General features: G+C 38.0%; 38 protein-coding genes and 2 tRNA genes (1 of these 40 only partly in view). 27 read left to right on the top strand and 13 right to left on the bottom strand.

From position 1 onward, the window contains the following. Positions 1-58: 58 nt before the first annotated feature. A complete protein-coding gene (locus MWU82_RS13515) occupies positions 59-589 on the bottom strand; it encodes an RNA methyltransferase (protein WP_247096773.1) in 531 nt (176 codons plus the stop codon). 209 nt (positions 590-798) lie between these two features. Between MWU82_RS13515 and mutS the strand changes: the two genes are divergently transcribed. From mutS to MWU82_RS13470, 9 genes are all read left to right on the top strand, one after another. Beyond that, entirely contained in the window at positions 799-3375 is a 2577-nt protein-coding gene (mutS, locus tag MWU82_RS13510; RefSeq protein WP_247096772.1) for a DNA mismatch repair protein MutS, read from the top strand. A gap of 166 nt (positions 3376-3541) precedes the next feature. Beyond that, positions 3542-3617 (top strand) — tRNA-Gly (locus MWU82_RS13505). A gap of 31 nt (positions 3618-3648) precedes the next feature. Then, a tRNA-Leu gene (locus MWU82_RS13500) sits at positions 3649-3732 on the top strand. A gap of 1314 nt (positions 3733-5046) precedes the next feature. Further along, positions 5047-7365 (top strand): glycoside hydrolase family 20 zincin-like fold domain-containing protein, encoded by a 2319-nt coding sequence (locus MWU82_RS13495; protein ID WP_247096771.1) that lies wholly within the window; start codon positions 5047-5049, stop codon positions 7363-7365. Between the two features lie 38 nt (positions 7366-7403). Then, positions 7404-8660 (top strand): glycoside hydrolase family 88 protein, encoded by a 1257-nt coding sequence (locus tag MWU82_RS13490; RefSeq protein ID WP_247096770.1) that lies wholly within the window; start codon positions 7404-7406, stop codon positions 8658-8660. A gap of 186 nt (positions 8661-8846) precedes the next feature. Then, positions 8847-9767: a homoserine kinase gene (locus tag MWU82_RS13485; protein ID WP_247096769.1), complete on the top strand. Its 921-nt coding sequence runs from the start codon at positions 8847-8849 to the stop codon at positions 9765-9767. A gap of 2 nt (positions 9768-9769) precedes the next feature. Then, entirely contained in the window at positions 9770-11065 is a 1296-nt protein-coding gene (gene thrC / locus MWU82_RS13480; RefSeq protein ID WP_247096768.1) for a threonine synthase, read from the top strand. Positions 11066-11223: 158 nt separating this feature from the next. Then, entirely contained in the window at positions 11224-12405 is a 1182-nt protein-coding gene (locus tag MWU82_RS13475; protein ID WP_247096767.1) for an SIS domain-containing protein, read from the top strand. Between the two features lie 40 nt (positions 12406-12445). Then, positions 12446-13774, top strand: a complete 1329-nt coding sequence (locus MWU82_RS13470) for a class II D-tagatose-bisphosphate aldolase, non-catalytic subunit (protein WP_247096766.1) — start codon at positions 12446-12448, stop codon at positions 13772-13774. A gap of 300 nt (positions 13775-14074) precedes the next feature. On the opposite strand, the gene agaR is transcribed toward MWU82_RS13470, so the two are convergent. Continuing rightward, positions 14075-14842, bottom strand: a complete 768-nt coding sequence (gene agaR / locus MWU82_RS13465; protein WP_247096765.1) for a transcriptional repressor AgaR — start codon at positions 14840-14842, stop codon at positions 14075-14077. 459 nt (positions 14843-15301) lie between these two features. Between agaR and MWU82_RS13460 the strand changes: the two genes are divergently transcribed. The 13 genes from MWU82_RS13460 (at position 15302) to MWU82_RS13400 (ending at position 34412) form a co-directional block, all read left to right on the top strand. Beyond that, entirely contained in the window at positions 15302-16246 is a 945-nt protein-coding gene (locus MWU82_RS13460; protein WP_247096764.1) for a sugar kinase, read from the top strand. A 7-nt stretch (positions 16247-16253) separates the two neighbouring features. Beyond that, positions 16254-17081, top strand: coding sequence for a class II fructose-bisphosphate aldolase (locus tag MWU82_RS13455; protein ID WP_247096763.1), 828 nt, complete (start codon positions 16254-16256; stop codon positions 17079-17081). Between the two features lie 992 nt (positions 17082-18073). Next, positions 18074-20239 carry an acetylxylan esterase gene (locus MWU82_RS13450; RefSeq protein ID WP_247096762.1) on the top strand — a complete coding sequence of 722 codons (2166 nt, stop codon included), beginning with the start codon at positions 18074-18076 and terminating at the stop codon, positions 20237-20239. Positions 20240-20250: 11 nt separating this feature from the next. Further along, positions 20251-21519, top strand: a complete 1269-nt coding sequence (locus tag MWU82_RS13445; protein WP_247096761.1) for an acetylxylan esterase — start codon at positions 20251-20253, stop codon at positions 21517-21519. Between the two features lie 57 nt (positions 21520-21576). Beyond that, positions 21577-23634, top strand: coding sequence for a hypothetical protein (locus MWU82_RS13440; RefSeq protein ID WP_247096760.1), 2058 nt, complete (start codon positions 21577-21579; stop codon positions 23632-23634). Positions 23635-23786: 152 nt separating this feature from the next. Beyond that, on the top strand, positions 23787-24785 hold the full coding sequence (locus MWU82_RS13435) for a D-cysteine desulfhydrase family protein (RefSeq protein WP_247096759.1): 999 nt from the start codon (positions 23787-23789) through the stop codon (positions 24783-24785). Positions 24786-25559: 774 nt separating this feature from the next. After that, a complete protein-coding gene (locus MWU82_RS13430; protein WP_247096758.1) occupies positions 25560-26924 on the top strand; it encodes a Gfo/Idh/MocA family oxidoreductase in 1365 nt (454 codons plus the stop codon). A 127-nt stretch (positions 26925-27051) separates the two neighbouring features. After that, entirely contained in the window at positions 27052-28014 is a 963-nt protein-coding gene (locus tag MWU82_RS13425) for a nitrilase family protein (RefSeq protein WP_247096757.1), read from the top strand. Between the two features lie 274 nt (positions 28015-28288). Next, on the top strand, positions 28289-30253 hold the full coding sequence (locus MWU82_RS13420) for a S9 family peptidase (RefSeq protein ID WP_247096756.1): 1965 nt from the start codon (positions 28289-28291) through the stop codon (positions 30251-30253). Positions 30254-30331: 78 nt separating this feature from the next. Next, positions 30332-31228 (top strand): EamA family transporter, encoded by an 897-nt coding sequence (locus MWU82_RS13415; protein WP_247096755.1) that lies wholly within the window; start codon positions 30332-30334, stop codon positions 31226-31228. Then, positions 31191-32216 (top strand): nitrilase family protein, encoded by a 1026-nt coding sequence (locus tag MWU82_RS13410; protein WP_348646993.1) that lies wholly within the window; start codon positions 31191-31193, stop codon positions 32214-32216. Before MWU82_RS13415 ends, MWU82_RS13410 begins: the two co-directional genes overlap by 38 nt. 86 nt (positions 32217-32302) lie before the next feature. Then, on the top strand, positions 32303-33367 hold the full coding sequence (locus MWU82_RS13405) for a DUF1611 domain-containing protein (protein ID WP_247096754.1): 1065 nt from the start codon (positions 32303-32305) through the stop codon (positions 33365-33367). After that, entirely contained in the window at positions 33348-34412 is a 1065-nt protein-coding gene (locus MWU82_RS13400) for a dipeptide epimerase (RefSeq protein WP_247096753.1), read from the top strand. Before MWU82_RS13405 ends, MWU82_RS13400 begins: the two co-directional genes overlap by 20 nt. A 1186-nt stretch (positions 34413-35598) precedes the next feature. Here MWU82_RS13400 and MWU82_RS13395 read toward each other — a convergent pair. Together MWU82_RS13395 and MWU82_RS13390 are read right to left on the bottom strand one after the other, a co-directional pair. Further along, on the bottom strand, positions 35599-37131 hold the full coding sequence (locus tag MWU82_RS13395) for a SusD/RagB family nutrient-binding outer membrane lipoprotein (RefSeq protein WP_247096752.1): 1533 nt from the start codon (positions 37129-37131) through the stop codon (positions 35599-35601). A gap of 123 nt (positions 37132-37254) precedes the next feature. Next, positions 37255-40443, bottom strand: a complete 3189-nt coding sequence (locus MWU82_RS13390) for a SusC/RagA family TonB-linked outer membrane protein (protein ID WP_247096751.1) — start codon at positions 40441-40443, stop codon at positions 37255-37257. 1607 nt (positions 40444-42050) lie between these two features. Here MWU82_RS13390 and MWU82_RS13385 point away from each other — a divergent pair. Continuing rightward, a complete protein-coding gene (locus tag MWU82_RS13385; protein WP_247096750.1) occupies positions 42051-43325 on the top strand; it encodes a VCBS repeat-containing protein in 1275 nt (424 codons plus the stop codon). Positions 43326-43711: 386 nt separating this feature from the next. On the opposite strand, the gene MWU82_RS13380 is transcribed toward MWU82_RS13385, so the two are convergent. Further along, positions 43712-43915, bottom strand: a complete 204-nt coding sequence (locus MWU82_RS13380; protein WP_247096749.1) for a hypothetical protein — start codon at positions 43913-43915, stop codon at positions 43712-43714. Positions 43916-44160: 245 nt separating this feature from the next. Between MWU82_RS13380 and MWU82_RS13375 the strand changes: the two genes are divergently transcribed. Continuing rightward, entirely contained in the window at positions 44161-45297 is a 1137-nt protein-coding gene (locus MWU82_RS13375) for a VCBS repeat-containing protein (protein WP_247096748.1), read from the top strand. Between the two features lie 129 nt (positions 45298-45426). Here the strand turns inward: MWU82_RS13375 and MWU82_RS13370 are convergent, their stop codons facing one another. From MWU82_RS13370 to MWU82_RS24290, 8 genes are all read right to left on the bottom strand, one after another. Beyond that, positions 45427-45993: a gluconate 2-dehydrogenase subunit 3 family protein gene (locus MWU82_RS13370; RefSeq protein ID WP_247096747.1), complete on the bottom strand. Its 567-nt coding sequence runs from the start codon at positions 45991-45993 to the stop codon at positions 45427-45429. A gap of 84 nt (positions 45994-46077) precedes the next feature. After that, a complete protein-coding gene (locus MWU82_RS13365) occupies positions 46078-47766 on the bottom strand; it encodes a GMC family oxidoreductase (RefSeq protein ID WP_247096746.1) in 1689 nt (562 codons plus the stop codon). Positions 47767-47863: 97 nt separating this feature from the next. After that, positions 47864-49210 carry a Gfo/Idh/MocA family oxidoreductase gene (locus MWU82_RS13360; protein WP_247096745.1) on the bottom strand — a complete coding sequence of 449 codons (1347 nt, stop codon included), beginning with the start codon at positions 49208-49210 and terminating at the stop codon, positions 47864-47866. 115 nt (positions 49211-49325) lie between these two features. Beyond that, positions 49326-50489 carry an alpha/beta hydrolase family protein gene (locus MWU82_RS13355; protein WP_247096744.1) on the bottom strand — a complete coding sequence of 388 codons (1164 nt, stop codon included), beginning with the start codon at positions 50487-50489 and terminating at the stop codon, positions 49326-49328. Between the two features lie 73 nt (positions 50490-50562). Beyond that, positions 50563-51603 (bottom strand): hypothetical protein, encoded by a 1041-nt coding sequence (locus MWU82_RS13350; RefSeq protein ID WP_247096743.1) that lies wholly within the window; start codon positions 51601-51603, stop codon positions 50563-50565. A 304-nt stretch (positions 51604-51907) separates the two neighbouring features. Further along, a complete protein-coding gene (locus tag MWU82_RS13345; RefSeq protein ID WP_247096742.1) occupies positions 51908-54112 on the bottom strand; it encodes a heparinase II/III family protein in 2205 nt (734 codons plus the stop codon). 376 nt (positions 54113-54488) lie between these two features. Beyond that, positions 54489-55703 carry a M14 family zinc carboxypeptidase gene (locus MWU82_RS13340; protein ID WP_247096741.1) on the bottom strand — a complete coding sequence of 405 codons (1215 nt, stop codon included), beginning with the start codon at positions 55701-55703 and terminating at the stop codon, positions 54489-54491. Positions 55704-56096: 393 nt separating this feature from the next. Further along, a complete protein-coding gene (locus MWU82_RS24290; RefSeq protein WP_348646992.1) occupies positions 56097-56369 on the bottom strand; it encodes an N-acetylmuramoyl-L-alanine amidase in 273 nt (90 codons plus the stop codon). Between the two features lie 203 nt (positions 56370-56572). Between MWU82_RS24290 and MWU82_RS13330 the strand changes: the two genes are divergently transcribed. The 3 genes in view from MWU82_RS13330 to MWU82_RS13320 are tightly spaced (each overlapping or abutting the next) and all read left to right on the top strand, a layout consistent with a single transcriptional unit that may run on beyond the window. Next, complete coding sequence (locus MWU82_RS13330) at positions 56573-56860, top strand: hypothetical protein (protein WP_247096740.1); 288 nt, start codon at positions 56573-56575, stop codon at positions 56858-56860. Continuing rightward, entirely contained in the window at positions 56860-57144 is a 285-nt protein-coding gene (locus MWU82_RS13325; protein ID WP_247096739.1) for a hypothetical protein, read from the top strand. Before MWU82_RS13330 ends, MWU82_RS13325 begins: the two co-directional genes overlap by 1 nt. After that, a protein-coding gene (locus MWU82_RS13320; protein ID WP_247096738.1) for a TraG family conjugative transposon ATPase crosses the window boundary here: on the top strand, positions 57131-57671 show its start. 1874 nt of this gene lie beyond the right edge of the window; 541 of the gene's 2415 nt are visible here — the first part of the coding sequence; the start codon lies at positions 57131-57133; its stop codon lies off the right edge, out of view. The genes MWU82_RS13325 and MWU82_RS13320 overlap by 14 nt, the downstream gene beginning before the upstream one ends.

Here is a 57671-nt window from a genome sequence, read left to right as displayed (position 1 = left end):
CAAACCCAGCCAATCGGTTGGGTTTTTGGTTTTAAACAAGTTCCTCTTTTAATTGATTTCACCCTTTCATTTTAGCCCAGAGGTCCCAAACCACGACGCCCACACTAACCGAAATATTAAGGGAATGTTTTGTACCGTACTGCGGAATTTCCAAGACCAGATCGCTACCTGAGACTACTTCTTGGGAAACCCCCTTTACCTCGTTGCCAAAAATTAGGGCATACTTTTTATTTTCTTCTACCTTAAAGTCGTTCAACATAACTGCATTCTCAGCTTGTTCCACAGAAAGTGAGGTATAGCCCTCTGCCCTTAATTCCTTCAAAAGTTCCAAGGTACTCTCCCTATATTCCCAAGCAACACTATCCGTAGCCCCTAATGCAGTTTTATGTATTTCCTTGTGTGGCGGGGTTGCGGTAATTCCACACAGGTATATCTTTTCGATCAAAAAGGCATCGGCCGTTCTAAATACCGACCCAATATTGTTCAAGCTCCGCACATTGTCCAACACAATACAAATCGGCGTTTTTTCCACCTGTTTAAACTCGTCTATATTAAGTCGGTCCAATTCGCTATTCTCCAGTTTTCGCATGTAATCCAATTTTAATTTTCACTCTTTCCCCAACTTTCCCTAGGACATTACCTAGCCCAAAACGACATAAAGTTATCCCCAAAATATCAACAATAGTGTACATTCCAGTAGATAAACCTTACATTCGTTGTTTAGGAAAGGAATGCAAAAATAAGTTAATAAAATCGCTTTTGGCAGACTCGGGAAAAACAAAAAAGGTAACCCCTTTAATGAAGCAGTACAATACCATTAAGGTGAAATATCCTGATGCCCTATTATTGTTCCGTGTTGGGGATTTTTATGAGACTTTTGGGGAAGATGCCGTAAAGGCTTCAAAAATACTGGGCATTATTCTTACCCATCGGAACAATGGTGGTGACAGAACAGAACTTGCCGGTTTTCCGCACCATTCCCTAAATACCTATTTACCAAAACTGGTAAAAGCGGGTCAACGGGTAGCCATATGCGACCAGTTGGAAGACCCGAAACTTACCAAGACCATAGTAAAAAGGGGCGTTACGGAATTGGTTACCCCTGGGGTGGCCATGAACGACGATATCCTTTCGGCCAAGACCAACAATTTTTTATGTGCGGTTCATTTTGGACGAAAAAGATTGGGGATATCCTTTGTGGATATATCCACTGGCGAATTTTTAACTTCGGAAGGCAATGAGGAACAGATAGACAAATTGCTCCAAAATTTCTCTCCGAACGAGGTATTGGTGTCAAAAGCTAATAAAAAGGATTTTTTGGAGGTCTTTGGCAAAAACTTCCATACCTTTTTTACAGAAGATTGGATCTTCCAGGACGATTATGCCCTGGAGACACTCACCAATCATTTTAAAACAAAAAGCTTAAAAGGTTTTGGAGTAGACCATTTGGCCCATGGTATAGTAGCAGCCGGGGTTGTACTACATTACCTTTCAGACACACAGCATAGGCAATTACAGCATATCAACACCCTTCAGCGCATTGCAGAAGAGGAACATATTTGGATGGACCGGTTTACTATAAGAAACCTGGAACTTTACCATTCCAACAATCAAAATGCGGTTACCCTTTTAGACGTCATAGACAAGACCATTTCGCCCATGGGCGGTAGAATGTTGAAAAGATGGTTGGCGCTTCCTTTGAAGAATATCGAAAAAATACGAAGAAGACATCAGGTAATTACCCATTTAACCGAAAACGAAGCCGCCCATCATAAATTACAAAGCGGCATAAAATTAATCGGCGATCTGGAAAGATTAATTTCCAAGGTAGCCACGGGAAAAATAAATCCGAAGGAAGTTGTACAGCTTAAAAATTCCTTGGAGGCCATTGTCCCCATAAAGCAGATCACCACCAAAAGCAAGAACGAAGCCCTTAACCTTATTGGGGATCAATTGCACACCTGCGATATGCTGAGAAGCAAGATCAAAGAAATGGTCAGCGAGGAAGCACCGGTAAATATGCTGAAAGGCAGTACCATTGCCAAGGGCTATTCCCCAGAATTAGACGAACTTAGGGGACTGGCCTTTTCCGGCAAGGACTATCTGGATAAGATGTTGGAAAGAGAAACCCAACGCACGGGTATTAGTTCCCTGAAAATAGCCTCCAACAATGTCTTTGGTTACTATATAGAAGTTCGCAACACCCATAAGGATAAAGTGCCCGAGGACTGGATCCGAAAGCAGACCTTGGTCAATGCCGAACGATATATTACCGAAGAGCTCAAGGAATACGAAGCCAAAATATTAGGGGCAGAAGAGCGCATTCTAAGTTTGGAGCAGCAGTTGTTTTCACAGTTGGTGGTCTGGATGCAGGAATACATAGCCCCTGTACAAAACAATGCCTTTCAGATTGCGCAGTTGGACTGCCTCTGTGGCTTTACCCAATTGGCCAAGGAAAACAATTATGTTTCCCCGGACATGGACGATTCCACCGAACTATCCATCATTGGAGGCAGGCATCCCGTCATTGAAAGGCAATTGCCTTTGGGCGAAGCCTACATATCCAATGATGTTACCTTAAATAGGGATGAGCAACAGATCATTATGATCACCGGCCCCAACATGAGTGGTAAATCGGCCATATTAAGACAAACAGCCCTCATTGTGTTGTTGGCCCAGATGGGAAGTTTTGTACCGGCCGATACTGCCAAAATTGGTTATGTGGACAAAATATTTACACGGGTTGGTGCCAGTGATAATATCTCTATGGGAGAATCTACCTTTATGGTGGAAATGAACGAAACCGCTTCCATTCTAAACAACCTATCTGAACGCAGTTTGGTACTTTTGGATGAAATAGGCAGGGGCACCAGCACATATGACGGCATTTCCATTGCTTGGGCCATTTCGGAATATCTACATGAGCATCCCGCCAAAGCGAAAACATTATTTGCCACGCATTATCACGAGCTCAATGAAATGACCTCCACATTTACACGTATAAAGAACTACAATGTCTCGGTGAAAGAACTAAAGGACAATGTGCTCTTTTTACGAAAACTTACCCCGGGCGGCAGTGAGCACAGTTTCGGTATACACGTGGCCAAAATGGCCGGTATGCCGCAACAGGTAATCCACAAAGCCAATAAAATCCTTAAGAAACTGGAAAAATCACATTCCAGCGAAGAGCTTTCCGATAAACTGCAATTGGTCCAAAATGAAATGCAACTAAGCTTTTTTAATTTGGACGATCCTCTATTGGAACAGATTAAAGAAGAAATCACCCATCTGGATATCAACACCTTAACCCCTGTGGAAGCTTTGATGAAACTTAATGAAATTAAGCGTTTGCTCACTAAAAAGAAAAATGCTTAGGGGATGTACCGGGGAGCCATTTGGTCTATAAATCCCATCTAATATATTCACCTTGGGCGTATTATAATTATTTTGATTCTTTTTAGTGAAAAGTTCTTTGCTTTTTATAGAATTATATTAAATTTGCTCCCGCATCTGAAAAGGATGCTACGTTCATTTTTAAATTGCGAAAATAGCTCAGTTGGTAGAGCGCCACCTTGCCAAGGTGGAGGTCGCGGGTTCGAATCCCGTTTTTCGCTCCATTGTAAAATCTCTACTGCTCTGAGCAGTTAGGCTCGAGTGGTGGAATTGGTAGACACGTTGGACTTAAAATCCAATGGACATTAGTCCGTGCGGGTTCAAGTCCCGCCTCGAGTACAAAGGAAAAGCCAGCTTTTTTAGAGCTGGCTTTTTTTATTCAGGTACAACATAGGTACAACAATTTATTTTTTTGGATTTTCATGTTGCAACTTGAACTTTTTGATATCAAACATGTTCAATTGATTTCATTTTAATGTGAAGGTTTTATCAATACCCAGCACTAAAATCAATTCAGATCTCAAAAATTCATTATTTAACCAGGTTTATTCCAAAGTTTTCTTTGTAAACGGACACATTAGAGCCTCTTTTAATCATGTTAGAGGTAAAAATATCGGATTGAATTATATCTACATTACCCTCAAAAAGGCTTTTGAGATCGAACAGACAGGTATAAGTAGGCAGCACCCAATAAATGCGCGGCTCCACATCAGTTAATATTAGAACATTATAGGTAGATCAATTCTGCACCAATAAAATTTTTACGAACATTTCAATATTCCCAATACCGGATGTTCGAAACATGCCAATTCAGAAACATATTTCATTAAAACCAGGAAGGTACTTTATAAAAAATGGCATTCACTCTGGCATCCCAAGAAATATACCCTTGTTATGTTCAACAGTAGGGTGTTGAATTTTATCGACCTTATTAAAATCCGTATCAGGGTTATAATTAATGTCTACAAATTTCGTGGCCACAGCTAAGGATTTAGGTTTTCTAGTTTTCGCTTTATATTGTTTCCTTTATTGGCAATTTGACATTCATAATATTGCGATAATCCCCCCATAAAGCTCATCATTATGTCATCAATTCAAAAGCAGTTAACCCATTTAGTTTGTTTAGGCCATTTATATTAGAACTATCTACCAATTTTTGCCAACATGATTTTACACAAGGCATATTGGCACAAACTGTTTAAAGATCGTAAATATTTCATGCACTTTAATTATAAAATAAACAATATGTGCCAAATTTTTTAGCTAAAAAAATGAATTGCTGCACGGATTACTATATCAGGAAAAATCATACGTTTCAACACCTAACAGCAAATAAATAAAATTTCGATACCCTATTTAATGACCCATCCCTCCAAAAAATAATAAAACTAATTCCTTTACCAGGTTTAAACCTGCCAGTACATCTTTATTTAACATTCGTTTATCTAAATCACCTGCTAAAAGGGATATCCACAAGATATTGCCTTACAATGATTACGAATCAGAAATTTTGTTGCTATCGGCAAATACAATTAACTCCATCAATTGATAAATTGATAAAAAAACTAATTAAATAATGATATGTAAGAAATTTTGTTTTTTATTATTATTATTTGTTAATTTGTTCGAGTTGATATAAAATAGCTATGTATTATGAAAAAATTAAAAATCGAATCCAAACCTAATAGTTTAATTGTTGAATTAAAAAACTATATAGACCACTTCAAGACTACAGCGGATAGATGGAGGTTTAGCCCACCTAATGTCCTATTTATTTTTGTAGCCTCTTTGTGGATCACCACGTTTTCGGGTTATTCCAATGACCTTAGTGGCTTAGGATATAGTCTTATACCCGCTCCACAGAAAACCCTACTCACAGGGCAAAGTGTTTTTATAGACCAAAGCTGGGGCATCAACACCTCTTTAGATGAACAAGGCATTACACTAAAAAGACTTCGGTTAGGAGCTGGAGAACTCCATCAACTTAATTTCAACGAAACCGGTACGGGAAAGATAATTTTAAAGTTAGTTTCGGAACCCATTATGGAAAATTTGGACTCCGAACAAGCTAAACAGGCATACCGAATAGAGATAGAACCGAACATTGTTCGTATTTCAGGAAATACGGAATGGGGTTTGTTCTATGGTGTTCAAAGTTTACTTCAACTTCTACGCCCAACTTCTAATGGCAGCTTTAAATTACCTGAAGGCACTATAACTGACTGGCCTAGTTTAAATCTTAGAGTGATCCATTGGGACACCAAACATCACCAGGATCATATTGAAACATTAAAGCGTTACATTGATTGGGCCGCCTTTTTTAAAGTAAATGCCATAGCCTTTGAAATGGAAGACAAGTACGAGTATCCCAGTCATCCAATCATAGGAGCCCCCGGAGCTTTTACAAAATCTGAAATGCACGAATTGACTTCTTATGCTCTAGAACGTTATATCCAATTAATACCCAATGTTCAGGCACCTTCACATATGACTTTCGTACTAAAACATAAAGAATTTGAGCATCTTCAGTCGGATGAAAGTAATTATCATATTTGCATGTGTGATGAAGAAGCAATGCAATTGATTTTTGATATGTACCAAGACATGATCGATGCAACACCGGGCGTGAAATATTTTTTCGCATCAACGGATGAGGTATATTACGCAGGAATTTGTGGTAAATGTAAGGATGAATATAATGAAATAAATCGAAGCCAGATTTGGGTAGATTATGTAAATCGAGTACACAAATGGATGAAAGAGCGAGATAGAGAAGTAATAGCCTGGGTGGAGTACCCTTTGTTAACCGAGCATATTACCCAATTGCCATCTGGGTTAATTGACGGTATCATGACCCCTAATCGAGATGCTGCCTGGATAGAAAATCAAAATAAAGCTGGTATAAAACAACTCTCCTATAGCTCAATGCAGGGAGCGGAACATCTTTTTCCGAATTATTTTCCTACTGAATATAAGAATAATAAAATAAAGGGGAGATTAATTGATGCCTCCAATGATATTCCTAGAGTATTGGCCAAAGGAGCAAAGCTAACTGGAACTTTTGCGGCGGCATGGGACGATGCAGGTCTTCACAACGAAACATTTTGGCTTGGCTGGGCAATTGTAACTCAATATGGGTGGTCTAATGGCAAACCGACCATCGAGCAAAGTATAACTGATTTCATGAATATATATTATGGTTATAATAGTCCCGAAATGATCGAAAGCTATCGCCTCCTTCAAGAGGGTGCAAGGTTTTATGAAGACTTATGGGATCAGGTTACCCCTTCTAAGGAGAGAAATATACGTTACGGAAGTTCCTATGGAAAGGGAATAGGTGGAGCCTACCCTGACCCTACTCTTGAAATGCCAAGTCTTCCTTCAGTGGACAACGTTAGCATAGAACCTATTTTTAGATTAAAATATGGGGAAAAACTACAAAGAGCATTAAAGATGTCCCAGAAAAATGCCAGGTTAATCGATCTACTTTCATATAGTCTTTTTAGAGTAGAGCGCAACCAATATAATATAGAGGTCCTACTCTCCATTGCATATCTTCAACGATACACGATAAACACAGCATTAAACCTTGCAAAAGTCGAGGATTATTTAATTCAAGCAGGAAAGACCGGTGATTCCCAAAAGGCTGTGAGCTTCATGATTGAGGCACACGGATTGGTCGGAGAAATAATACAGGAGGAAAAAAATATGTGGAGTGATTTTACGGATGTTTGGTACAAAACTAGATTTAAGGAAGGTAGAAGTGTTGATGGGAGAAATTTTGTACATGTTTACGATGATGTTAAGGACCATTTTGCAGATCGCAGGCTTGGCTTAGAGTATATGTTGGCCCCATTTGAACGAATGAAAATTGAAGAATGGCAAAATAAATTAGGCCACATCATTGAAAATTATGCCAAAATAAACAAGGTAAGCCTTAAAGGACTGACTATTAAAAGATTGGAAGATTAAACTAATTTTTGAATTTTTACTTTAATTAATAACCTAATATGATAATTTGTAGAACGATTAAATTCATCAATTTCACCTTGATTTTGACAATAATAATACTTTCTGCTTCCTGCCACAGTAGAAAGAACGTTGTTAACTCAGATGAAGAAATTGATTATATCACAAGTCAAGTTGAAAATTCAATAAATGCTGTAAACAATGATCCTACAAGGATTCCAAGGACAATTACAGAAGATGGCAAATTAAGAACAGTTGGAATTTACGGATGGACAAGTGGTTTTTTTGCTGGAAACCTCTGGTATCTATATGATCTAACTGGTGATGACAAATGGAGGAAAAGAGCTATAAAATGGACCGAAGCATTGGATTCTGTTCAATATTACACTGAGGACCACGATATTGGTTTTATTATTAACTGTAGTTATGGTAACGGTTTACGTCTAGCTGGAATTAAAGAGTATGAAAAAGTAATTATTAATGCAGCTAAATCACTAACCACAAGATACAACCCGATTACCAAGAGCATTAAATCATGGAATCGAAAGAAGGCCTGGGACGGAGAGACAGAATGGTATTTTCCTGTCATCATAGACAATATGATGAACTTGGAACTTCTCTTTGAAGCAACTCGTTTAAGTGGGGACAACACCTTTAAAGATATTGCAGTTCAACACGCATTGACTACAATGCAAAATCACTACCGGAAAGACTTTTCCAGTTACCATGTTGTTGATTATGATACCATTACGGGAAATGTGCTAGATAAGGCAACAAATCAAGGATTTGTCGATCAATCCTCATGGGCTCGTGGCCAAGCCTGGGGACTATACGGGTTTATTACGTGCTATCGATATACTAAAGATGAACAATTTTTGCAATTTGCGGAAAATATAGCCAATTACATCCTAAATCATCCCAATTTACCTGAAGATTTGGTGCCATATTGGGATTATGACGCAACGAATTCTAAATTAATTCCGGAGTGGGATTACGATCCAGAAAAATACCCTGTAGTATTGCGAGACGTTTCTGCGGCAGCAATAACTTGTTCCGCATTGTTTGAATTGGCAGAATACAACATAGAGAATAGTGAGAAATACAAGAACAAAGCTTTTAAATTACTCGAATCACTGGCTTCGTCTACCTATATGAACACTGATAACGAAAATAACTACTTTATTTTGAATCATAGCGTAGGCAGTTTACCTCATGGTGCTGAAATCAACGCCCCACTTGTTTACGCCGACTATTATTTTCTAGAGTCCATTCGTCGTAAAAAGAAGGTATTGAACTAGCCCTAATTTGTAGTGGCCAATTGTTTAGATCTCTGAACACTAAAATGAATATTAAGAATAACAATTAGCTCTAGACAAAGAACTAGGTGAATTTATGCAATGAATATTCCCCTTTTTGGTTTGTCATTTTGATGAATCAGCCCCGTATTTTGTACCGAATATTATGTCAAATCAATTCTTTTTAACTTGGAAGATATACACGTTTTTTGTCCAGCTACCATAGCGAATATTTCATGTGGATTTGACGTTCTCGGCTTGGCATTAGCCTCTGTAGGAGATGAAATGGTAGTGAGAAAAATATCAAAAAAAGGTATATTTATATCAAAAATTGAAGGTCAAAACCTCCCTAAAGAAACACATTTGAATGTGGCAGGTATAGCAGGTCAAGCCTTTATGAAAAAAAGCACATACCAAGGGGGATTCGAAATTGAAATCTATAAACAAATTAAACCTGGAAGTGGCATTGGTAGCAGCGCCGCAAGCTCAGCTGCCGTAGTTGTGGCCATGAATAAGCTCCTAGGAGAACCATTTTCACCATTACAATTGGTAGAATTTGCCATGGAAGGGGAATGCTCAGTAAGCGGGATTCCACATGCAGATAACGTATCAGCAGCAATATTTGGAGGGATTACATTAGTCCGTAGCTACGACCCCTTAGATATAATTAGTTTAAATATCCCAAAAGAAATCTACGTTACGGTAATACATCCACAAATTGAAATCAAAACATCTGATTCAAGAAAGGTTTTAAGTTCCAACATATCTCTAAAAAATGGTATAAAACAGTGGGGCAATTTAGGCGGCTTCATAGCAGGTTTATACACAGAAAATTACGAATTAATTGGTCACTCCTTGAAAGACTACATTGTTGAACCCTTACGATCAAAATTAATCCCTTTCTTTCATCAAATTAAATTAGGAAGCATGGAAGCTGGAGCTTTAGGTTGTGGAATATCTGGCTCCGGACCCTCAATATATGCACTTAGCAAAGGATGTAACAAAGCTGAAAAGGTGGCATCGGCAATGCATCATATTTACGATAAGACAGGTATAGATTATGATATTCATGTTTCAGAAATAAATATTGAAGGCATTAAAGTATTATAAAGATGAAGTTTTTCAGTTTAAACAATAATTCACCTGTCGTCTCCTTTAAAGAGGCTGTCATTAATGGTCTAGCTCCAGATAAGGGGCTTTATTTTCCAAATCATATAAAACCACTGCCCAAATCATTCTTTCAAAACATAGCAACAATGGGCAATCATGAAATTGCAATGACTGCCGTAAAACAATTTGTTTCCAGAGATCTTTCTGCTAAGGTAATCAACAGAATAATATTCGATGTTATTGATTTTTCTTTCCCTTTAGTTGAAATTGAAAAAAATGTTGCAAGTTTAGAGCTTTTTCATGGACCAACAATGGCCTTCAAGGATGTGGGAGCACGATTTATGGCATTGTGCCTGGGCAATCTAATGGAGGGGGAAAATACAAAAATTACTGTTTTGGTTGCCACTTCAGGAGATACCGGTGGAGCAGTGGCCCAAGGCTTTCTAGGAGTAAATGGTGTAGACGTGGTTATTTTATACCCAAGTGGAGGAGTCAGCCCAATTCAAGAGAAACAATTGACCACCTTGGGACAGAACATAACCGCTTTGGAAGTACATGGCACCTTTGATGATTGCCAAAGTATGGTAAAAACTGCTTTCTCAGATAATGATATCACCCGAAAAATCAAGCTAACATCAGCCAACTCGATAAATGTGTCCAGATGGTTGCCACAATTATTCTACTTTTTATTCGCGTATAAACAAGTTCAATCAAAAGCAAAGAAAATTGTCTTTTCTGTACCAAGTGGCAATTTTGGGAATATTTGCGCCGGTATGGTAGCCCAAAAATTGGGCATGCCCATCAAACAGTTTGTAGCATCAACGAATATAAATGATACCGTGCCTAATTTTATGAAAACTGGAAAATATTGTCCAAAACCGGCAAAAGCAACTATTTCAAATGCTATGGACGTAAGCAATCCCAGTAATTTTAAGCGTATCCGCCATTTATATGACAATAATTTAGAAGATTTACGAAAGAATTTATACTCGTATTCATTTACTGATGATGAAACCAGCCAAGCTATACATGATGTATACCTAAATTCGTCCTATATACTAGATCCACATGGCGCAATTGGCTATTTAGGTCTCAAGAAGTATCAAAAGACAAACCCTGACACTTACGGTATATTTCTTGAAACTGCACACCCCGTAAAATTCAAGGATACTGTAGAAAAAGCCATTAATAAAGATTTGGTAATTCCCGATAAGGTTAAATTAATCCTATTAAAGGAAAAAAAATCCTTCAAAATTTCGAATTATGAAGAATTAAAGGCCTTTTTACTCGAAAACTAACCTCAATATACAACTGATCAACAACTGATTATGATTTACTAACAGGTAACACAAAATTAATTTATAAAAAAACATAAGATTATGAAAGTTTTATTGCATTTATTAGAAATAAAACGAAATATTATTATCTTTGTAATGTAATTAACTTTTATTGACTAATGGAATATTTAAACTGTTCAATAGATTATTTAAATTCAAAAGGAGGTTTAGCTACCGCCAAAGAAATATGTAATCAACCTCGGTTGTGGGAACAGACCTACCTTATGCTAAATGAAAGAAGCAATGAAATTTCTGAATTCCTCAAGCAAGTAACAGAAAAAGACCACCCCATAGTTATTCTGACTGGAGCCGGCACATCTGCATTCATAGGAGAGACACTAAAGGGAATCTTTCAAAAAAAATGGAAGGTCCCGTGTTTGGCAATTAGCACTACGGATATAGTTACCCATCCGGAAAATTACTTTATAAGATCAAGCCCAACTTTACTAATATCCTTTGGACGATCAGGGAACAGCCCCGAAAGTATTGCTGCCATAGAAGAGGGAAGAAAACACTGTGATATGTTCTATGAGCTAAATATCACTTGTAATGCCGTGGGCAGATTAGCTGAAAAAAATGAGGGTAAAAATTCATACGTGATCCTGCTGCCTGAGGAAACCAACGATAATTCATTAGCTATGACCAGCTCGTATTCCTCAATGCTGCTCACCGGACTATTACTAACTGATCTGAAGAACAGTCAAAACATTAGTCCGTTAATGAAAAGAATTAGGTTATACGGGGAATATATTTTAAATAATTGTTTGTCTGATCTAAAAACAATTGCCGAATTGGATTTTGAAAGAATGGTATTTTTAGGATCAGGACCTTTACTGGGGGTTGCCCAAGAATCACAGTTAAAAGTTCAAGAACTCTCAGATGGCAATATAATATGTAAGCATGATTCCTTTTTGGGATTTAGACATGGCCCTCGCGCAGTAGTTAATGATGACACTTTTATCGTCTACCTGTTGTCGAATAATCCTTTTGTTAAATCATATGAATTCGATTTAATTCAGTCTATAAAAGCTAAATCTGGAATGGAAAAGACTTTGGTTATAGGACAGGACGAAAGAATTGAAGATACTGGATTTGATTTTACTATTCAATTTCCAATGGAAATGGAAGATATTCCCGAGGACTTTCTGTCAATTTTCTATATTCTCCCAGCCCAAATCATTGGCTTTTATAAATCTTTGAGATTAGGTCTATCTCCAGATTCGCCCTCTAGAAACGGTTCCATATCTAGAGTTGTTGAAGGAGTTAAAATATACGATTCTAAACCTTTAGACAACTGGTAACAAGGTTAACCTCTAATTTACCCAAAAATAAAGTGCTTGCATGAAAAAATCAATTGATCTATTTACAGAGTTGATCTCTAATAACCTTAACGGTTCTAATAAGGGGATTTATTCCATATGTACAACCAATTCTGAAGTCCTGGAGGCTTGCCTTAAGAATTCCTTAGAAACCGGGGATATTCTATTAATAGAGTCCACATCAAATCAAGTAAACCAATTTGGTGGATATACCGGGATGAAGCCCTGCGATTTTATAAAATATGTTCATTCGCTAGCGAATAAGGTTGGATTCCCTAAAGATCACATTTTGTTCGGTGGCGATCACCTAGGTCCAAATCCATGGCAAAACCTTCCAGCTAAAGAGGCTATGGAAAAATCAAAAACATTGATTGATGAATACGTAAAACACGGCTATCAAAAAATACATCTCGATACCAGTATGTTTTGTGCGGATGACCTTGGAGACAGGACGAAACCTTTGTCCGATGAAATAGTTGCAGATAGGGCTAGCATTCTATGTAAAGTGGCAGAGGATTCATGGGAAAGGAATCGAAAAAATTATCCAAAACCTGTCTATATCATAGGAACAGAAGTTCCCATACCTGGAGGAGCCCAGAATATGCATGAAAACATCCTACCAACAAGCCCAGAAGATTTTGCGAGAACAATTATGATTTTCAAAGATGTATTTAATAAATGTGGTTTGGAAGATGCATGGACACGTGTCATAGGTGCCGTGGTCCAGCCCGGAGTTGAATTTGGGGATGACTGGATTTACCAGTACCAACGAGAAAAGGCAAGAAGTCTGAGTAACTCAATTTTCGAATTCACAAATATCGTTTTTGAAGCGCATTCAACCGACTATCAAACGGAATCAAATTTGAGTGCTCTAGTAGAAGACCATTTTTGCATTCTAAAAGTAGGTCCAGGACTAACTTTCGCATTCCGTGAGGCCATTTTTGCATTGGAAGCAATGGAAATAGAACTATTAGGCAAGGATCACAAGGGCCTGTCAAAATTGCGCCAAACCTTGGAGAAGGCCATGATTGAAGAACCTAATTATTGGAAAAAGTATTATTCGGGTGACCAAAACCAACAGCTATTCAAAAGAAAATATAGTTTTTCGGATCGATCAAGGTATTATTGGCCTCTCAAAGAACTCGATCTGGCAAAAAATAAATTATTTAAAAATTTACGTAACAACAAAATCCCCTTACCCTTATTAAGTCAATTTATGCCAAACCAATATCACCAGGTATGCGCGGGGATTCTTGAGAACGATCCACAAGAGTTAGTACATAATCATATTCAGTCTGTTGTAAAGACTTATTCTAAGGCATGTCACAGTACTACTAACAATTTATTATAAACGAGTGATATTCTACCCAAATTACTCAAAATAACAGAATCTTATATGAAATTTTATTATTTATAAAATTAAGGGCCAGAAATCAACCGCGAGAATAAATCTCTTAAGCATTCATTAAAAATAGTTATTTTGTTCATAAATCAGAAGAATATACCTCGGGGAGATGACCTGATCTCGAATGAAATTATTTTTTCAACTATTTAGTGTGACCAAACAAACGCTCGGGAACCACACATTAATCAAACAAAGCAAAAAAATATTAACAGTTCAAACGCCTTGACCTGGGATTGGAATTAATCTTCAGTGTGCAATAATTACCTCAACGTTATTAGATTTCAGAACTTCTTTAAACGAATCTTCAATTCCTTTATCCGTTATTAATTTATGAACCCTATCGAACCCACAAATTAAAGCGTGTCCAGATTTCTTGAATTTAGAGGAATCCGCCACTACGATAACCTCCTCTGCTATATCAATCATGATTTGATTTAAGTATGCCTCCTCTAGATAATGAGTGAATATCCCGGAATTCTCCTTAATGCCATCCACCCCTAAAAAAAGCTTATTGCAATGCAATTGCCTAAGGTTCCGTTCCGCCATTGGCCCTACCAAAGACATTGACGCTTCCTTTAAGGACCCCCCAAGCATAAGAATCTCAAGATTCTTCTTTTGTGCTAAATTATTAACAATATCCAAAGCATTACAAATAACTTTTAACCTTTTAAAATCATTTAAATTATTTGAAATTTCAAAAGTGGTAGTTCCCGAATCGAGAATAATACTATCATCTTCCATAATAATTGAGGCAGCCTTTTTTCCAATTAGACGCTTGACATCAAAATTTATTTGTTTCTTCTCAGTAATGGTCAAAGCAAGATTATTCAATTTAAATGCACCACCATGCGCTCGAATCAAAAGATTGTTTTTTTCTAGATTATCAAGATCATTCCTAATGGTAACCTCGCTAACCCCAAGTATTTTACTTAATTCATTTACAGCTACTTGCCCATGTTTATCAAGCTCCTGTAAAATCGTGGATCTACGTTTAGCAGTTTTTTTCATATCCATATCTATCCTTTGAACCTTCATTAATTTATCCTAAAATTTCTCCAATATATGCAAAAAATAATATCTAACCAGTACCTTAAACTAAAGGTATAAAATGATTAATTACATTATCTACCGCTCTCAGTAGTAAAAACCAAATTAACCTTTAATATACTATTAGTTTCAAATTAAGCTAAAAATACTCTAATTCTGTACACTTTTAGGTAAACATAAGAAAGTTATTTAAAATAATAAGTAAATATAATTTTTTTTATTATGTATTATTTCTTTATTTTTGAATACTCAACCAATACCATGCGCTACCAAAAAAGGCGCCTGAAAGTGTATTAAGTAGGAAGTTCTAAATCAAAAGAAATAGGATTGTATTTGGGCACGGGATCTAAACGTTATCTGTTCGTCCTTGAAGAGAAAAATTTATAAATGTGAGGCTTTACTCAAAATTTGACAAACCAATAACCGATGGATGAAAAAAAACTATTAGTGGTTGGAGAATTAAACATTGATTTAATATTAAATTCCATTCACGGGTTCCCAGAAATAGGCAAGGAGATTTTAGCTGATAATATGACCGTAACATTGGGTAGTTCCTCTGCGATAATGGCTGCCAATTCCGCCACCCTGAAAGTCCCAACTTCCTTTTGTGGATTGGTAGGCAACGATTCATATGGGGATTTCGTATTAGATGAACTGAGGCGCAAAAATGTTCAAACCCATTATATAAGAAAATCAAAAAAACATCAGACCGGAGTTACCATAATCATGAACTACCATCAAGACAGGGCTAATGTTACCTTCAGTGGCGCAATGGCATCCCTTACAACGGCCCATATTCCTTGGCCTGACCTGAAGAAGTATTCTCACTTACATATCTCAAGTTTGTTTCTGCAAAAGGGTATTAAAAATGACGTTTTACAAATATTCAAAAAGGCCAAAAAATTTGGAGTTACAACTTCTTTGGACTTGCAATGGGATCCATCCGAGAAATGGGACTTTGATTTTAAAAAATGCCTTCCATTTGTTGACATATTCCTACCTAACCGTAATGAGGTTTTGTCTCTCACAAAGTCTACCAATCTCCAAGAAGGAATTGATAAAATAAAACCATTTGCAAATTGTCTTGTAATAAAATTAGGGGAAGAGGGAAGCATAGGAATCCAAAGTGGCGAACTTGTCAAATCACCTGCCTATAACAATACGAAATTTGTTGATGCTATAGGCGCAGGTGATTCCTTCAATTCCGGCTTTCTAAAAAAATATATTGAAGGGGAAAGCTTAACCGAATGTTTGAAATGGGGCAATCTTATGGGCGCGCTTAATACCACCGCCGCAGGAGGCACAGAAGCGTTTAAAAGCTATGATTCAATAAGGAAGCAAGTACAAGAGATTTTTAATTTAAAAATATAATCGAAAAGTGAAATTAAAAGAAAAACTACATCAATTTACTTATCAAAAAAGAGGACTTTTGGCCACCAATTTTTATAATTTGGAGACGCTTCATGGAGTCTTGAAAGCTGCAAGTGAACTTCATGAACCATTGATCCTTCAGCTCACTCAAAGCTCGATTAACTATATGGGTCTGGAAACAGCTGTAAATCTAGCAAGAACTGGGCTTGAGCAATTCAACGTTGAAGGATGGATTCATTTGGACCACGGAGACTCTATTAGATTAGCCCAATCTTGTCTTGATGCGGGTTTTGATTCCGTTATGATAGATGGCAGCGAACTTTCTTTTAATGAAAACATAAAAATCACTTCAGAAGTTGTTAAACTAGCAGAAAAGTACGGCGCTCATGTCGAAGCTGAACTAGGTTTTGTAGCCAAACTTGGGCAATTCCAAACAAAAAACGGATTTACACAACCGGAAGAAGCTAAAAAGTTTGTGGATGCGACTGGTGTAGATGCTCTTGCCATTTCGATCGGCACAGCTCATGGATTTTACAAAGAAGAACCAAATTTGGACTTAGATTTACTTTCAAATATTGCAGCTGTCTGTCCCGCCACTCTTGTGTTACATGGCAGTTCGGGCGTTCCTGCCACTCAAATACAAGAAGCTATTTATTTAGGGATTTGTAAAGTAAATTTGGCAACGGAGATTAAGAATGTTTTTATGAGAACATTAAAGACTGAACTTACAGGCAATGATGAGATTGACCTTAGAAAAGTTTTCCCAATTGCCACACAGCACATTACAGATCTGATAAAAGAAAAACTTGTAACTATAAAAAACCAAAGAGATTAAGCCTCGATATCAAGTACAGCTCGTTAAGACTATTCATTTTATTAGTGATATGTGATATGTAAGAACTGATGTATATGTCATAGATATTAATTTTCAAATTGTTGCTTTACCTGTCTAAAATAGATTTATTGACATTCATCAATTCAAAAATTTCTTTAGACTTAAAAACATGAAATAATTTGGAATTATCATCGACTTATCATGAACGAGTATTTCAATTTTCAGAATCACAACTATCCTATTTCATCCATTATCCTCTAAATATTAATATAAAGAAAAAGAGGCAATTCAAAGATTTTAAAGCCATATATTGCTCCATAAAGAAGCTTAATATATGTCCGTTGAATCAACTCTGACCAGCATTTCGTGTACACAGAAGCACCTGATGAGCAAACGAGAGATATCCAACAGAAACTGCCCGGGAAACAGACAATGTTCAATGAATCATTAACAACGGTACTGAATGTGATACTAGCGACATTATATCAATAAACCCGACCGGTCCATACCACAAATTATATATTTAAAGAACGAAGCAACGGAAGCTATCGATGGGACATCAAACACAAACACATCTTTAAAAACATCGACCATGTACGGGAAGATACTGAAGATTGACAAGAGAACATTAAACACAAAAGCTCACACGATTCCTTCAGAGCCATGACACCAATAAAATATACCCAGCACAATTCTATTGGAGCTAACCTCTTACCAACTAAAAGCAACAACTTTTTTTTACAAAAAACAGACAATTAACCAGTTCCAAAAAAGGCAATACTACAATTCGATTTAATTCTTAGTTCTGCGAGATGGTTAAATTTCATAAAGACTCCTAGACTTAGTATTGATCAAACTATAAAATATAAACATAAGGTTTCGAATTTCATTTTCTTTCATATATATTGCTTTTTGTTTTATTTATTAATATTTTAGCACCAATTCTAAAGACTAAACTATAGAAATAGGTCTTTCATTAAATATTAATCGTTATGAACACCCGCGTTTTTATTACTTACCTACTCTTGTGGAGCACAGTAACCCTGCAAGCCCAAGATGACGTATCCCTATTTGATTTCTGGACCTACGAATCAGATGTGGAAAACTCACTTTATAAGACACTTGCTTCCATTGCATTGGAGCAATTAGAACCAAGAAATGAAGAAATTCATCAATTAAAAACAAAGGAGAATTGGATAGAACGGCAAAAAGTAGTTAAAAGTAAGTTATTAAACATTATAGGACCTTTACCTGAGAAGACACCTTTAAATATTCAGGTGACAGGTATAATACAAAGGGAAGATTATCGAGTAGAAAAATTGATTTATGAGTCGCAACCTGGTTTTTATGTGACTTCAGCCTTATTTATCCCAAATAATATTACTGGAAAAGCACCTGCTATTTTGAATCCGATAGGACATAGCCCCAATAGTTTTAGAAGGGATGTCTATCAACATAAAATCATCAATCTAGTAAAAAAAGGATTTGTGGTTTTGGCATATGACCCAATTGGCCAAGGTGAAAGACTACAGTATTATAACGAGGATTTAGGGAAATCGAAGTTTCCAACAAATCATGAACACTCTTACCCTGGAGCACAATGCTACATCGCCGGATACTCCTCTTCAAAGCATTTTATTTGGGATGGAATACGAGGCATCGATGTCCTATTGTCAAGACCTGAGGTGGATCCTACCCGATTAGGCATGAACGGAATTTCCGGTGGTGGAAATATGACCGCCTTTATCGGGGCTATAGATGATAGAATACTTGCGACTGCTCCGGAATGTTGGATTACAAATTTTAATTATCTTCTTAAAAGTGAAGCTCCTCAGGATTCAGAACAGAATCTTGTTAAATTGATATACAACGGGTTGGACCATCCTGATTTTATTGAAGTAAGAGCACCCAAACCTACCCTGATCATGGCAACCACACGTGATTTCTTCAGTATTCAAGGAACTCGGGAATCATTTCTAGAAGCTAGAAAGGCTTATGAGGCCTTGGGTGCTAAAGAAAATTTACAAATCACAGAAGATGATGATAGACATACTTCCACGATTAAAAACAGGGAAGCAATGTATGCTTTTTTTCAAAAACACCTGAACAACCCTGGAGATAATAAGGATTATGAAGTAGAACTTTTTTCCGAGGAGGAATTATTTTCAACTAAGACTGGTCAATTAGCCACATCGTTAAAAGGGGAAACAATGTATTCCTTAAATAAAAAAGTGGTAGAAGAACAAATGATAGCGTTAAAAGAATCAAGAACCAATACCAATAAACACCTGTTAGAAACTCGAAGTTCAGCCATTGAATTATCTGGATTTTCTTTTCCGGAAAAATTTGGCAAAAGCATCTTTTCGGGCCGAATTGTGAATGATGGCTATCAATTGGAGAAGTATCTCATCCAGGGTAGTGGAAATTACAAACTTCCTTTAGCGCTTTTCATACCCGAAAACGAAACAAAGGAAGAGGTTATCCTCTTGTTGCACGAAAAGGGAAAGAATTTTGCTGCGAACAACGATAATCTGGCAAAACGGCTAGTGTCAAGTGGCTACACCGTATTGCTAGCTGATCTTCCCGATATAGGAGAAATGGGCCCAGGATACCTGAAAGGGGATACATACATTCAGGGCGTTTCTTATAATAAATGGTTCGCAGGAATACTTACAGGAAAATCAATCGTCGGCCTAAGAGCCGAAGATATTGTTAGAATAAATCACTTTATTAAGGTTGATTTGCCAAGATACCAATCAACAACAGCTATTTCAGTAGGTGTTTTGGGTAGCGAATTGTTACATGCTGCCACATTCGACCAGAATATTCATAAAGTATGTCTCATCCAACCATTCTTAAGTTATTCCGATATAGCTCTAACCCGGGATTACCAACCCTCCTATATCCACTCTGTTGTACCGGGAGCAATTACAAAATATGACTTACCTGATCTGATAGCTTCTATATCTCCCAAGAAAATACTAATAATAAACTCACTAGAGGCGAATGGGTTAAATGCTAATGAACAAAAAATTAGAGAAATTATGTCCTTCCCCATTGACATATATAACAATAAAAATACTACGAACAATTTTACAATAGAAAGTAACATACATAATCAAGCCATAGCAGAACGAGTACTGTCTTGGCTTGAATAAAACCCTGCAATTTGAAAATAAAAATATTATGTACTACGGCAATGATGAAATCAATTCTTGATTCAATATTCATTCTTGCATTGCTCATATTCTCAACCAGTCACATACTTTCGTGCAGAGAGAGCAATAAGGCAGAGAAGTTTAAAGACGATACCTCCACAGAAAGATCAAAAGCCGGGCAAATCTATCATCTGACGGAAGTTGAGGGCATGGAACACCTAGATGAAATCAAACAATCAGTCCTGACTCCGGAAGACTGGCGAACACGGGCCAACGCTATCCAATCTCATATACTAAAAGCAACCGATTTAGACCCTCTTCCAGACAAATGCCCGCTTAATCCCATTTATGGGGCAATAAGAAAATATGACGGCTATCGGGTTCAAAATGTCGCATTCGAAAGTCTGCCGGGCGTTTATGTGACCGGTTCGTTGTATAGCCCACTGAAACCTACAAAAAAACCTGCTGGTATTCTAAGTCCACATGGCCATTGGCCAAATAGAGAGAATTATGGCCGATACAGACCGGATGTACAGAACCGATGTGCCTCCATGGCACGTATGGGAGCAGTAGTTTTTTCCTATGACATGGTAGGGTATGGGCAACTTGCAGAATTTGGATGGGTTCACGAAAGTCCTCAAACCATGAAATTGCAAATTTGGAATAGTATCAGATCAGTTGATTTTCTTATCAGTATAGGCGTTGACCCTAAAAGGATAGCCAGTACGGGCGCATCGGGCGGTGGCACTCAGACTTTCCATCTTGCTGCTGTAGATTCCCGTATTTCGGTTTCAGTTCCCGTTGTAATGGTTTCATACCGTCATTTTGGAGGGTGTATTTGCGAACTTGGTATGGGCATACAAGAAGATGGAGTATTCAAATATAACAATGCGGAGATTGCAGCTTGCTTAGCACCTAATCCGCTATTATTAGTATCTGTTGGCACAGATGCTACAGAATATACTCCTCAGGTCGAATTTCCGTTCGAGCAATATATCTATGGATTATTCGGTAAAGCTGAAATGGTCGAAAATGCCCATTTTCCCGATGAGCAACATGGATACGAATCAAGTAAAAGAGCCGCTGTATATCCCTTTTTGGCCAAACACCTTAATCTTGATCTTTCAATGGTTATGAATACCGATGGAACCTTGAAAGAAGATGGGATCGTTATTGAAGAAATTGAAGCCCTCTATCCATTTGACCAACAGCATCCATTTCCAAAAGAAGGCATAAGTGCGAACAAAGATGTTGTGTGGGATTGGAAAAGCAACTTATAAATAAGATCCCAAGAAGAAAAACAATATATATACCTAGACCTTAAAACCAATTATGATATGAAAAATGCAATTCAATTTCTGCTGTTAATGATTATCTTATCAGGGTGTCAACAACAGAATAGTTATGATAAGGTGCTTCTAACCGATGATTTTAGTTCGATTCGAAGAGGCCCATACTCCGTAGATGTTGGTGCTCATACCGAATATCATTATTTACATGAAGCGGCACCCCGGTCTCAATGGGCTGTCTCAACTTTTACCTGGGATTCTGATTTCAAACGTGCTTGGCATGTTCGTCAAGAGGGTGATGACCGTCAAATGATACAGGTAATGACAAATGACAGAAAACAGCATACCCATCCCTTGGTGGTTGCAGGTGATCATGATTGGGAAAATTATTCTGTCAGTTTGCAGTTTACACCGCAATCAAGGGAATTACAATCCGGATTGGTATTTCGATATCGAAATGACCGAAATTATTACTTCGCCGGCGTAAAAGGTGATTCCTTGGTACTCAAGATGGTAGACGATGCCAAGGGGTTTCATAAGCCGTATGAGGTGATATTGGGTTCTGCTCTTGTTGGATGGAACGAAGAGGAATCGTTGACTTTGAAAGTAGAAGTCGAAGAAAACAAGATATCATGCAGTATTAAGGAAGTAACTATTGATGCCGAGGATGATACTTATCATAAGGGTAAAGTCGGGCTGTTGGCCGATGTACCTACAAAATTTCACCGAATAGACGTCAAAACATCTGATGATGAATTGCAAAAGCTAAAAACTTCCCGGGATGGATATGCACTTGAATTGGAGAAAATCAGTGAATCCGTGCCTAAAATGAAAGTCTGGAAAAAAATCAACACCACAGGATTCGGTGTCGGTCGAAATCTGAGATTTGGAGATTTGAATAATGACGGAACACTCGATGTTTTAGTGGGGCAGGTCGTAAATCACGGTCCACAGGATCGGAATTCTGAATTGAGCTGCATGACCGCCATGACTTTCGACGGGGATATCCTTTGGCAAACGGGAACCCCAGACCCATGGAAAGTCAACCTAACAAGTGATGTTGCCTTCCAAATACATGACCTGGATAATGACGGTAAGTCCGAGGTAATATATACCATGAACAAGGAATTGATCGTAGCGGATGGCGCTACTGGTAAAATTAAATATAAAAAAACGACACCAATTGTTACCGATCAAGAAGTTATTAGTCCGGAGACACACAATATGTTTGGTAATATTTTAGGTGATTGTCTTTATTTCTGTGATTTAAGAGGTAAGGGTTATGATAGTGATATTATTATTAAAGATAGGTACGAACGAGTTTGGGCTATGGATGATCGATTAAATATCCTTTGGTACAATAAACTTAATACCGGCCACTATCCATTCGCCTATGATGTGGATGAGGATGGAAAGGACGAGCTGCTCATAGGATATAGCCTATTGGATGATGATGGAAGCACCATGTGGACACTGGAGAACGAATTGGAGGACCATGCCGATGGCGTTGCGGTAGTTAAATATACAGAAGATTCGGATCCAATTATCATGTGCGCCGCCAGTGATGAAGGATTATTCTTTGCCGACCTTGATGGGAAGATAACAAAGCATCACTATATCGGCCATGGGCAAAACCCCGCGGTAGCTAATTTTAGGGATGACTTACCAGGATTGGAGACCATTTCAATGAATTTTTGGGGCAATCAAGGTATTATACACTTTTATGATGCGAGCGGGGATATTTATCACGATTTTGAACCCAATCAATACGGCAGTATGCTATTGCCAGTGAATTGGACGGGGAAATCCGAGGAATTCTTCATTGTGAACCCGAATGTTGATGAGGGAGGTGTATTTGATGGTTGGGGAAGAAAGGTATTGGATTTTCCTGATGATGGCCATCCCGATATGTGCAATGCCGTGATGGACATTACAGGAGACGGCAGGGACGAGATTGTTGTTTGGGATCCCCACGCTATATGGGTTTATACACAAGAGGATATTTCATCTGAAGATAGGTTATATAAACCACTTCGAAATCCACTTTACAATTACTCCAACTATCAAGCCACTATTTCAATGCCCAATTGGGAAGAGAAAAAGTGATTCCATAAAATTATACTATTCAAGAACTCCTACACCATAGAATTTCCTTTTTTATGATTACTCCAGGATATGGACCCAATAATGTATTAAAGGTACATTGTGAAATCATCAATGGTAATCATAAATATTAAATTGTAAAAAATGATAATGTAATGCTCACAAATAAATTTAATTTAGGTTTTTTCCCGACCCCCTTACACGAACTTCAAAACATGTCGAAATCATTTCCCGCCTATTCAATTTTTATAAAAAGAGATGATCTAACTGGATTAGCTTGTGGAGGAAATAAAACTCGCAAATTAGAATTTTTAATTAAGCAAGCTTTGGATGGGGGCTATAATACAATTATCACCTCGGGTGCCCAACAGTCAAACCATTGTCGACAAACCGCCGCCGCTTGTGCAATGGCGGGTTTAAAATGTCATTTGTTATTAGGTGGAGATGAACCACAAACTTATACCGGAAATTTATTACTTTCCTCTATACTTGGAGCTCAAATTCATTTCACAGGGAACAATAGAAAGGGTGAGGATACTTTGGTTCTTAAAAAAGAATTAGAAAAGAAAAATAATCGATGTTTTGTAATACCATATGGAGGGTCTAATATTATAGGCGCTTTAGGATTCATAATTGCCGTCAAGGAATTGAAAAAACAATTGAAAGATAGTGATTTAACTATTGACTATATCTTTTTCCCTTCAAGTTCAGGCGGAATGCAAGCCGGATTAACCTTGGGAATTGAATACTATAACTTAAACTACAAGTTAATTCCCATTAATGTAGATAAAGATCAGACCAACGGCCGGCCATTAGAAAAAATCGTTCTAGAAATCATAAACGAGGGATTCAATTATTTAAAAATGGACAAACAATTTGGTCTTACCAATATTCCATTAAACAAAGATTATGATAAAGATGGTTATGGCAATTTGAATGAAAATGAGAAAAATACAATCTTAGAATTAGCTCAACAAGAAGGGATAATTTTAGATCCCGTTTATTCAGGTAGAGCTTTTAACGGAATGATTGATATTTTAAGAAGCAGGAAAATCCCAGAAAAATCAAATGTACTGTTCTGGCACACTGGAGGTGGTCCGGCCATATTTGAATACAGCAAACCCTTTACTAAAGAAAATGGTAACTACTTATAGTACCAATTCACTAGTGATAAAATAGTATATAGGAAAATAAAAAAAAATGAACTTGGACATTAAACACTAAAATTAACAATAAGAACAGGTAATATGGAGTCAGTTTGTTATACTCTTATTTGTTTATTTTCTCCAGTCCCATTCCCATTAGCCATTGTAAATAGAATTCAGTGAAATCAAATAACGATATCTATCTTGAAATTCTGGGGCAATCACAATTGAATTCTGTGAAGACAGAGTGATACTAACATCGAAGCTGGTAGGTTAAAAAAGGCCACTATCCAGTTTTTAGATAGAGTCTTTAATTTGGTTATTAACGCTAGGCCACCCAAGATTTTTTTTAGTAATTTATTGTTCTTTGGGTCATATCTCAGTTTAGGCAAAGTTTTGTGTTGGCCATAAGGTCATGGATCCTCTGGACATTTTTGGCCTTACATTTAAGGATGCGGATGAAGCCCTTCCACTTGTTATATCAAGGGAAAGACAACGTCTTTCAAAAAAGCAGTCATATTCTGATTGTGATATTTTAAGAGCTATCAAAAAGTACAATCGATTGTACTTTTTGATATATCACAAAAATAAAGTAATCATATTCTTTCATATATATGAAAAAATAATATAAATTTACACTTAACAACCAAAAAGAAACAATACGAAACAAATATTTGATTGTATCTAAATTGTTTGCCAAAATTCACCAATCACCTCAACAACAATAATCGTTAGTCAACATTAAAAAGACATTTTAGTTTAAAGTAGAAATGTAATTAAATTATGAGCACAAGAAGAAGCTTTATAAAAAATTCAACAATGTTTGGAACTGGAATAGCTGTTATTCCGACGACTACAATGGAACTCATCAATGATCAAAAACAGCCTAGATTGAATCTAGGACTGATTGGTATAGGCCAAAGAGGAGCCGGCCATTTAAAAAACATCTTACTGAGGGATGATGTGAACATAACTGCAATCTGCGACATAAATCCATCTAGGATTAATTTGGCTTTAGAGTCAATATCAAAATCTAGCAAATTAATACCCAAAACTTTTGGAAGTAATGATTATGACTATCGAAATTTACTCGAATTAAAAGAAGTTGACGCTGTTATCATCTCTACCCCATGGCTTTGGCATACAATAATGGCCAAAGATGCAATGATAGCAAAAAAATATGTAGGAATAGAGGTGTCTGCCGCAAATACAATTGAGGAATGTTGGGATTTAGTAAATACACATGAACAAACAGGCACACATCTTATGATTCTTGAAAACGTTGCCTATAGACGGGACGTTCTATCCATACTTAATATGGTAAAGCAAGACATTTTTGGAGAGCTTATCCATTTCAGGTGTGGTTACCAACATGACCTGAGGGACGTGAAATTCAATGACGGCATACAACACAAAGGAGGAGGGGTCGAATTCGGAAAAAATGGAATTTCTGAAGCCAAATGGCGAACCCAACACTCCTTGCTAAGAAACGCGGATATATATCCAACACATGGCCTGGGGCCGATTGCCATAATGGCCGACATCAATCGAGGAAATAGGCTTATGACATTGACATCAAATGCGAGTAAAGCGAGGGGGCTTCACAACTATATAATAAACCACCCTAAAGGTGGTCAGCTACATCCCAATGCTAAATTAAAATGGAAATTGGGGGATGTCATAACCTCAACTATAGAGACAGCGAAAGGCGAAACTATCATTGTTACACATGATTGCAATTTACCAAGGCCATATTCCTTAGGTTTTCGGGTACAAGGAGTAAATGGATTGTGGGAAGTAGATGGAAATAGAATCTATATTGAGGGAGATTCTGAACATCACAAGTGGGATGATGCCAACAAATGGCTAGAACAATACGATCATCCTCTTTGGAAAAAGTATGGGGGTCAGGCTATAGGGGCTGGTCACGGAGGAATGGATTTTTTTGTAATAGATGCCTTTGTGGAATCTGCCAAGCGAGACATTGCCCCTCCAATGGACGTTTATGATGCTGCGGCTTGGAGCGCTGTTACTCCATTATCCGAGGCATCTATTGAAAATAATGGTGAGCCACAATATTTCCCAGATTTCACTAGAGGCACCTGGATAAAACGACAACCTTATAATTGGATGAAAACAGACTATTAAAAATAGCAAAATGATAATTATAGTATTTAATACTCCTCTATATCTATAAAAATGTATCCATTAGATGAGAGAATAAAAAAAGGTTAGGACATAAAAATATCTCAATAATTAAAAAATTAATCTAAAGATGGAAAACATAAAAGTAGCTAGCGTTCAATTTGAGCATAAAAATGGAGACAAGGTGTACAATATCAATAAAATCGAAGAATTTGTCCAACAGGCATGCAAAAATGATGTTGACATGATTGTTTTCCCTGAATGTTGTATTACAGGCTATTGGTACCTAAGAAAATTATCCAAAGAAGATTTAATGGCATTGTCTGAAAATATGTCAGATAGTAAGAGTGTACAATTAATAGTAAAAATGTCAAAAAAATACAATATTACTATTTGTACAGGACTAATAGAAAACCACAAGGATAATTTATATAACACGTATATAGTTGTGATGCCAGACGGAACTGTCAAGTATCATCGTAAACTACATTGTTTTGTAAATGAACATATGTCTTCCGGAAATGAATACACTGTAATAGATACTCCTTTCGGGTGGAAAGTTGGTATACTTATTTGCTATGATAATAATATTATTGAAAATACAAGAATAACTGCATTAATGGGGGCTGATGTAATTATTGCCCCACACCAAACTGGAGGGTGTAGAACAAGCGATCAGAACATTATGGGAATAATTGATTCTGCCCTATGGGAAAACCGCATTAAAGACCCTATTTCCATTGAAAAGGAATTTAAAGGGGAAAAAGGCCGAGGATGGCTCTTACGTTGGCTTCCTAGTCGAGCTCATGATAATGGGGTTTTCTATGTATTCAGTAACGGAGTTGGAAAAGACGACGACGAAATTCGAACAGGAAATGCAATGATAATAGATGCTTATGGCAGAATTATTACTGAAACATGGAAAGCGGCCGATGACATGGTTATTGCCAAATTGGACGCAAGTCTCCTAAATGACAATACAGGACAAAGGTGGATTACAGCCCGTCGCCCATCTTTATACAAAAGCTTGACCAAATTAACCGGAAAGGAGTTGGACATGTTTACCGCTAGATTCTCTGGAAAAGGAGCGTAACAAAGATCATAAATATATTTACTACGGCTATTTACGGAGGATTGATTCCGAGGTGCAAAATCAAATTTGCAAATGACCGAACTGTTAAGGTTTTAAGTCAGTTCACTGCCATTCAAACAGCAGTACAGGTCTAAAAAGTTGGAAATAGCCTACAATATGCAGATTATAGTTCATTATCTGCCATTATTTACAACGGTATTTATAATGAATACTATTAGCAACCAAATTCCAAAATAATTTTCAATAACATCTGAGAATTTGAATTAAATATGTTATGAGCGAATCATATAGAACAAAGAGATTTACTATAAACGATTTAACTAAAGTCCGTCAGGTACATTCACCAAAGATATCACCTGACGGCAACCACATCGTTTATGGAACTAGCGTTCAGAGTTTGACTGAAAACACTAGGAGCGATCTTATTACAATCACTTCTCCGGATAGGACGATCAAAAAAACAATTGCAAAAGGAACTGCCTATTGTTGGTCTCCTTCTAGCTTGGAAATAGCCTATGAATCAGAGGATGGGAGTTTATGTATTTATCATTTATTAAAGAGAAATACAATACGACTTGCCAAAATATATCATTCCTCCCATTTCATAAACCATTTGGAGGACAAGAGTCCAATTTGGTCTCCCGACGGGAAATATATTGCGTATCTGAGCGCACCTATTATTAAATCCAACAATAAACAAGATCCAGGGACAAGAGTATTCAACAGACTTCTATATAAGTCTAAAGGAGGAGTTGGCAGAACTTATTACAATGATAATCGATTTACACAAATTTTCATTATTCCAGTTTCAGGAGGCGTGCCAGAAATGATTACCGAAGGGCCATATAACCACCACTCTATCTCCTGGTCCCCTGATACTTCGGAGATAGCATTTATCTCCAATAGATCATTAAACCCTGATGGAAATCAACTTAATGACCTATGGAAAATTAATATAGAAACGAAAGAAGTAACTAAGCTTACCGAAAGTAAAGGAACGGCTTATCAGCCAAAATGGTCTCCACATGGGAATTTCATTGCATATCTGGCTACAACTGGCTTAATAAACACCAACGATAGTATGGCTGAGGATACACATGCGTTCTATTTACCATCTTATGGAGGAACTTCCATTTGTTTAACCGAATCTCTAGATCGGAGAGTAGATAATATTTCTTGGCACCCTAATGCGAAATACATTTATTTCACCGCAGAAAATGAAGGTAGGTTAACATTGCTTAAGGTGTTCCTCGACTCTAAAAAAATTAAAGCAGTTTTAGAGGACGGAGATTATAGTGTTCATGAATACTCAATGGATTTTAAGGTTGAAAAAATATGTTACTCTAGATCCGATATTCAAAATCCTGATGAAATTTTTATTACTCAACCGGATCGTTGTACAAAACAACAGTTAACCTATGAAAATAAAAACCTAATCGATGAATTTGAGCTGCAGAATGCCAAATCTTTTTGGTTTAAAAGCTTTGATGAAACACCTATACATGGATGGTTAATGAAACCTATAAATTTTGATGCCATGAAAAAGTACCCCCTGGCTTTGGTCATTCATAGTGGCCCCCATAATATGTTTGGCTATAAATTCGAAGAACTGATGCAATTACTTGCTGGGTGTGGGTATGGGGTTTTGTTTATCAATCCAAGAGGTAGTAGTGGCTACGGGCAAACATTTTCCAATGGAAATTTGATGGATTGGGGCGGGGGCGACTATAAAGATTTAATGAATGGTCTAGATTATGTCATTAATTTGAACAATTGGATAGACAAGCAAAAATTAGTGGTTACTGGTCAAAGCTATGGAGGTTATATGACTAACTGGATTATTACCCAAACCAATCGATTTAAGGCCGCAGTTGTAGATGGGGGAATAAGTAATCTTATCAGTTTTTCAGGAACCTCTATTTTGAGTTCCCTCATGGAATCGGAATTTAAAGGTAACATCTATAACAACTACACCGCTTTATGGAGATGTTCTCCCTTGAGGTGTGTGGACAAGGTAAATACACCTACATTATTCCTTCATGGTGAAACGGATAATGAGGTTCCCATATCACAGGCAGAGGAAATGTATGTGGCATTAAAGAAATTAGGTGTAAAAACAACCATGGTACAATATATAGGAGAAGGGCATGGTTGGAGGCCTAACTTAACACCTAAAAACAGGCAGGACCTGTACAGGCGCATGATAAATTGGTTTGATTTACATATAAGCGATGATTAAGCTTACATCCCTTAATGTCTTTTTACAAAATAGTAATTAGATATTTAAACAAAGTAAAAATCATTAAAATTAGGAAATATGAAAAAAGAGAATTGGCTATTTTTTGTTATAACACATGTTATATTCTTAGGTATCTGGGGGGCACTTGTTGAAATCCCCGAAAAAAATGGGTTTCCGGCAACCCTAGGATATGTAGTATGGGCATGTACAATGATTCCAGCTGCCGTTGTAGCCCTGAAAATTAACAATTGGCAATTAGAGTATGACAAAAAGGCAATGTTCTTGGGCTTTTCGATAGGCCTCCTGGGATCAATCGGACAATTGGTTCTTTTTATAACATTAAAAATAGCACCTGCATACCTCGTTTTTCCACTGCTCTCTTTGACTCCCGTTGTTACAATCTTACTTGCTGTCGTATTTTTAAAAGAGAGAACTGGGCTTTTGGGGTGGCTTGGGATCGGCATTGCTGTTCTCGCTATCCTAATGCTTTCCTATCAACCGCCTGGAGATAAAACAGTCGAAGGATATTTATGGCTGATTTTAACATTAATACCTCTGCTAGCATGGGGCGCCCAAGGGTTTATAATGAGGTTTGCAAATGAATCAATGAAAGCAGAAAGCATCTTTTTTTATATGATGGTTTCATCGGTTTTACTTATTCCCATGGCAATTTATTTGACCGACTTCTCAGAACCAATCAATTGGAATTTTGATGGGCCTTATTTGACGGCCATAATCCAATTCTTGAATGCCTTTGGAGTATTATTTCTCGTTTACGCATTCAGGTTTGGAAAAGCAATTATTGTCGCTCCGATGACTACAGCGCTGTCACCAGTCTTAACTGTTGTTATATCCTTGGCCATTTATAACATAATACCACATTTTATTATAATAATCGGTATGGTTTCAGCAATTGCAGCTGCTTTCCTAATGGGTATTGAAGAAACAAAAGAGGAGAACCAAACAGTTAACTAAAAATAAGAACCACATAGGAATAATTCCAAAAAACATGAATATTGCAGTTGCACAATTCCAGCCACGAGATGGAGATAAAAAATATAATCTATCAACTATTGAAGGTTTAACAAAAAAAGCAAAAAGTAAGGGAGCAGATGTCATCAGCTTTCATGAAATGTCGATCACTGCCTACACTTTTACAAAGGATTTGAACTTAGAACAGATTACGGAGTTAGCGGAGGATGTGCCCTTGGGAAAAAGCACCCAAGAATTGATAAGGATATCCAAAAAATATGATATACCTATCCTTGCGGGCCTTGTTGAAAAGGAGGGTGATAGTATATTTAATACTTACATATGTGTAAACAGCAAAGGTCTTATCACAAAGTACAGAAAATTACACCCATTTATAAACCAGTATATGTCGGCTGGAAACGAGTACGTGGTCTTTGAATTGTTAGGGTGGAAGTGTGGTATTTTAATTTGCTATGACAACAACGTCATAGAAAACGTCAGGGCCACCGTATTAAAGGGAGCAGAATTAATTTTTGCACCACATGTTACAGGTTGTACGCCATCCTACATGCCAGGTAGAGGCTATGTTGATGATATGGTTTGGCAAAACAGGCATGAAGACCCCGTTCCCTTAAGACTCGAATTTAGTGGTCCGAAAGGTAGAGGATGGTTAATGAGGTGGCTTCCAGCTAGAGCTTATGATAACGGAGTTTACTACGCCTTTACCAACCCGATAGGTTACGACGGGGAACATTTGAAAAACGGCAACTCCATGGTTATTGATCCCTATGGCGAAATATTATCTGAAATAAATTCATTTGAAAATGATCTGACAATTGCAACCATCACTAAAGAAAAAATAGAATTGTCAGGGGGATGGAGGTATAGAAAATCCAGGAGACCGGAATTATATAAGGAAATAATTGGAAAAAACAACAACTCTGATACGACTCCTATTTGGACAAAGGATATCCCAATGACCAGAAAGTAAAAACCTTTTAGGCACCAAAATCTAGGGTATCAGCAGCCTATGAGACCTGGCTGCTGCAAATTAACACAAGAAAATAGAATTCAATAATGAAAAAAAAAGCAATTATCGTTACAGATGGTCTTTTACATACGGAGTATGCGAAAACATCCCACGGACTGATCCGAGGATCTAATCGCTTTGAAGTGCTGGGTGTTATCGATTCAAAACATGCAGGTTTGGACGCAGGAGAAATTCTAGATGGGAAGCATAGAGGAATTCCTATAGTTGCATCAATTGACGAGGCAATTACAAAATTTATCAGCATAGACTATCTAATCGTTGGGGTAGCCACAAAGGGAGGTATACTATCCAAAACTATATTAAGCACGATTAAGCAAGCCATTACTTATAAAATCCATATTGTCAATGGTCTTCACGACTTACTGTGTAAGGAGGAAGATATTGTAAAAATTGCAGCCAAAAATGAGGTTGAGTTGATTGATATTCGCAAACCAAAATCTATAAAAGATCTTCATTTTTGGACCGGCGAAATCTTTAACATAGATATTCCAATTATCGCCGTTTTGGGAATGGACTGTGCCATGGGAAAGCGTACCACCACCCAGTTAATGATCGAAGCCTGCAACAAAGTTGATATCCATGCAGAAATGATTTATACCGGTCAGACAGGTTGGATGCAAGGTAGCAAGTATGGTTTTATATTCGATTCCACTATTAATGATTTTGTATCAGGAGAATTGGAACATTCCATAATTAGTTGTTGCTATGACACCAAACCGGACATGATATTTTTGGAAGGGCAATCTAGTTTAAGAAATCCAAGTGGACCATGTGGATTGGAAATGCTTATTTCTGGAAATGCCAAACATGTGGTACTAGTCCATGCACCGAACAGAAAATATTTCGATAACAATTCGGAATGGGGTAATATACCATCCCTGGAATCAGAAATCGAAATTATTGAAAAATTTGGATCTAAAGTTATAGCCATTGCACTAAATACAAATGGCTTCTCATTTGAACAAGCTAAATTCACGAAATCGGAATTAAAGAATTTATTAAATCTTCCAGTGGTTCTGCCAATTGAAGAAGGAGTTCAAGAAATTATTACAGTCCTTAAATCACTAAAAAATGAAAATAAAAGAAATTAATGCATTCTCTCAAAATTTAGCCCTTTCAAAGCCATATAGCATTGCCTACCAAAAAATTTCCGATGTAAAGAATATATTCCTTGTGGTTACATTGGAAAACGGGATTATAGGTATCGGTTCTGCCAATCCAAATTTCGAGGTAGTAGGCGAAACTCCTTCACAAACTCTAGAGAATTGTATTTCAGATTTTTGCCAATCTTTTGTAGGGAAGGATATTCGCCACTTCAGGAATATAATCAAAAGTATCGAAACCGCTTTTCCAAATAAACCAGGAACTCTTGCCATATGGGATATAGCCTTACACGATGCATTTGGTAAATATTTAGACATCCCTGTTGTAGGACTGTACGGACAATGTATTGAACGACTACCTACTTCCTGTACTATAGGTATTATGGGTGTTGAGGAAACTTTAAGAGAAGCAAGAGAATATGAAAGTTTGGGATTTAATGTGCTTAAAATTAAAACTGGACTAGACATTGAACTTGATATCGAAAGAGTAATAAAGCTTAATGAAAGATTTAAAAAATTAACTATTCGTGTAGATGCCAATCAAGGTTATACAAAAGAGCAACTATTACAATTCGTTCGTGCAACGGAGAAGTATAATCTACAACTAATTGAACAACCTATCCCGGTAGGAGATGAGAGCCAGTTGGTTAAATTGGATGAAAAAATTAGAAAATTATTAGTGGCGGATGAAAGTCTTAAAAATAGCACTAGTGCAGTAACTTTAGCTGTAAAACCACAAATCTTTGGCGTCTATAATATTAAGTTGATGAAATGTGGAGGCCTTATCGGGGCTTTCGAAATCGCAACAATCGCTAAAGCTGCCAATATAGATCTCTTTTGGGGTTGTAACGATGAAAGTATTGTAAGTATTACTGCCGCATTACACGCCGCGTTTGCCTGCCCGAATACTAAATATCTGGATTTGGACGGTAGTCTTGACTTAGCAGAAGATCTAGTTCATGGAGGGTTTATTCTGAAAAATGGAGAGCTGAGTATTGGCGGAAAATCAGGATTCGGAGTTGAAATTAATTAATTTAATATTTAAGCAACTATTGTTTTTATCTTGTGCACATGTGGATTGACATTTATAAATATTGACTTATTGAATATTGAATATGCACTTTTTCCTAATGTTCTAAAGCGTGGGATTTATAGATATCCCTTCGATATCCGCCTTAAAAAACACACGAAACTACGGCTTAATTAATCCTTGGGGTTTCCTTTCGGGATAGTTTTCCTATACCACAGGTCTGTTTTATAGTTATGTTCTTGGAAGTGTTCACTGCTCTCATTTTGCATCGCCTTGACATAATTCCAAACAGGAGTTTATCTTGCCAAGTTTACACACCTTCCATTCAGGTCCTTAATAGCTTTCACTACGTAAATTACTTACAAATCTTTTTTCTGGACAAGCTCCACTTCACCATTGAAATTGGGTGGTCTTGCTTTATTTAGCTCCAACGTCACCCCATTTCATAATCGTTTTACGGAACTTCTGCCCAAAGAACTTCACACTACGACCGGTCAGGATTCTTGGCGTGGAAATGGGAATTTAGTCCTTGTTTTACCATATAATTCAGCGTATTTAAAATGGATCGACTTGGGTATATCTTGGTAATTAGTAAATTCATAAAATTTCGATAAAGGTGAATCAAAAACCAAGGAGCCATTTTACAGTTATCCATTTGAATACACCCATGAAACTGTCCGATCGTAACAAATTTATTTGCGCCCCTTAAGAACCTTTTTCTTGACAAGGCCAACAATTACTTCTTTTCAGTTTTCTTGGGTAGTCAATTCAAGTTTAATTACCCCATTTATGGTTTTATTCAGCTAAGTATAACATTGTTATTCTAGACCTAGCCTTTCTAGATAAGTTAACACCATAATAGAAATATCTTTATGGTTGTTTTTCATATAATACAATTTAATATTTTGTTAAATGGAAAAGGGGTTAAGCCATAAAGCCACCCCTAATTCCAAACTAACTCAACCAACTCAACTAACTCCGTTTTGAACAATTATGCATTATATATTTTGACATTTTTAGTTGAACTAAATATTTTCGCCCATATCTTTCCAATTGTTGAGACTTTGATCAATTTCTTTCAAACGCAGAATAGGATGGTAAGCAGATCAAATATTAAACATCTCGAATATATAGACAACTATGGAAATGAACTTTAAACAATCATCTGTTGCCATTTCATTTTATTTAGTTAATCAAATATGCTACCGGGATGTTCAAATGGTACATTGGGATTTGCATCCCACCACACCTTGGTCAGTAAACCATCTCCGCCGATTCTATCAGAAGCTTCTTCATAATTGGAGCTATTAAAGTTAGCTTCGGCAAAAGGATACGTTAATCTCCTTGGTATTTGACCATCGGTATCGCCAACCATTGATCCTATTAATATTTTAGGATAACCTGTCCTTCTCCATTCGGCGAATGCTTCATAGATATTAGGGAAAAGAGCAACACTTTTCTGCCTAATAATTTGCTCCAACTGTTCTTCTGCATTTCCTTGAAGGGTTGCAATAGGGTCCAACATAAACTCATCAATATCGGCATTGTCGACCCCATGAAGTTCCATATTTGCCCTAATACCTCTTTTATACCAAGTATCTGCATCCGTTTGGCCCAGACCTAATATCGATTTTGATTCAGCAAGTGCAAAACATACTTCACTATAATCCATCACATATAAATCCACAATAGGCTCCCTATATTTTACTCCAACCTTACTTAGGACACTATCCTGATACATTGCAAATTCATTTTCCCCCAAAAGGCCGATTGGCCTACCTCTGTAATTCAATAAGCTTGGGTCATCCTGACTTTCTGCCAGTGCAACTGATCTAGGCGTAGGTGTTGCCATTATGGGACGTCTCGGGTCTTCACCCTCATTTAAGATATCAATAATCGCTTTACCCATATATCCATTAATTGCCCCATTGTTAAACACAATTTCATTGTATAACGAATTTTGATTGCTTTCAAAATCGTCACTGGTTGTGACAAAGGCATTTTCACTATTATCTTGAATAAAATCCGAAGTAAGTACATCGCTAATCTCTGTTGAAGCAAGAGAAGGATCTACATAACGTACCCTTAGTGCCAATCTCAACCTCAAAGAATTGGCTAATTTTTTCCATTTAATAATATCACCGGCATAGATCAAGTCAGCACTACCGAAGTTATCAGTAGAATTTTCATCAAGATCACCAGCAGCTTCTTTAAGTTCGTTCAACATATCTTTATAAATACTCTCTTGTGTGTCGTACTTCGGTTGTGCTATCACTTCTTCGGACGGTTGCACTGCCTCTGAGTAAGGAATATCCCCATATAAATCCGTCAGATATTGAAAGATATATACTCGCATAACCCGAGCTATGGCATTTCTATTAATTTTTTCAGGATTATTATTGGTCAACCTGATTATTTCTGATACATTAAGAAGATTGTTATACCCTTTATTAAATTCTCCTCCATAATCAGTAGCATCAAAAATGAGACCACCTCCGGACGCCCAATAACCCGCAAAACTGGCAATTCTACCGGTAGGCTTATTATCACTTATAAAAACCTCTTTTTGTACTTTAGTTAAGAGTAAAGCTTCATCAAGTTGTTCTTTCGTTAACAAGGATGGATCTGTATTCAAACTTTCGAAATCATCAGTACATGAATTGCCAATTACAAGCACCGTGGCAATCACAGAAAACATTTTAATTAAATTACTATATTTCATCACTTCGTATTTATTTGTTTATATCATTTAAATCTTATGCGCAACTTACAATGAGATTGACATCAATAATTAAATAAGGTTTTGGTCATTGCCTCATTATTAAATTCGATAATTGCTATCATATCAAAATCCCAAATTGAGATTTACTCCAAAACTCCTTGTTGATGGAAGGGTATAAGACTCTGATCCTTGTGTGCTAGATTGAGAACTAAAGGCTGCTTCAGGGGTAATACCGATACCTTGCATGTGCTCTTCGATATACCAAAGGTTTCTTCCTACCAAGGAAATTTTGGCGCTAGAAAACACAGATTTCTTTAATAATGATTTAGGAAAATCATAAGCTAGGCTAACTTCCCGTAGTGAAATATAGCTTGCGTCAAGAACAAACTCCTCCAAAATATCGTTTCTGGTCCACCGCCCCGTTAAATCAAGCCTAGATAATTCAATGTCACTCTTTTCGCCTGCTGAAAGATGTAAAACCTGATTCCCATTTCCGTCATCTATATAATAATCGTTTTCCATCACACCGTCGGCTATTCCCACCCATTCACCTTCTGAATTTTGAAAGAGATTCTGGTCTGTAAATACGCCTGTACCTCGTGCAGCTTGAATATATTTAGTACCTGATAATAATTCTCCTCCCATTTTTATATCGATAAGGGTATTCAAGGTAAAGCCCTTGTACGAAAAACGATTTGTAAGTCCTCCGACCCAGTCTGGTTGAATATTCCCTAAAACCTTCACCTCTGTGCCATCCCGTTGGTATCTTCCAAAATTATCCAATAATTTTTCGCCTTTTTCATTTCGTTTATACGCAAAACTTACAATATTTCCAAAGTCTTCTCCTGGCCTAGCTTCAATTGTCCCCCATCTATCTTGTCCCATTTGATGTGCCTCGATTCCATCCACCAGGGATACAACCTTTGATTTATTCTTAGCATAATTAAAAATCAGGTCCCATTTAAAACTGTTGGACATTTTAATTGGAGTAGTGTTGATCAACAATTCAATTCCTTCATTGGTTATTTCACCAGCGTTGATTACCATTGTCCCAAAACCGGTGGCGTCTGAGATATTCACGGGCAATATCTGATTATTTGTGGATGAATTGTAATAAGTCACATCAACACCTATCCTATTATTGAACAAGCGAATATCTGCGCCAAATTCTACCGCTTGTGTCAGTTCATTTTTTAAATCGGGATTTGGTATCCTATTTTGTATTTGAGCCATACCCTGTCCATTTATGGTTTGGGTCGAGCTGGTATATCCGGTGGTAGTTAGATACGGATTAGAGTCGTTCCCAACCTCGGAATACCCTGCCCTTAATTTACCAAAAGTAAGTGCCTTGGATTTCAATCCGAAGGCATCGGTAAATACAAAACTCGTAGCTACCGAAGGATAGAAAAACGAATAATTGTTCCGACCCAAAACGGACGACCAATCATTTCTTGCAGTACCATCCAAGAAAAGATAATTCTTGTAAGCTATTTGCCCAGCTGCGAATACCGAATTCATTTGCCTTTCCACTTTTTCATATCTGGGAGTTACCTCGTTGGCATTGCTGATGTGATATAACCCAGGCGCCCTAAGATTGGTTCCTTTCGCTCCAGTAACTTCCCTACTGGAAACCAATTGGCTTGCCCCTAAAGTTAACGAACCTGAAAAACTGTTTGAAAAATCTTTTTTGGACATCAAGAGTATATCGCTATTACGTTCCTTCACATGCCAAGTGTAATTACTTACCAATCCTGTTCGTGCACTACGACTACCAATTGCACTTCTATTGAAACGTTCATCAGTATAAAAATCTATGCCTGTTCTTCCCTGAACACTAAGCCAGTCGGTCATATCGTACCTTAAGGATACAAGGCCAATTATACGGTCTCTTTCATCTTCATTTCTAATTTCATTAATGGTCCAATAGGGGTTTTCGAACCTTGTGGTATAAAATAGGGGATTCCCATTCTCATCCTTATAGTTCCTTGCTTTTTCCATATCAACATGTCTTGGTAACTGAATCAGTGCGCTCATTATATTTGAAGAACTTGCAGAAACACCAGGCCGTTGACTTCCCTTGTGGTGAATATAATTGACTTTGGCATCAATCGACAATTGGTCTGTAATTTTTGCCATACCTCTAAAATTGACAGTTTGTCGGTTAAAAGTACTTCCAGGAATATTTCCTTCATTCTTTAAATCCGATATCGAAAGCCTCATGTTGGCCTTGTCATTACCTCCATTCAAGGCTATAGTATTTGTTGCCGTATATCCCGTTTGAAAAAAGTTCCTAACATTGTCGGGATAAGGAATCATTGACATGACTTTTGTCGGATCCGCCCAATCTGCCACCAACTGGCCTTCAAGTAAGGGCCCCCAACTCATTATTGTACTACCCTCATTCGGAAGAATTACTTCATATTCGACCCCATCAATAATTGTTGATCCACCTCCATTAAAGGAAGTATAGTCATAACCAATTCCAAACCTATTTTGAAAGGTTGGAACTGTTGCCACTTCATCCATGGTTACATTTGAATTTAATGAAATTCCCAAGCCTTTCCTTGAAGAACCAGACTTGGTAGTGATCAAAATCACCCCATTGGCTGCTCTAGCACCATAAAGCGCCGCTGCATTAGGGCCTTTTAGCACAGTCATGGACTCTACGTCATCAGGGTTTATACCTGAAATTCCGTCCCCATAATCGACACCTCCCCCAGCGTAATCCGCAGGGTCCAGATTCTGATTATCAATAGGCACACCATCAATCACATAAAGTGGCGCATCATTTCCAGAAATCGAACTATTCCCTCGGATGACCACTCTAGAAGAGCCACCTGCACCTGTGGCGATATTCGTCACCTGCACACCTGCCACCTTACCTGCCAGTGAATTAGCAATGTTGGTTTCCCTTGCTTCTGTAAACTCTTCACCTTTTACTTCCTGGGCAGCGTAACCCAAGGCCCTCGTTTCTCTTTTGATTCCCAAAGCAGTTACGACGACCTCATCCAATTGACTAGAATCTTCCTCCATACTAAGGTTCACAGTGGTAGAAGAGCCAACAACCACGGTTTGTGTTTTCATTCCGAGGTATGAAAAGACCAGGGTACTTCCTGTAGACACATTAATTGTATAATTACCATCAAAATCTGTCTGCACACCGTTTGTTGTTCCCTGCTCTAGAACATTGACCCCCGGCAATGGTCCGCCATTTGCCTCAGTGACTGTTCCCGAAACACTCAGTCGCTGGGCATACGCTGTATGCAACAGGAATAATACCAAGCTAAGAGCTAAAATGATCTTTTTTTTCATGAAATTAGTTTTTAGTTATTATTAAAGCATTTAATTGGTTATGAAATGTAAAATTGTTCTCAGAAATAAGCATAAAATTAAGTCTCCCTTTAATTTTAATATAAAAATAACAAAAAAGTAATAAATTATTTTTCTTTTACTTTCATTTGATTCAAAAATAATAAAAAATAATAAAAAAACAAGTATACATTAAAATTAATTTAATATCGGAGCACTAAGAATAAATAATTCCCCAACTTGTAACTACCCATCAATACAACTATTACTGCCAGGCTAAAAAATTAAGTTGTCCAAAAGGCAATATTGCCCGTTCGTAGGACCGTTTTTAAATTCCAATGGACTAAAAACATGTGTGGTAGCAAACTTAAGGCTGCTTAAACAGCATAAAAATTATGTTTTGTCGATATAATCATATAATATCGACACAATGTTATAATGAAGCTTACCATAATATTGGACGTCCAAGGTTGATATGATGCATTCAAGGCTAAATTCTTTCCATATAAGATATAAGCCCCTATTAAACTAACCTAGAGGTAAGAAGACCATTCACGCTTATTTCTATTAGTTTCAGGCCGCAAAAACTAAATTATTTCGTAATTACCCGAGGATTGACACGCAATATTTAAGGCTGTCTAGAATTAAAGTAATACGCCTTAATCCTTAAAATGATGAGGTCCAATAGATGGACAACAGTAAATTCAAGAAAAGGTAAACTCAAGAAAAAGAGAGCTCGTGGAACCAAGGGAAGTACTTAGAAAAGCCTTATAGGAAAGTCGAGCGGCCATGGTCAATATTTGAACAAATACCTAAAGACCCAATTAAAAATTTAAAAAAAACCGCTGATAGCCAAATGAAAATAATTACACATTAGGAAAAAGCAACCCTCAACACCAGTCATGCCAGATTTCACATGAAACCTAAACACCAATACTTTCGGAAAAAACTTTGGTGCAATTTTGATATTAAAGTAGACCCCAACTTTTCCTGTTATTCTATTTCTATGTGACCAACGTTCATATTAACTAACCCCCTACAAGTCATAAGAAGAAAACTCTTTACAGACTTCACCTGGTTATCGCATATAAATAATGAAACGAAACTTTTTAAGTTATTTTTATATATTTATAGCCTTTTAATTTTATATTAGCTATTGGTGTCATCTATCAATTTATCTTAATTAAACTTATTTTTTATGAAAAAGTCCTTACCCACAATCTCAGTACAATCATTCAACTCAAACTCCACTCACGCCAAACTCTAAGAATATTTAACCAAGCCCTGTTTGCTATAAATGTCCAAATATTTACAATAACACCTGTGCTGGTACCCGGAAAATGAATGTATTAAGGAAAGTTAATAATTGACCCGGATGTCTCGTTAAGGACAATTGAATAAATATAATCGCGGCCAAAATTGGAGAAGGTATAAAATCAAAACTGGATCAAAATTATCGGCAATAATCTAAAGTAGAGACTTTCAATATTGTCAAAAATACATTTTAGTTCTTGTAGAAGCATATAATAAAAGATAAAGCACCATCTAGAACAGGGCTCATAAGGTAAAAAATGAATTAAGAATTAATCACATTCGAAAATAAACTAGTCATGCTCAAACAATACTCAGCAGTAATTACTATTATCACTCTTTTAATTTCATGTAAGGAGGAAGTTAGTCCTAAACAACTACAAGAAGCAAAAATAACAAACGAAATGTTCGATCATCACTATATTGTCAAGAATCTGCCGGGCGAAACTGATTGGGGGTATGGATGTTCCGTAATTGGAGATTTGGACAATGATGGAGATTTGGACTTTGCTTTTAGTGGAGCAGATGGATTTTACTGGTTTGAGAATGACACTTCGAATGAAAGTTTATGGAAAAAACATCTGATCGGAACAATGCCAATAAGGGCCTTGGGAGCCGCTATCCATGATATAGATCAAGATGGTTGGGCAGACATCGTAATCGGCGGGTTTTGGTTTAGGAACAGTCAAAATCCTAGGCAAGAAAAATTTGAAAAATATCAATATGATATTAGTATTGATTCCAATATCCATGACATCGTAATAGCGGATATGGATAATAATGACATAAAAGATGTGGTAATAATAGGAGAACATGAAGGTGTCTTTTGGTACGAAATACCAGAAAGGCCAATGAAACCGGTACAATGGAAAAAAAACCTAATAACATTAGATGTTTTAGCAACAAAGGACCACATCCATGCCGGCTTTTTTCCGCAGGGAATAGGGGATTTGGACGGTGATGGCGATATGGACTTGGTACTTCCGGATAGATGGTTGGAAAATATAGACAGGAATGGTACAAAATGGGAAAAACATCAGTTACCATTTGGAAAAAGAGGTCCTTTTGGTCTATCCTCTAGAAGTTGGATTATTGACCTTGATAATGATGGAGACAATGATATTGTAATGACCGATTGTGATCAGAAAGCTTCTAGGGCAGCATGGTTAGAAAACAACGGGTTTGAAAATCCAGAATTCACAACACATTTTTTGCCCATGTCCGCACCTGGCATAAGAGGATCTTTTCACTCTCTGCATGTAGCTGATTTTGACAATGATGGTGATCAAGATATTTTTACCTGTGACCAGGAAGACGACACCCTTTTCCCTGAAGGTGCCAATCCAAGGTGGTACATTTGGGAAAATATAAGCAACGATGATCAAATTAAATTTGCAGAACGGATTATATTGGACAAAGGATTAGGAGGACATGATGCACGTGTAGGAGATGTTGATGGAGACGGAGATTTGGATATTCTGTCTAAAGTATGGAACCTATGGCCTGGAAATGCGAATGATGGTAAAGAACATGGGGATTACCTGGAGAATAAGTTGCTAAACAACCCAAAATGATATTATGTAATCTTGCTCCAAAAAGTTATAGAATTCCTATAGTTTTACTACATCCTATCCTTTACTAGTGCCTATAAAATAACCTTAGCTCGTATTTAGTAATATTTCCCACTTTTTTACTGCTCATAAGTTCTATGGAATTGCTGCAAAAAAGTGAGTAACTAAATAAGGGTCATGCTTCTGTTTTTCAATTGTACACTTCTAATTCAAATTCCTCTATAGTTTTATACCCCAAAGTGGAGTACATTCTTCTACAGAGGTACCAAGTTTCTAACAATTGAAAGACGAATTGATCGGCTTCCGAGCAGACTAAAATTAGTCCGGTACGTATATTGATTTTTTATTGTAAAAAAAATAACCTGGTTAATTATATGACATTCAAATGTTTAACCAATTATCCGCTTTTGATTTTCACGGATAGAATTATGGAGAATTTTGGTCCTATCTACGATTTTTGAATTGAACTGGAACAAGTCCTTGGCATGTAAGAGATTGATGACGGCTACGGTATCAAATGACTCAAAAGGCAGTGATATCAGTGGTGCTCTTTCTTTAAATGTGCTGTTTGGTCCAATAATCAGGAATCTCATTTATGGATTTCATTTTGAAAAAGTTATATATACCAAAAGAGAAAACAGAGCAAGGTATTCAAGGGAATAGTAGAAAATAGCAATGGCATTTGGTGGGTATTTTATAGAAACGTATTTTAGGTTTCTTTGATGAAAAGTACATAGGTGATAAACAAGCAACGATATAGGTTAAGTCAAAATATGGTATAAACCATATCCCGTTAACTTTGAAAACTATCTACCTTAACCAATAAACTATTATTTATATGAAAACGGTATTAGGATTGTTTATAAGCTTCTTTTTTGTAATTAACTGCATAGGGCAGTCCATGTCGTTTGAATGTCACGAGATAGGCACCTTTAAGGATAGAATGGGACAAACAAGTCTTATAGATATTGATAATGATAATGATCTTGACTGGGTATTTGGCCGTTTTGGTGAAATGTATTGGTATGAGTATGTATCCTCTGATAATTGGATTTTACATGAGTTAGGAAAAGGCGCGTCAACAGATGTCGGAGGCTGCCCACATGATGTAAATCAAGATGGATGGATGGACTATATTGTAGGAGACTCATGGTATGAAAATACTAAAAAGCCGAGGGAAGAAACTTTTGTTATACATAATAAAAATATGATTAATTGTCATGACAATATAGTAGTTGATATTGATGGGGATAATATTAAAGATGTCGTTTCATTGTCCAACAACCCTGATCACCCTGTTTTGTGTTGGTATAAAATCCCTGAAGACTATACTTCTAATTGGAACTATTTTAAAATCGGAAATGGGATTCATGGAGGAATAGCTCCTATGGGATACGGGGATTTAGATAATGATAACGATGTTGATATTGTAAGAGGGAATGCATGGTTTGAAAACGCCGACGGGAAGGGTCAAAAGTGGACATTACATGAAAATCTAACACCTTTAAATGGTAATAGGCCTGACAAATTTGGATTAGCTTTAAAAACCTGGTGTACTGATTTAGATAAAGATGGAGATATTGATGTTGTTCAAGCAGAAGCAGATACTCAAAATGGTAGAGTATTTTGGTTTGAAAATCAAAATAAAGGAGAGAGTTTTGTTTTTCATCTAATATCAAAGGATACCACGAATCAGGATTTTCACTCATTGATTTTGGCAGATTTTGATGGAGATGGTGATACAGATATTTGTTCCGGTGGCGGCCCTTTGTCACAAGAAAAGCATAAAATGTTTATATGGGAGAATAAAAATGGAGATGCAAAAATATGGAGTGAACACACTATTCTTGAAGGCAGAAGGATACATGAAGCTATTGGTGCTGATGTTGACTTCGATGGGGACATTGACATATGCGCGAAGCCATGGCATGGTGGACAACATATTTTTCTTGAAAATAAGTTAATAGATTTTTAACGAAGATACTATCCCGTAATCTGTGTAAATAGTAATTCCCTATAGATTGCTCTCTAAAGTCCCCTCAACAAAAGAGACCATGGTTAGTCGTGTTTTAATCTCCATTACGATCAAATAAATTTTATTTGATCAATTCCCCTTCATGATTCTTGTATCTGCTGTTGCTTCAACATCCCCTATATATGGCCCAGGGATGGGCACATAATCCAAATTTTGTTTCACTCCTTCCTCAGTTGAATAGTAAATTCTTACTACAAGCTCCTTAACTCTAAGAAAAAAGGGTTCCATATCAGCCCTTTCCTGGACATATACCTCTTGGTCCAACCTATTAAGATAATTTAGTTTTTCCCCTTCGTTAAGCTCAAAAAATCTACTGCCCGTATTGTCCATACAGTTTAGATCAAACTGATGCAATCCTGCTAGAAATCTACTTTTATATCCATCATCATAAACTTGTTGAAGCAGCAAATCCAAATATACATTCACCTCTACGTCAGAGGCACTAGGTGTTTCGGTTCTCGGAATGATGGTATCCGCAATAGCCCTGACCAATTTGTCCTGATCATCGTTAAATACCTTATTGTTGGAATGGGAAGCCTCACTTTTGCAACTCATCAAACCCGTAAAAACTGCGGGGGCCAAATAAACAGATTTTACAATCCATGATATTTTTATAACTGCCTCTCTTCTTTCCATAATCTTAAATTGGTGTTATTGCCCTATCGGTGTTGTGGGCATCCATTCCCAAATCACACCCCTACAAACATCTCCCTGGTTTTACTAGAATACATTGTTCTTCATTTGCCTAATGGCATAATCGCACGCCCTCGCCGTAAGGGCCATATAGGTCAGCGATGGGCTCATATAACTGGAAGAAGGCATACAGGAACCATCGGTCACGAACAAATTGGGAATGTCATGGCTTTGGTTGTAGGCGTTGAGAAATGAGGCATTAGGATCCCTTCCCATTCTCGCCGTACCCATTTCATGTACCGCATCGCCCTGTATACTGGCCCCTTCATTGACCTTGATTTCCTGTAGGCCCGCTACTTCCAGTAATTCCTTTGCCTGTTCTTTCATGTCCTGGCGCATTTTCATTTCATTATCGCCAAATTCCGCTGTTATTTTTAGCAAGGGAAGCCCCCATTTATCGGTCAGTTCCGGATCCAACTCCACTTTGTTTTCATAGTATGGCAAACATTCCCCATAAGCCGAAAGGGTCATCTTCCAAGGACCTGGATAGGACAAAGCCTCTTTAAATGCAGCCCCTACTCCGGGCTTTCCCGCATGTATCCCTTCCCTGGCCGCGGCACCCCAAAAACCATAACCTCTAAGAAAATTCATTTCATTACCGTTCACATTTCTAAATCGGGGAACAGCTACCGAGGTAGGCCTATACCCCCTATATATCCTATCCAAATAACCATCAAGTACTCCGGAAGAAGAAATGTCCTTGTGATGGTCCATTAAATAATGCCCCAATACCCCACTTGAATTCCCTAATCCGTTTGGATAACTCTCCGACTTGGAATTTAAGAGGATTCCGGTGGAAGCAATGGTGGAAGCACATAGGAATACCACCCTGGCAAAATATTCGGTCTCTTTTTTGGTGATACTGTCCATGACACGAACCCCAGAAACCCTATTGTTCTTATGGTCGTACAATGCAGAAATAACGATGGCGTTTGATTGTAACGTTAACCTACCTGTATCCCTGGCCGCGGGAAGCGTAGTACTGTTACTGCTAAAATAGGCTCCATAGGGGCATCCGGTGTGGCACATATTACGGGACATACATTGGGACCTTCCTTTAAATTGGCCGGGTTTTGCACGGGTAAGGTGTGCCGCCCGGTTGGGTATCAACCATCGTTCCTTGTAATGTGACTCCAGCCTTTTTTTAATTACCTTTTCGGCATGGTTCAGCTCAAAGGGAGGAAGGAATTGTCCATCTGGAAAATGATGAATATTTTCCCTTGACCCGCAGACCCCTATAAAACGTTCCACATAATCATACCAGGGAGCCAGATCCACGTATCTTAAAGGCCAGTCCACTCCCACCCCATCTTGTAGGTTGGCCTCAAAATCAAGATCGCTAAAACGATAGGCACCCCTCCCCCATATTAAGGAGCGCCCACCTGTTTGATATCCCCTAAACCACCTATAAGGCTTGTCTTTGGGATGGACATAGGGATGTTCAAGGTCATTTACAAAAAAAGATTTGCTCCCGGCATTGAAATTGTACTTCTTGCTTTGCACATGGTAGGCCTTTTTGTCTTCGAGGGAAACATGCCCCAGGTACATATAATCCCATGGAGCCTTAAACATATTGGTATAGCCTTCAGGATGCTTTACTTCCCTTCCCCTTTCCAGAACCAGGGTCTTGAGTCCTTTTTCCGTTAATTCCTTGGCAGCCCATCCGCCCGTTATGCCAGACCCTACTACAATAGCGTCGTATGTATTATTTTTCATCTGGATACTAATAATTCCACGTACAATGTATCGAAATAGCAACAAATCCTTTCCTATTCCCCATAAATATAGGCCGGACTGCTTTAAAAACCTTGGATTATGTCAATATACTTTCCCATCCTGGCGCATAATCCCTTCTCCAATATTTCATTGCCGCATCATTGCCCAAGATACGGCCGTTGTTGGAGTCAATATTCAAGGTACTTCCGGAACGCAAGGCTATGTTGCCCAATTGGACGAGCAAGGTACTTTGGTGCCCTCCCGTAATATCCGAATTTAAAGTTGTTCCTTTTCGGATGGCATCAAACAGGTTTTGAATATGTAAAACGTCCAGATCCTGGGAGGGGTTCGATAAATTTCCTGTTCCAATTTTGCGACTGCCGTTTACTTCCTTCAACAATTTATTATTTAGATCGTACACCTTATAAGAGTTGCCCCCTTCTATGGCCATAGAGCCGTTTTCACCGTAGAACATTACCCCCACACTTCCTCCTTCAACAGAGCGGCCGTTACAACTGCGCCCTTCCCAGGTCATTAGGGTATTATTGGGGAATTCCAGATTTATGATCTGTGTGTCCGGAGTTTCCCAATCATCATTATAATGATACCTGCCCCCATTGGAACTCACTTTGGTAGGATAATCCACCCCTAGTCCCCATCTGGCCAAATCAACAAAATGGGTGCCATTGTTAAGGGCTTCTCCGGTACCCCAGTTCCAGAACCAGTGCCAGTTGTAATGAACTATATTATCCCTAAATTCCTCGCGAGGAGCCGGACCTTGCCATAACTCATAATTCAGCCATGAAGGCACTTCAGTGATTTTTCCGGTTCCAATAGAAGGCCTGTTATTGGCATACCAAGTTTTGGCAAAATAGGGCCTGCCGATAATCCCTTGTTTAAGTTCCCCTATGGCAGCCATCACATTGGGCCATGAACGGCGCTGGTTTCCCATCTGGACCACCCGATTGTATTTTTTGGCTGCGGCCACCGCCATTTCCCCCTCGTGCGGGTTATGGCTGGCCGGTTTCTCCAGATAGACGTGTTTCCCTGCCTTGCATGCCATAATCGCTGCCGGTGCATGCCAATGGTCCGGTGTGGCCACTATTAAAATATCCACATCCTTATCATCCAAGGCCTTTTTAAAATCGGTACTGTGTTTGGGCTTTTTGTTTTGAATCTTGGCAATATTGGCGATAAACTTTTCAGATGCCCTGCTATCCACATCACATGAATACAGTACCTCGCAATTGGGCTGCATGGCAAAATTGGACCCTACTGCATTTCCCCTGCTATTGACCCCCATACACGCCACCTTAAGGCGTTCATTGGCACCTAATATATTCCCATAACTATGGGCACTGAAACCGGGCAATATCCCTCCAATAGAAGCAGCCGATACTCCCATTGCCGTTTTTTTTATAAATGATCTTCTCTTGTTTTCCATGTAATTTTCTTTTGATAGTATTAAATTATGACAACTCGTTTAATATATAACCTCCTCGATTGTGCCAATCTGTGCGTCATTGATACCCTCTGTTTACATTGGGAATAATCCCGACTTATTTTTTATGAACGATATCCGGCTTTAAAAAATAATCCAGAAACAGGTATATCTGTTCATTCGATTCTTGGTTGGGGGAATGTTCCGGTCTATTGGTCATCGCCACACGATGCTCGTATCCCAATAATCTATTAACCGCAATGGTATGGTTCAAGGCCTTCCAACGATCTACCGGATCTTCCGACCCTCCTGAGACCAAAAATGGCCTAGGGGCCATAAGGGCATGCAGCTCGGTAAGGTCATACCCCTGTTCCACCAGTTTTGGATACAGTCCCCTTGCCGGATTTTCCTTTGTAATCAATCCACGTTTCCGCCATGGTTTAGGATGGTATCCCAAATACCATGGCTCCCAATAATTTACCGATTCCCGTGTTTCCTCAAAAACAATCCCCGGATCCGACCATACCGACGCCGCAAATTTATCGTACAAACTGGCCCCGAACATGGCCCACTTGCCTCCAAACGAATGTCCCAAAAGACCTATTCGGGCGGCATCCACTTTATCGACTTTGGACAGTACGTTCCATGCATTTGCGGCAGCATAGCCCAACATGGAAAGTGGCTGTACCCGTGCACTATCGATATTGGGGTAATACAGTGAAAACGTTTTGTTTTTGGACGCTTCTGCCGTCCCTATAGACAACGCCACAAACCCCCGCTTTACCAATTGATAGGCAAAATCCCGATAGGGCTTATCCGAATAGCCTATTGCGGTTTCCGGTTCATAGAAAACGGTAACGACCGCCGGCTTTTTCCCCTCCCCTTCCGGAACCAATAGGTATCCTTCTGTCCGTTCTCCGGGCAACCAATAAAACCGAACCCTATGCTGTACAAAGTTTTCGCGTTTTACGGTATCCAGGATTTCCAATTTTTGATCGGTAATCACTTCCGGCCAAACTCCCATCATTTCCTGCCATCTATCCCGAATCTCCTTTTTTCTTTTTTGCCAGTCTTTAGCTGTCCTTACGTTTTTTCCATTGTAGAACTTTAAAGGGGACCTATATTTTCCATAATCCCCCACAAAGGCATCGGGCACCAAAAAGTTCCGGGCTATCATATCCCATAAGGGATCGGTATCCTGTATTGCCTTAGACTGGCCATTGGCCCCAATGCAATTCATCCACAACAAAGTGGATATCAATAATTTAATCCTAAAATCCATAATTTACAATTAAACCCCGGGAGTCCTTCTGAGACTTTTAAGCAACAAGGTCCCTGTCCTCTATGCCGGATATTTATGTTTTCTTTATTTCAGCCCTGGCCTTCTGCATGACCTCTTCCAGTAAAACCGGTTTTCCTCCCCTCAGCTTGCTTTCGTCCGCAGCCGCTAAAAAGGCAAAGATCTCCAAGGTTTCCTTATTGCTCACCGGTACTGTTCCCGTTTTAAAATAAGCGATGATCTCTACGATCAACGGATCGTACCCGTCCAATATCTTGACCTTTTCCGCAACGCCCTTGCTTCCGTGGACCACTCCGCCAAAAGCAGCTTTTCCACCTTCGGGTGTGGCCGTAAAAACCCCGATCCTGCCATCTTCCCAAACCCCGGTGACCACATTGGATACCGGGGTATCAAATCTTGTTACCTGTTTACAGCCCGTACCCATTAAGGTGAAAAGCGCTTCTACACCGTGTATTCCGTAATAGGCCAATTCCAAATGCCCATCCTGCTTAGCAGCAGGGCCATAGGTATGTGCTCCCAATACCGTTCCCACCGTTTCCTTTCCCTTGGCAATCTCTACCGATTCTGGTGCAAAACGGGTGCTGGAAGCAGAAAATATGGGGGTTTTATATTTTTCTGAAGCCTCAAAAAGCGCTATGGCCCCTACAAGGGAATTGGATATGGGTTTGTCTATAAACATACGCTTTCCGGCTTTTAGTACCGGTAGTGCTTCATCAAGATGCCTTCTACCATCAACGGATTCCAATAGAACAAAATCCACCTTGGCCAAAAGCTCTTTTATAGAACCCACAATTTCCACTCCCATGGCACTGACCTGTTCCGTAAACATGCCTATCCTGTCTATACTGGCCGGCATATCGGCACTTCCATTGGTCGGATAGGCAGCAACTACCGTAAAACCGTTAAATTCGGGTCTTTCCGGGTCGTTGATCGCCTTGGTAAAGGCGGTTACATGGGAGGTATCCAATCCAATGATCCCGATCCTGCCCCCTGCTTTTCCCATACCGTTAGCATACAAGGAAAGGTTTCCTGCCAAACCCACTCCCAATCCTGCCAATGTGGTCGATTTTATAAAATTACGTCGCTTGTTCTCCATTGATTTATATTTCTAGTTTTATAGTTAACCAAGTCTATTTTGCCTACTCTATCTATTTTTACGACACTTTCCCACGAACTGTGTAAGCTAAAAATAACTAGGGTTTGACTTTTATCATCGCCTACCTTTACCAAAGCCAATGTCCGAATGTCTTTAATTATATTCTGAAAGCCCATTGAAATCCAGATTCTTCTGCTTAATTTGTTAATTAGTTGCGAAACATTGGATCATTCAATAACATAACCTTACCTTAGGATATGAAGTTCGTCACAACTCCATTTTACTTAATCAAGTATCTGTTCATTCAAAATCCTTTTTGCGGCTTTATTTCTTCAGTGAAATATTCTTCCAAGATTTTTTGGCCTTTTTGATGTACCGTTATTTTACCACCTATCTTGCCCGTTTTGGAGAAAGTAACTTCGACATCCTTACCATCACTGTTAAATCTAACACCCAAATTATTACCAAGATCTATAGGCTCAGAATCCGTCATTACTTCAAGGGTTCGGTCCCCAACTTGAATGAGATGCAAGAAAAAATCCCTTTTAGATAATTCTTTCGGAGTCACCTCCATACGCCACTGACCAAACAGATTATCTTCATTATTTAGCCACTTCATTCCTTCATAATTCCACTCTCCGGAAGTTAATTCGGGAAGTGGCCAATTTCTCCCGTCAGACCAAAATTGCTTGCCTAGTCCTCCTATTTTAGTCAAATTATAGTTTATAGGATATATCACTCTAGAAAAAATCTTCCCCTCCCAATGTTCACTGGAAAATTGATTTCCACAGACATTGGGTTCATTTGAGGTATGAAACATCCATTTTTTTTGGTACTCTACTCGAGTAGAAGAAACACGATCAAAGATCACAAAGTGATCTGGAGGTAAAAACACAAACTGACGGATAACTTCATTGGACTTCTCTTCGTGATACGAATTTGTAGCATCACTTGCGATATAAGCATAGTACGCGGTTTCATCAAAAGCTATAACCTCAGCCCCTCCTTCATCATTTTGTCCCCCATCATTTGGAATGGGAGAGTTTTCTTCATTCTGTGATGGACCTCCCCAGTAATTTGGCATTTCTTCTCCTGGCATTTTTATGGTGATGCAATTGTGTGCTATCGTGCGACAATAATAATGCGATAAATGTATTCCGGGCTGGGGACGGGTTCCGGAATCCAATGCCAAAAAACCCCTCTTAAAAATTACGAAGTTATTATTATCAAAATGCTTATGTAAACCAACCCCACCAGATGTAAAGAGGCCGTAAGTATCGTTTGGACCAGATCCTGACCTAAGAAATATCTGTCCCATATTTTCAAAATGCCGAGCAATTGGGAGCGTTTCTATAGAATTTAATTTCATATTATTATTCTCATTATCAGAATCAAGTAAGAGTCGTATATAAGGGAAGCTTTCCTGAACTTCATCCTCCAATTGACTATTCATCCAACGAGCTACGGAGACCAACTCGGGATGTGTATCTTTATAAAAATGTATAACATGTGCTAAATGTAGAGGTAGCAATTTTAGAGGCAGTTTATTATCTAAATGCCGAGCATCCCCATGACCAAACTCTAGTTTTCCAGGCAACCAATTCCAGAATATATAATTGATAAAATAAGGAACGTAATCCCAGTCTATAGCTATATCTTTGCCTGTAGCGGAATGGACAGTATGAAAAAAATTAAATGCTGCCCAGGGATTGGCTCCTAATGCATATCCAATTGTACCTGAATTGGCACCCCCATCATCACCGGCACGAGCACTTCTGGATTCCAGCATTTTAATGTGTTCAGAGTATCCTTGTAACAACAGCCTTTCGGCCAAGTCGTCATCTACACCAGCTTTATAAAAAACCACCCCGGCATACCATGGCAAAGCATTGGGACCATAAAATCCTGACTGTATGCCGCCACCGTTTCTTCTGAATACATTACTCCGTTTTTTGTGATCTGACATGTATGCCATTGCTTCCAGCAAAGGCCTCCCAATTTCCCTTCTTTCATTTCCTTTAAGGTCATTGTACAACCAATCATAAGCAGCCAATGCATTGATTCGACTAAAATTATACCAATGAACATTAAGACCTTCAACGTTTCTAAGTTTATAATATTCAACGACTTTCCTTAATAGTTTTGTTGCAAGTGTGAGGTATCTTTTGTCTTGGAAAACTAAATACAAAAGGGCAGCCTCTGATGCACTGGTCCCAATTTGATGGTCCCTGCTCTGATGACCATCTCGTATAAGTAAATTTTCAAACTTGAAATCCTTCTCGAAAAGTTTATCTATTCTTTCCTTAATCCCGTTAAAAATCTTTTGATCCCGATTAAGAGCCCGTTGCTTAATATTAGACAACATTGAAGAAGTCAAAAACATACGGGGGTGTTCAATTCTCATTGCATCCATTAGGTTTGTTTCGTTCAGCGTTACCTGACTATACAATGATATTTGGGAAAGTATACCCATCAAAAATACACACATCAAGAGCTTAAACAATTTCATATCAAAATGTATTTTCATTCTCTATGGTCGAATCGACTACTCTGCCAAAAAAAACATACAAAACCGAATCCCGCCATAATAACGATATCGCACTTCTAGAAGAAACTAACGAGCTGTTCAAAAGTGGGGCCAATCAAAACATTCTCCTCCAATTTAAACAAGGGCCATTTGTCTAGTCAACCAAAAATTAATCCTGTTATACTTAATGTTAAAAACCAAAAACATCAGCCACTTTTTTTAGAATCATTAACCATGTGTTTCTTTAATACAAGAAGACAGTTTTCTTTGTCTCCACTTTGGAGCTTAAATTGCGTAGTTGATGCTCTAGTATTAACATTCATTTCTCGAAAACGGCTTCAAATGCACTATTTTTTGTTTAGTTTTTACTTGGAGTCCATTGCGACCTTCCACCAGAATCTTTCAAAAATTGCAATGATTCCTGGTACCCAATCAATTGAGCTTCCAACAACATTTCAGGAGTCAGGACAATCATATCCCCTTGCCCATCACGAGCTGCAGCAAATCCATGATTCGGAGATTCAATGACTGCGCTTAATGCCCCACAATGAAAACTCAAGGCGCCATCCAAACTAAAAGGAGAATAACTACCAACCCGTTCCGGATCTGATTCTAGCTGGACATTATCAGTCTTTTCTAAACCCGCTGTGGTCCATGCCGTCAAGACTTTTCTATACAACCTATCAAAAACAACATTCAATGAGACTTCAGTAAATGGCTTTAGCATCTTAGGAAAAACAGCTCCCGTATGCATATTCAGAATTAGGTCAGGTTTTTCAATGCCGCACAAATCAAACAAAGCCCGAGTCTCAGGCTGCATCGCATTAAAAAAATCATCATGTTGAATATTCACGCCGGCTTCATTGGAATAACCACCGGGAAACTTATTGGAAGTAAAGTCAAAAGGGATGAACTCTTTCACATCAGGCCAACCTATAAGTGTTCCATCAGGATATCCTCCTGTGTTCCAAAATTCATTCACCTCATAATTCATTCCCCTGAAAGGAAACATGCGTATTGGCACCCGATTCCTTCCATCTGGATTCATAACCGGGATTACAATCAGTCGGTCAATCGAATTGAAAAGCTCTTCTATAACTGGCCAAGAGACTCCTCTCAGATCTTTACCCGTTTCTAGAACAGACAAAAAATTGATGATCCCCATTATAGGTTCGAGCTCACCCCCGTGAACCCCGGCCATAGCTAAAAAAACTGTTTTTTCATGATCTGGGCCCCTATATGCCAAAACATCTTGATAACCCAACGAACCGGAATAAGTGGTTGTTCCCTCGCCTTTACGTGGACTCCCATAAAAAACCGCTCGAATAGGACGATTCCCAGCTGATGTACCAATTTGTCGTACTTCCCCTTTCCTTATTTTCTCATCTAAGAATTCATTTATTTCCCTATTGGAGGTAAGCCAGTAAGCAGGTATTTGTTCTCTTTCTTTCAAATATTCGGTCGGCACTTCAAAACAATGAATTCCAGGCTTTATCCAGGTAGTATTCTGACTTTTCACTTTTGACGTAACAAATAAAATTATTCCTAGAATTAAATAAATCGTTCGATTCATATTTTTATAGTTTCTTTAGTTTTATATTAAACAATTGTACGTTTTATCTGGATCGATTACACACCCCCCATCCATATATTTCCGCATTATAAATTCTCTTTACTGATTTCAAACATCCATTTGCCAAAGGCTCACCGAGATACAGACATGAAAATATTCAGTTTACTTCCATTTTTCTCTGCCAGCTTTATATGCCATTTGTGATTATTGCTCTCAACTTAACAAAGAATGAACATTGCGTCGGATGACTGCGTGCAGATCACAATCAACCATATTGAGATAACATTAACTAAAAACGGAATAACTTACACAAAGTTTAACGAAAGTATAAAAAAATATTTATATTACATATCATAACAATATTATATATATTTTCATAACTAATATTAATAATTACAAATCGAAAGAAAATAAAATGTCTTTGTATCTGGTCAATTGGATATCGAGGCTATTTCCAAACAGTTCCCTGTTCAGTCGTATTGTCTCTTTCCCCACTTCCAGAACAATATCCTTTTCCAAAACACCATTTATACTGATTGCTCCTGAATCCACTCCCCCATGTCCTGGATCCAGAACTACTATTGGTTTATTAATTACCTGAGCCTGAATGGGATTGCATAAAAGAGTAAATCCAATCCAAAGGCCAATTATCCAAATACGTTTCATACCGTCGATATTCAAAGTGCGTGTTGCACAATTTTCATCGTTTAGATGAATTCGCTTCTAATCCGTGAAATTTTAACGTTAGCGACTGTTAAAATTTATTCATTCCCCATCGTTTTGTCCGATCCTTTGGAAATTCCGTAACGAATAATTTATCAACCGCCTTCTACCCATAGCTATTGGGAAGGCCTCAAAAATGTACAATCATGAAAAAACCAATTAAATCATTGCTGCTATTGCTTTTGGTTACGGCATCAGCTTTTGCACAAATTGGAGGCATAGAAGACTCTGTCAACGATGTCTCCGATACCATCAGGACCATCTTTCCCATAATCCTCGGGGTCATCTTCCTTATAGGGTTCTTGTTCAACGCCGGACATTTCTTTGGGGAAAACGCGGATCTAAAAAAAGGCATCACCAGGGTACTGGTCTTTGTCTTGATTGCTGGGGCCGTAGTTGGCATCTTTACTTACCTCATAGGAATTGTAGTGTGATGAAAAAATTCGAAATATATAGGAATATTAGAAAAAGGGCCATGATTTTCGGCTTGCCCATATCCTTTTTTGCACTACAGATGCTGTCCATAATTGCTTCTTTGATGGTCATCATTTTCTCATTCAGTCTTGAGATGATAATGGGTGTCCTTATATTCAATACCATACTTTATATAGCTCTGACAAGGCTTACGAAAAGTCAACTCTCCTTAACCCTTACAAGGGTGTTTCCAAAAATCATCAGCAATAAAAATTCCTCATCCCTTAATTATGGACAAGATTAATCTTTCTGCAAACCATCCCATCGCCGATATCCAATCCAACGTCGTCTATGCCAACAATGGTAATGTGGTACTATGTTATGAAGGTTTGTTGCCAGAAATCTATTCCTTGTCGGAAACGGATTTTGAAGATATCCATGGCGCCTGGTTCCAGGCCATCAAATCGTTGCCAATCGGATGCGTTGTCCATAAACAAGATGTTTATCTAAAGAAAACCTACACCTCTGAAAAATTGCCCAATACTTCCTTTTTGGCGAAGGCCACCCATAGGTATTTCAAAGGCAGGGAGTATATCGACCATCGTTGCTTCCTATATTTTATCCTTACACGGAACAAAGCGTTGAATAACTCCAAATATGTAAACCCTTTTCGAAAAGTTCCCAAGGGAATCCATTTGGAAATGGATGAACAGGTCAAAAGTTTTATGGGTTCCGTAAACGATTCCGTTTCCTTTATCAACAATAGTCGCAAGATGACTTTTGTCCCGCTATACGAAGAGGAAATCCTCTCCAATACCAACAATTATTTCA

The organism is Arenibacter sp. S6351L, assembly GCF_023016025.1.
Classification (GTDB): Bacteria; Bacteroidota; Bacteroidia; order Flavobacteriales; family Flavobacteriaceae; genus Arenibacter; species Arenibacter algicola_B.
This window is presented reverse-complemented; position numbering and strand designations above follow the sequence as displayed.

Coding starts and splice junctions, on each gene's coding strand:
- MWU82_RS13405 (WP_247096754.1), top strand. CDS start 32,303: ATGAAAAAAAAAGCAATTATCGTTACAGATGGTCTTTTACATACGGAG.
- agaR (WP_247096765.1), bottom strand. CDS start 14,842: ATGGATATGAAAAAAACTGCTAAACGTAGATCCACGATTTTACAGGAG.
- MWU82_RS13355 (WP_247096744.1), bottom strand. CDS start 50,489: ATGGATTTTAGGATTAAATTATTGATATCCACTTTGTTGTGGATGAAT.
- MWU82_RS13385 (WP_247096750.1), top strand. CDS start 42,051: ATGCTCAAACAATACTCAGCAGTAATTACTATTATCACTCTTTTAATT.
- MWU82_RS13470 (WP_247096766.1), top strand. CDS start 12,446: ATGAAAAAATCAATTGATCTATTTACAGAGTTGATCTCTAATAACCTT.
- MWU82_RS13345 (WP_247096742.1), bottom strand. CDS start 54,112: ATGAAATTGTTTAAGCTCTTGATGTGTGTATTTTTGATGGGTATACTT.
- MWU82_RS13440 (WP_247096760.1), top strand. CDS start 21,577: ATGAAAAATGCAATTCAATTTCTGCTGTTAATGATTATCTTATCAGGG.
- MWU82_RS13435 (WP_247096759.1), top strand. CDS start 23,787: ATGCTCACAAATAAATTTAATTTAGGTTTTTTCCCGACCCCCTTACAC.
- MWU82_RS13330 (WP_247096740.1), top strand. CDS start 56,573: ATGAAAAAACCAATTAAATCATTGCTGCTATTGCTTTTGGTTACGGCA.
- MWU82_RS13475 (WP_247096767.1), top strand. CDS start 11,224: ATGGAATATTTAAACTGTTCAATAGATTATTTAAATTCAAAAGGAGGT.
- MWU82_RS13495 (WP_247096771.1), top strand. CDS start 5,047: ATGAAAAAATTAAAAATCGAATCCAAACCTAATAGTTTAATTGTTGAA.
- MWU82_RS13340 (WP_247096741.1), bottom strand. CDS start 55,703: ATGAATCGAACGATTTATTTAATTCTAGGAATAATTTTATTTGTTACG.
- MWU82_RS13395 (WP_247096752.1), bottom strand. CDS start 37,131: ATGAAATATAGTAATTTAATTAAAATGTTTTCTGTGATTGCCACGGTG.
- MWU82_RS24290 (WP_348646992.1), bottom strand. CDS start 56,369: ATGAAACGTATTTGGATAATTGGCCTTTGGATTGGATTTACTCTTTTA.
- MWU82_RS13450 (WP_247096762.1), top strand. CDS start 18,074: ATGAACACCCGCGTTTTTATTACTTACCTACTCTTGTGGAGCACAGTA.
- mutS (WP_247096772.1), top strand. CDS start 799: ATGAAGCAGTACAATACCATTAAGGTGAAATATCCTGATGCCCTATTA.
- MWU82_RS13425 (WP_247096757.1), top strand. CDS start 27,052: ATGGAAAACATAAAAGTAGCTAGCGTTCAATTTGAGCATAAAAATGGA.
- MWU82_RS13390 (WP_247096751.1), bottom strand. CDS start 40,443: ATGAAAAAAAAGATCATTTTAGCTCTTAGCTTGGTATTATTCCTGTTG.
- thrC (WP_247096768.1), top strand. CDS start 9,770: ATGAAGTTTTTCAGTTTAAACAATAATTCACCTGTCGTCTCCTTTAAA.
- MWU82_RS13415 (WP_247096755.1), top strand. CDS start 30,332: ATGAAAAAAGAGAATTGGCTATTTTTTGTTATAACACATGTTATATTC.
- MWU82_RS13400 (WP_247096753.1), top strand. CDS start 33,348: ATGAAAATAAAAGAAATTAATGCATTCTCTCAAAATTTAGCCCTTTCA.
- MWU82_RS13370 (WP_247096747.1), bottom strand. CDS start 45,993: ATGGAAAGAAGAGAGGCAGTTATAAAAATATCATGGATTGTAAAATCT.
- MWU82_RS13515 (WP_247096773.1), bottom strand. CDS start 589: ATGCGAAAACTGGAGAATAGCGAATTGGACCGACTTAATATAGACGAG.
- MWU82_RS13350 (WP_247096743.1), bottom strand. CDS start 51,603: ATGGAGAACAAGCGACGTAATTTTATAAAATCGACCACATTGGCAGGA.
- MWU82_RS13365 (WP_247096746.1), bottom strand. CDS start 47,766: ATGAAAAATAATACATACGACGCTATTGTAGTAGGGTCTGGCATAACG.
- MWU82_RS13430 (WP_247096758.1), top strand. CDS start 25,560: ATGAGCACAAGAAGAAGCTTTATAAAAAATTCAACAATGTTTGGAACT.
- MWU82_RS13420 (WP_247096756.1), top strand. CDS start 28,289: ATGAGCGAATCATATAGAACAAAGAGATTTACTATAAACGATTTAACT.
- MWU82_RS13380 (WP_247096749.1), bottom strand. CDS start 43,915: ATGAGATTCCTGATTATTGGACCAAACAGCACATTTAAAGAAAGAGCA.
- MWU82_RS13375 (WP_247096748.1), top strand. CDS start 44,161: ATGAAAACGGTATTAGGATTGTTTATAAGCTTCTTTTTTGTAATTAAC.
- MWU82_RS13460 (WP_247096764.1), top strand. CDS start 15,302: ATGGATGAAAAAAAACTATTAGTGGTTGGAGAATTAAACATTGATTTA.
- MWU82_RS13360 (WP_247096745.1), bottom strand. CDS start 49,210: ATGGAAAACAAGAGAAGATCATTTATAAAAAAAACGGCAATGGGAGTA.
- MWU82_RS13325 (WP_247096739.1), top strand. CDS start 56,860: ATGAAAAAATTCGAAATATATAGGAATATTAGAAAAAGGGCCATGATT.
- MWU82_RS13490 (WP_247096770.1), top strand. CDS start 7,404: ATGATAATTTGTAGAACGATTAAATTCATCAATTTCACCTTGATTTTG.